Raw genomic sequence first — 57671 nt, 5'->3', positions numbered from 1 at the left:
CATCAAACACCAGCAGACACTTCGAGGGCAATGCGTCGAGCAGTTGCTGCAACTCGTCGGCGCTTAAGGTGCAGCCGACCGGATTTGATGGGCATGAAAACATCAGTACATGTGTGTGGGGCGTGAGTGCAGCGATCATTGCCGCTACGTCGAAGGTGCCTTTGTCTGTCATGGGAACACCTATCACCCGGGCACCGGCTGCCATTGGGTAGATAAAGTGCAAACCGAAAGATGGCACCACGGTAACTACTTCGTCATCGTGATCTAAAAACACCCGGCTGATGACGCTCAGCAAATCTTCCGAGCCGTTGCCGAACACCAATTGATTCTCGGGTACGTCGAGCTTTTCCGAGAGTGCAGAGCGTAATGCCTGGCAGCCAGCGTCGGGGTATAGCGCAATTTCGCTGCAAGCTCGAGCCGTTGCGGCGCTAACGGCGGGTGCTGTGCCCATTGGGTTTTCGTTGCTGCCCAGTTTGGCGACGCGAGTCAGGCCGAAACGCTTGCGCACGGCATCCGAGGCGAGGCCGGCGTTGTAACTGGCCAATTCGCGCACTTCTGCGCGGGCAAGCAGGTTCAAGTCATTGGCATTCATACAGGGCTAACCTCATTAGTGTCTTGCTGGAAGGCATTACGATCTAGGCAGTTCTGCAGGAGTTGCTGCAGGTGCGGCTATCCGGCGTTGTGGCTGATCTCGTACTGCTGATGGTTGTATGGGTCTGAGCGCTATCAATACATTCATGAGTAACATCCTTGGGGAGCAGGATGATTACGCAGCAGACACCTGTATGTGCCTGTATATACAGTATAGGCAAAATGCAGGCCAGAATATCTGAGCTGCTCTTGATTCCGCGATGTAGGCCTGTTTCTAGCGGAGTAGATCAGGCTGATGAGCGCTGCCTTTTGCCTTTTGTAACCAATAGTTGCGCTAGGGTTGTTACCTTTTCTGGCTGGTGGGGCAAAACGAAACCACGAGTAACAGGGCGCCTTAGATGTCCTAATCGCGAGAGGAGGATAGGTCGCTCTACCTCAGGCTCATGGCCCAATTTTGATCGGACGGCACGGTAAATGCTTAATCCTGTATATACACGATTGGTGTTTTAGACTAAAACCTAATTTCGCCCCTCCTGAACCTGTTAATCAACGAGTCGAGATGATCCCAAGCAGCTGTTCGCTCCTGATCTATGTGTCCGGTGTCCGGTGTCCGAGAGGGGGATCACATGCTCAAGCGCATGCATGACTCAATGGCCTTCCGTAAAAACCGCTGAAGTCGAATAGATGATTCACAACCGGTGCCCGTTGATGGGCGCCTCCTAGAAATACCCAAGAGAGAACTGCCATGACCGTTAGCAATCTGCCTTTTTCCAAAGTCCGCCACAGCCAAGGCCTAGTTTTTTTGTCTGGCGAATTGCCGTTTGGTGAGGACGGTAGCTTTCCTGAAGGTATCGAAGCGCAAACGCGTTTGACCTTGACGCGTATTGCTCAGACGCTGGAAGCAGAATCGCTGTCGCTGGACGATGTTGTCAGCGTCACCGTGTACCTGACTGACCGGAGTAATTTCGCCGAATTCAATCGGGCTTATGCTTCATTCTTCACGACCAACCTGCCAGTGCGCGCGACCGTCTGTGCAGGCCTCGTGGTCGATGCATTGGTCGAGATCAGTGTCATCGCGCAACAGCGTGCTTGATTCGGAGGCAGCGTGAACGAAAAACAAGTGGTGGTACTGGGGGCCGGCATTGTCGGCGTATGCACGGCGTTGCATTTGCAACGCCGTGGCTGCGCGGTGACGCTGGTGGACAAAGGTTTGCCGGGGCGTGAAACGTCGTTCGGCAACGCAGGCATCATTCAGCGTGAGGCCATTGAGCCCTATGCGTTCCCAAGGGATCTTGCCAGCCTAATAAACGTGGCAGCCAAGCGCGACATTGGCGTCAACTACCATCTGCGCGCGATGCCTGAATACGTGCCTGCCTTGGTCAGGTATTGGGCCAACTCCGCGCCCAAGCATTACAAGGCCATTGCAGATGCCTTTCGAACGCTGATTGAGCACTCGATCAGCGAGCACTCGGAGTTGATTGAGCAAAGCGGTTCGCAAAACCTGATCGTGCGCAAAGGCTGGATCCAGGCTTTTCGTAGCCCACAGCAATTCGATGAGGCGGTGGAGCGTGCGGTACGCGTGAGTGCACACGGCGTGTTGTCCGAGCATCTGGACGGTGTCGCGCTCAGATTGGCGGAACCAGCGTTGAGCGATGCATTGGTGGGGGGCATTCATTGGCTGCAACCCTGGACTTGCATTGAGCCAGGTGAGTTGGTGCAGCGTTATGCCGATCTGTTCGTGCGTGAAGGTGGGGAAATTGAGCGCGGCGATGCGCGCTCGTTGCGTCAGTCGGGAGCCGGCTGGAGCGTCGCCACCGATTCTGGATCGGTCGGCGCGTCGCAGGTGGTTGTGGCGTTGGGCCCTTGGGCTCACGAACTGCTTGGCGAGTTGGGCTACCGCATTCCGTTGTTCGTCAAGCGTGGTTACCACGCTCACTTTTCCGATGGCGCAACATTGAACCGCCCGGTGCTGGATACCGAACAAGGCTACATGCTGGCGCCGATGAAGCGCGGTGTCCGCCTGTCGACGGGGGCAGAGTTCGCCAGCCTAAGTGCGCCGCCAACACCGGTGCAGCTGGCCAAGGCCGAGCGGGCTGCACGGCAGGTATTAGCGTTAGGCCCCCAGGTGGAGCGCACGCCATGGAGCGGCGCCCGACCCTGCACGGTAGACATGAAGCCGGTGATCGGCGCGGCGCCCTTGCATAAAGGGCTCTGGTTCAATTTCGGCCATGCCCATCAGGGGTTTACCCTAGGCCCGGTCAGCGGTCGACTGCTCGCAGAATTGATGATGGGCGAGACGCCTGTGGTCGATCCGGCACCCTTTGCTCCAGGGCGTTTCTGAGCTGAGTAGCGGTGCATGAACCTTCTCGCCCATCTCCGTCGGAGTAACGGGCGAGAACCTGCCTGTCGGGAAAATAAACACTGATTTTTATCTACGGACGCTGCACGTGCAGATTTCGTGGCAGTCGTCGTGGGCGCTGTTCTGATTTCAGTCGGTATATCCGTTCCATGGACTCGCCCTAAATATTTATAAATACCCGCTGGAGAAGTCATGAACATCAAACAGAAGCTGACATGGGTATTTGCCGCCATCGCCTGCCTTCCGGTGATTCTGGTCGCGGTACTCGTCGTATTGAACTTGCGGAGCGCGGCTCAAGCCAATTTCCTGGATAGCAGCGGCCGTGAAATTCGCCAGATCGACAACGGTATGAAGCAGTTCTTCGATAGCATCCGCCAAAACGTCGAATACCTTGCCAAGGATCCTCGGATCTCCACCGTCAAGGGATTGAAAAACTATACCGCTGCCAATGCTGAGCAAACGCTTGTGACCGAAGCCGATCAGCGTCTCCAGGCTATTTTCGATCGATTCGCCGAGACTCATCCGACCACTGCGTCTATTTCCCTGGGGCTCAACGACGGCGGCTTTGCCGGTTGGCCCGACGACCCGAAAATGGCCAGCTATGACCCCCGAGTGCGTCCTTGGTACAAGACCGCCATGGCGGCCACGCCTGGCACAACCGTGCGCACGGGCGCTTACTACTGGGCGCCGGATGACGTGGTGCTGGTTAGCACGGTTCGCGCTTTCGCCGACGCCAGCGGCAACCCGGCGGGTGTTGTCGGCGTGGATGTCTCGCTCAAGCAACTGACTGAACTGGTTAAAACCATCAAACTGGGCAACAGCGGTTACCTGATGATGGTCGAAGCCAATGGCAATGTTCTGGTCGATCCGGCGAATGCCAAAAACAGTTTCAAGCCCCTGGCCGATCTGGGCCCCGGCTATACCGAGCTGGCAAAGAGTGGTGACGGCGTGACCCAGGTCGAGATCGATGGCGTGCCCTACCTGGTCAATGTGGTCAGTTCCGAAAGCCTAGGCTGGCGCTTCATCGGGCTGATCAAGCACGACGAAGTCATGGCTCAGGCCACCAGCCTGACAGGGTTGGTTGCACTGATCGCCGCCGTGTTGGCAATCATCTTCGCCATCGTCGGAGCGAGCTTCGCCGGCGTGATCGTTAGACCGATTCGCGGCGTTGCCGATGGCCTGCAAGAAATCGCCGAAGGGGAGGGCGACCTGACCCGCGAACTGGAAGTGCGGGGCAAGGACGAAACCGCCACTTTGGCTGGTTGGTTCAACCAGTTCCTTGGCATGATCGCGCAACTGATGCGGCGCATCGGCAGCGCCTCCTCCGATTTGCAAGAGGTCGCTGCGGAGACCAGTCAAGTGGCCAGTAACATGAACAACGCCGCAGTGCGCCAGCGCGAAGCAGTTGAGTTGGTAAGCACAGCTTTCAACGAGATGGTCGCTACCTCTAACGAAGTGGCCCGCTCTTGCAGTCATGCTGCTTCCAGCGCGGACGTCGGTTATCGAGAGGTGCATGACGGGCAACGGCACATTGGTGAGGCCACGGGCAGCGTTCTTAAATTGAGTGACGACCTGCAGCAGTCGGCAGGTACCATGCAGACGCTCGAGCAGGACAGTAAGAACATCAACACCATCCTCGATACCATTCGTTCGATTGCTGAACAGACCAATCTGTTGGCCCTCAATGCCGCCATTGAAGCGGCGCGCGCCGGCGACCAGGGTCGTGGATTTGCGGTGGTGGCCGACGAAGTACGCGCCTTGGCACGACGCACTGCAGACTCTACCGGCGAGATCGACAGCTTGCTGGGCAACTTCGCGCGGCGAACTAAGGAGGTCACCCAGCAGATGCAACGGAGCGTGGAGGTGTCGCAAACCAGCGTTGAATGTATCCAGCAGGCGCGCGACAGTTTCGACAAAATCCGCGACTCCGTGGACTCGATTCGCGACCAGAACGCTCAGATCGCCACGGCAGCAGAGGAACAGCATCAGGTGGCCGAAGATATCAACCGACACATTGCACAAATCCATGCCGATGCCCAGTTGGTCGAAAGGTTTGCGCATTCGGCGCACACCGGATCGGGTCGCCTGACGGATATTTCTGGTCAACTGAAGGGGCTGGTGGGGCGCTTCAAGTTCTAGCTTGTCTTAATTTGTGACGCTATCACGACAAAAATGCAGGCGTAAATGCAGGGCGCCAGGAGTACGCGGGTAAGTTGGAGATGCTCAGGTGATGATTCTCGCCGCATGATTTGTCAGAGCCTCAAGCGTTGTGTGCTAGTAGCCGTTGATCAATTCGAGAGTGTTTTACAGCTTCTTAACCGGGCTCGGATTGAGTGGAAAATCTACACCATGCGGCTGGGTTCTCGTAGCGATGTATTCAATTACTTCGAGATGTTTTACAACTCAAAATGCCTGCATAGATTCAGCATTGAGCTGTCACTGGTAGAGTTCGAACTGCATTCCACAATGAGCTTTTAGGGTGTCTAGAAAATCCGGGGCGATTCACACACACACACCCCACCGACAGCACGAACTACTCTTCAGCTAACAGGCTAGCCGTCAAGTGTTGGCATCAAAAATGCGTTTCATATTGTGACGATTTGATGACAGCGAAGTCTTATAGATAGGCAGTTCCATCGAGCCTACCAAGACTTAAGTACACGGTAATGGAGGTGAACATGAAGTCCAGAGCCACAGTGATATGCCGCAAGGATGATCATGTCCTCTATGTGCGCAAGCCGAAATCCAAATGGGTACTACCTGGCGGCAAGATAGAGTTAGGCGAAACACCTGCTGAGGCCGCCGTGCGCGAGCTTGAAGAGGAAACAGGACTGGTTGCTGACGACTTAATCTATCTCGCACGTTTTGAGAAGGACGAGACCACCCACTTCGTTTTCATGACCGCACTCCAGCCTGGTGAGAAGCCGTCTCCGAAAAATGAGATTGCCGCGTGTAAGTGGAGCCACTGGAAGCGATTTCGCGATATTGAGTCGAGCCCTGTAACGAAGGCAATCGTAAAAACGTTCGCGGACTTTCAATCGATTCACTGAGTCTCCTTTGAGGTCGCTCCTTCGGGCCAATGGGCCCGGCTCACCTAGTCAGCCGAGCATCTCCGTAATGATGGACGCGACATTCCTGGCATCATCTATCCCTCGGTGATAAGTGCCGTGCCACACCAGCCCCATCGACTCTACCGTTTGCTTCAGTCCTTTCGGTCGATCGTCATATAAGCCGGCATGCCATTTCCTGGCATTGAAATGTGGCAAGCCCTCGAGCAGGGAAGGGCATTCAGCAAAGGCAGCATCGCGCTCGAGCTGTCTTGCGTCATAGTTACCCCACGATGCCCAAGCCGCGTTTGGATAACTCGCAGCAAATGTTCGTAGCTCTTCGCCAACCTCTCGATAGGTTCGGGCACCGTCCACGTCTGCTTGTTGAATGGATGTCAGCTTTATGCAGAAATCGGTCAGGGTAGGATTGATCAAAGGCCGAACGAAGCGCTGGAATTCATCGACGATCTCAAGTGACTCCAAATCAATCACCACCAGGCCAATCTCAATCGTTTCCATCTGCTCGGGGACGACTGTGAGCGAACGTGGCGGCTCAGATTTCTCAATCTCATCACAGGTTGCCTCAAGGTCTACGCAATACAGATAGCGGTATGGCGCGAGGAGGTTTTGGATCGCTTGAAGGTGAAGAAACGTTGCTTGAATGCTCATGGCATGGATGCCCTAAATTTAATCTGTCCCAGGTACATCGACACGTGCGCACAGCATCATTCTGAAGGTGTTGTTAAAGGGTGTATTTCTTCAATTCTGGCGTAGATGCTACAGACCACATCATCACAAGTGTTGGAGATCACCATTCAATCGATGCAGTCGCTGCTGCCTTTAAGCCGGGATAATCATCAAGTGCAAGATTAGGCTCGCCTCCGCCCGTTTGCAGACCTTCTGGTTTACGTATTACTCCGGCTTCAGCATCGGCCCGCATTTGATCAAGCTCTCTGTCAAAAGCCTTATCCTGGACTGTGCGTTTGCTAACGTAGGGCTTCCGCTCAGGGTCTCGCTGCGCTGCATAAGTCGTTAGCGCTTCCGGATCGTCCTGCAGCTTTTGTTGAACCTGCGATTCGAGCATCGCACGGAGCGAGTCTTTGTCGGGACGGTTTAGCATTTTCATACTCCTTTCGGTCGCCCAGATCCTCCAGCCAATGGTCGGGCAAAATGGGGTGGTGGTAAGAACAGATTCGATCAATAGGTCTTTGGGTGCTGAAGACGCGGATGGCTCAGGGCACGATCTATAGTCGACTATAAAGTCTTTTTGAATCCACCAGCTAGCGAAGCCAGAGTTCTTTGTTCTGGGAAGCTAAAACAATGAGGCCTGTCGTTCCTTCGGGCTTAAGCCCGGCTCGACGCCCTCACATCATTTGGCCTACTCACGACGCCCACTGCAGAATTTTCTTAGGAAAACGCAGCCTCGATAAATGCTTCCAGCGCCTTGTCTTCCAGTATCTCAATAGAGAAGTGCCCGAAGCGTTTGGGCAACCAAATGATGCGTGCCCCAGACGGGGATTGCAGGTTCGCACGAGCCAATGGCTTTCCATTTTCGTCTTCTGGCTGAACACCTGCGGCCATCAATTCGTCATAGGCTTTCTCGATGTCCGGTGTCGAGTAGCAGTGGCGGTAAATCATCCCTTCACCCGACGTATCCAATAGCTCTTTCAGGTTCCCCGCCAATGGCTGTACCAACATGAAACGCTCTTGGCCCATCAGCGCAATCGCGTAGCGCACATGCAGACCACCTCGTTCCCAGACGAGCGTTTTGGAGATCCTGGCGTTAAGTATCTGCGCGTAGTAAGTACAGGCTTCGTCGAGATTCTTGACCAGTACATCTACGTGACTGAATTTCAGATCCATTTGCAGTCCTCCTGCTGAAACGGCGTCCATGGTAAACACGACATAACGATTTCCTCGATGCTTCGCTGATCGAACACGTTTATCCAAAGTCGTAGTGAAATACCAAAGCGACGCTGGTAATGTCTTGGCTACGTTCGTCAAACCATTAAGGGATGGAGGCGAAAATAGAAGCCCTGGAGCCGCGAACCTCCGGGGCTTTGTTTTTTCTACTCTGCAACCAGGTAGGCAATCAACATATAGCTTCACAGCAGGCTGACGTGGCTGGCAGGCGGCTCTAGCGGTTAAGGTTAACCACGTCGAGGCTTGGTTACTCCGGCGCCATAAGCACCGCGAGAGTCATATTGATGAACTCTTCGTCCCTTGTGATGACCTCTAGTGCGCCCCGTACGTTCTCGGCTACGTCCCCTGATCCACGCTGCCCAACCCAGTTTGTGAGCTCCATGATGGCAACCTCGAGCGCAAGCTGGTTCTGGTTGATCTTGAAAAGCAGGGACGGGAGCAGGTCTGCGTTCGACATCTCAAGTCCTCCATGGAAAAGAAAAGCGTAGCAGGAGGTGATGTTAAAGATTGGGCAGTCCATGAATGCGCTATAGGCATTCCCCCATCCCGAATAGCCATCCGCAATTGGTGTGCCGAAACGAGTGGATCATAGGCTCTGGTAGATACGACTTACACCACTCTGACGCGGATGCTCGGCATTCAGAATCGAACAGACGGCGTCTGCCTCTCCCCTGATCTTAAACACGCCATGCTTGCTAGCAGAGCCTCCCTCGACGAGATCTACAACCCGATATTGCTTGATGCCATCATCCATTCTAGTTGTTTCGATGACCCTGAATCTCGAATGCATGGTGCGTTCCTTGCTGAAACTGGTGCTTTAGGAGTACCGGTATGACTCCATGATTTCAACAATTATGCAGGACTGAGCTGAGACAATTTATGACAGGGCGCAATGATTCTATGCGTGAGGACAGAGACTTCGCGGGAGTTGGGTGGGTAGGTTGTGTTCAAATCATTGTGTGCGAGTCATCGCATGCCCATATGAAGTGGGGTGACAGCTACTTCCAGCCTTGGTAACGGTTCTAGAATGGCAGGTCTTCATCCCTAATCAGCTCAGGCTCTGTTGTTGCTGGCGTCAGCGCTCGGTGAATGCTCTCAAGACGCTCTTGTAGTTCATCGAAGGTCACCACCAAAACGTCCTTCAGGCCGTTTCGATATTGCTCGAAGGCTTCCTGCTTACTTTCTTCCTCAGGAGTGCGCCCAATGATGACAATGGCTGCAACCGCATGGGCGTGAACGCGCTCTTTGAGGCCGTGCGCTAGGCCGAAGATCTCGCGCTGCACATTACTGCGCTGGCTGATGATCTGGCCTACTGAACCGCTGAGTTCGTAGGACGGGGTATAGGTTTTCCGGTACTGCTTCCCAAGCAGGTCATGCTGGGGATGCTTGATCTCGATGAGCGCTAGATTGCCGGTGGCTTTTGCCGCCATGAGGAAGTCGGAATATTGACCACCTCGGCCACTGAAATTCTTTCCACCTACGTAGGGCTGATCTGCGATTTTTTTTACGGGATACCCAAACGCCATGTCGAGAATGAAGGGGTTTTTGCTCAGGAAGGCCTGCCAGCGGGGTTCATTGGCATTGCTATCCATCATTTTTCGATAAACCTCTATGAGCTGGCCAAGTGTGACTAACTCAATCTCTGCCTTGAGGTTGAACAGGGTACGAGGTTCGGATTTCGCCAGAGTCGGGACGCTTTGCTGCGCGAGTTTTGCCGCCTGCTGCTGGTCTTTCGGAGACAGTTGAGGAGTGACCGAGCCCAGCGAGACGAGATTAGCCAGCGTATCTGGTGCAAGTTTCCGTGCTCGCGGTGGATAGAGTTCGGGGGCTGCCTTGTGCAGTAATCCGGTGTAGCAGACGAGCTTTTTATCGGCAGCGGTTTCCCGCTGGTGACGCTGTGTCAGTTGATCTAGCCGTTTTCTCAATACCTCAAGCTGATCAACCCCAAGGAGATAGGTGCTGCCCTTGACTCGTGCATCGTTTCGACCTTGCTCGCCGTGGAGCATGATTTCTTTCACGCCTTCCAGGGCGGCCACTGCGTTGACTATGTAGCGGTACTCGTAGTGGAACCCGAGACCATACCGCCAATCCTTGGAGAGTCCTGCAGGCAGACCGCCCAGTAACTCTTCGACATCATACTTATCAGTTGGATGAGCATAGGGTTGGTAAACGGGGCGAGTGATGATGATCGACTTGATGGTGTCGTACCTTGGCTCTCCGTACTGCGGGTGAGTCGACCGTGGGTAGATTGGGTAGATGGTCAAATCGTCTGGGGTCACTTCCAGTATTAGATGCCAACCAAGAGAGTCATTAGGAAGTGCCACGTCGCTGTAGTACACACGTGAGCTGCCATAGATTTCATCCTCGCCCCATTCAAACTCGCCGTCCCCTTCCTGGGTGTCGTTCACCTCCTCCGTATCGTACTCGAGGGCATCACGTTCAATACGAAGGAAGGGGCCTCCGTCGGTGCGCTGCTGCATTGCGTACTGGGAGGGGCGCATGGAAGGCATCTGTAGTCGTCCTCAATCGAAAGAAATTATTCCTTTGGATGCTCTGCCATTGGTGCCTAGTCCAGGCTTTTGAAGGCATTGAGTGGAGTTTATCGGTTGCCTCAGCTCCAGAGAAGCGAGGGTGTTGTTGCGCCTGGGCGGTAGATCTCATTCCATGAATTGATCGAGCTTCGCATCATATTGAGTTTGCCGGGCGCGACGTCCGTCAGCACTTGGTAGGCCTCGCGGGCCGAGAGATGGCGAGTTCCACGCGCGTGTTCGGAAATTAGACCTTCCGTATTGAGAGGTAAGTTAGCTCTATCCGGTAGTATTTGCTGAGCGTCGCACCCAGTAGCCCTTTGTGACAGGAAAACATGGATGTATTTGTCAGCACTGAAGGTTCAGAATTTCCGGCAGTTTGGCCCCGACGCACAGGGGTTGTTCATCGAGTTCAACAGAGGTGTCACCGCCCTTGTGGGTGAGAACGACGCAGGGAAATCCTCCGTCATCGATGCGCTCAGATTGGTGCTTCAGACCAGGGACGGTGAATATGTGCGCCTGTTGCCGGAAGATTTCCATATTCATGGGGAAGGGGCGCAAGCGCATCAGATCACGATCATTGCGAAGTTTTCCGACCTGTCGGTTGCGGATCAGGGGGCGCTTTCAGAGTACGTCACCTTCATCGACAAGAAGGCCGTCGTTTACGTCCATTGGACAGCTCGTCGACTCAATGACGATCCGCTCGCGCGGCGCTGGGTTGATATCGCGGTGCGTAGTGGCCATAACGGTGGGGGCCCCAGCCTGGACGTCAATGTTAGGCAGTTGCTCGCAGCAGCGTATCTGCGACCGCTTCGTGATGCACAGCGTGAAATGTCGCCAGGTCGCGGTTCTCGCCTGTCGCAGGTGCTGAAGAATTTTCCCGATATCAAGAATGGTAGCGACTTTACCAGTGAGCGATCGCTGGAAGATCTAGATCCTGCCTCTCTGAGCCTTGCGGGCCTCGCGGAGTACCTCCGGCACCTGGTCAACCTGCACGAAGGGGTGAAAAAGGCCCAGAACTCCGTAAACAACGATTACCTGTCTCACTTGGCTCTTGAGGGAGATGAACTGCATGGCCGGATCAATTTCGTAGAAGGCGGGTCGGAGTCGGCGCGCCTGCGGCAGATCCTTGAACGCCTTGAGCTCAGTTTGCTCGATCAGGACTCTGGTGAAACTCGGGGAGCCTATGGGCTCGGTTCCAATAATCTGTTGTTCATGGCTTGTGAGCTACTGCTTCTTGGTCGCGAGCCTGATGGGCTTCCCTTGCTGCTCATCGAAGAACCTGAAGCTCACCTGCATCCACAGCGGCAACTGCGCCTGATGGAGTTCCTGAGCGCTGCTGCGGGCCCCGATCATAGCCCATCGGTGACAGCTGAAGGCTCGGGAGAGCCCGACACTCCTTACGGGGCTGGTACTCCTGAGCAGCACAACGTTCCGATAGTGGCAGTACCACCCACAGACGCGCCCGTTCTCGTTGCAGGTGAACCTCAAAGCGCGGATCCTCAAATAGCTGATCCGGTGCCTGCAAACACGCCGCGCTCTGTGCAGGTCATTCTGACGACCCACAGCCCCAACCTTAGCTCCAAGATCGCACTGGACAACCTGGTACTCATGCATCGCCATAAGGCCTACTCCCTGGGCAAGCAGCACACAAAGCTCGATGCTGGTGACTACAGGTTTTTGGCCCGGTTTCTGGACGTCACTAAAGCGAACTTGTTTTTTGCACGAGGAGTGCTCGTCGTGGAGGGGGATGGTGAAGCAATCCTGCTGCCGGCGATCGCGAAGATCCTGGGCAAGGATTTCACCAAACACGGTGTATCAGTTGTGAACGTGGGCAGCACGGGCTTGGGTCGGTATTCCCGCATCCTCCAGAGGGCGAACCCGGATAAAGGAACATTGCTTCTGCCGGTTGCCTGCTTGGCGGACATGGACGTGATGCCGAACTGCGCCCCAGTCATCCTCGGGCATGTGGACGATGACGATGATCCAAGATGGACAGGTAAATACCGTCGTTGGAGGGCTGTCAGGCATTTTGGGGATGACGAGCAAAGTCAAATGGCCGGCCTGGCTGAACGACGTCAGAAACTTAAGTTGAACGACGAGCAGAATGTTCAAACCTTCGTTGCCGATCATTGGACGCTTGAGTATGACCTCGCGTTTGCGGGGCTTGCGCAACAGGTTTTGATCGCCGCCCGGCTTGCTGAAAATGACGATGCTCTCAACGAGGAGCGAGAGAAGCCTAGGAAAATTATTCAGGATGCCTGCGATGAGTTCCAGGCACTAACTGAGTCGAGTGAGTCCCTCGAGCATCTGTCTTCACACATCTACGCCCTGTTCCACCAGAAGAAGGCATCCAAGGCGATCACAGCGCAATATTTGGTGGACTTGCTTGAGGGCCGTCTCGGTTTCGAGGCGTCGACCCTTGAGCAAATTCAGGAAGTGCTGCCCATATACATAACCGAGGCGATTACCTATGTAACCTCCCACCTGGAAACGGTTCAGGAGCAGGCGGAGGATGCTCGGTGATCGTGTTTCGGGATCTGGTGGCCGAGATCACGGATGAAGACATCGACTGGGTTGTCGACCTCATGGAGCTCAAGGAGCTTGATGCACCTCGGCTGAACTTTCTGAGGTCGCGCGAGACGTTGGATGTGTCTGCGTGTCCCGGCAGTGGCAAGACGTCCCTGGTTGTCGCCAAGTTGGCGATTCTCGCACGCAAATGGACAAGCAGAACCCGAGGGATCTGCGTGCTATCGCACACCAACGTCGCACGTCATGAGATTGAACATCGCCTGGGCAACACAGAGGTAGGAAGGCGCCTGTTGAGCTATCCCCATTACATCGACACGATCCATGGGTTCGTCAGCCGATTTCTTGCAACACCGTGGCTGCTTTCCGCCGGGCACCGATTCACAGCCATCGATGATGAGCTGACACATCGGATGCGCTTCAGCTGCATGACTTATCAGGGCAGGTCGAAGATCAAGTCACTGTTTGAGTTCAATGGGTTCAGTCCTGAGAAATTGAGACTGACCAGCACTGACTTCACCGATCCGCTCAAAGGCAACAAGTTTCCGGCAGGGGAGGAGGCTCCCACTTACAGGATCATGGCCTTAGCCATGGGAGAGGCAGCTGTTGGCGCTGATTGAAAACTGACCCACCCTGCCGATTGAAAATTGACCCAGGGCGGATTGCTGATTTTTGTCCCAGCAATTGTGGATAAGCTTAGCAGTAGTGTCTTGGCTGAAGACGCATCTGGCCCCACCGCATGCAGGCATGCGGAAGGGTGTTTACGGTGCAGATCAAAACGGCTCATCGTCCTCGATACCTTCTTCGTCCTTGTGCTTTCGCTCTCGCGATTTGATCTTTGTCTGGGCGGCCAAGGTGCTGTGTTGCAGGCGGTAGGACTCGTTGCCCGTTTCGACGATATGGCAGTGGTGTGTCAGCCGATCCAGCAACGCTGTGGTCATCTTGGCGTCGCCAAACACACTCGACCATTCAGAGAAGCTGAGGTTGGTGGTGATGACCACGCTGGTGTGCTCGTACAGTTTTGAAAGCAGGTGAAATAACAGCGCGCCACCACTCTGACTGAAGGGCAAATACCCAAGCTCATCGAGTATCACCAGGTCTGTCCGAAGCAGTCCCTGGGCGATTCGGCCTGCCTTACCATCGTACTTTTCACGCTCCAGCAGGTTGACGAGATCGACCGTGGAGAAAAACCGTACTCGTTTGTTATGAGTGGTGATTCCGGACACGGCCAAGGCACTGGCCAGGTGTGTTTTTCCGGTTCCAGGCCCACCGATGAACACGACATTTTGCGCAGTCTCCGTAAACTCCAGGCTGGATAATTCCTTGACCAGACGGGCATCAGCGCTGGAAGCGTTGAAGTCAAAGCCAGCTAAATCACGGTGCATGGGGAGCTTTGCCATGTTCATCTGATGATTCACAGAGCGCACGGCGCGATCTGCCTGCTCCTGTTGGAGCAGATGCTCAAGCAGCCATTTCGAGGATGCCGTCGAAGCTTCTCCCTGGGCCGCCAGTTCTTCCCAAGCCTGCGCCATGCCATGCAGACGCAGTTCTTTAAGTTCTGCCATCAAGTCACGCATTGCGGCTCTCCTCATCTGTTGTACGGAGTTGGTCATATCGGGCCGTGTTGGCAACGGGAGCCACCTTGAGTTGCAGGCTGGTTTCTACGGAAGGCGGTGGTGCAGTAGCGGTGAGTCGGGCGAGAACATTTAAGATGTGATCGGCGCTCAGACTTCCCGACTCAAGCACCAGTTCTACCGCTACCAGCACCGGGTCGAGACCGGCGATGGGCACGGCAGCGAGCACCTGCGTCATGATTCGATCACCGTTGCTGTGACGTCTCAGGCCCCGTTTGAGAAGCCGCAACGGATTGGGCAGATCGGCAAACGGTGCGCCATTGCGCAGTGCACCCGGCTTGCGTTCGATGAGTGGGATGTAATGCTGCCAGTCAAAACTGACCTGATCTCGATCAAAGAGGCGCTCGTGGCTGGCAATCATTGCGTCATCGGCGATGACCACGATCCTGGATGGGTAAAGACGGCTGCTGACCCACTGGCCGACTCGCTCACAAGGCACCGAATAGCGATTTCGCGCCACGCTGATCAGGCAGGTGCTGGAGACCCGTACGGTGCGCTCGACGTAGCCATCAAAGGCCGTCGGCATCGGCATCATTTCGACCCGTTCCAGCTCCAAAACTTCCGCCACCGTAAGTCCGTTGTACTGCGGATGCAGCAGCTCGCTCCAGAGCGCACGACAGCGTTGGCCGAGCCAGGCATTCAGTTCCTCGAAGGTGTGGAACATGCAGTTTTGAGCGTCAAGCCAAATGCGCCGTCGACTGTCTTGAACGTTCTTCTCGACAATGCCCTTTTCCCAGCCAGAGGCTACGTTGCAGAAATCCGGATCGAACAGGTAGTGCGCACACATCACGGAAAACCGGGCATTGACCGTGCGGCCCTTGCCTTTATTGACCTTGTCGACAGCCGTTTTCATGTTGTCGTAGATGCCGCGACGCGGCACGCCACCTAACGCTGCGAACGAGCGTGTATGGGCATCGAATAGCATCTCGTGACCTTGGCTAGGGTACGCAACCAACCAGAATGCGCGACTGGCGCACAGCTTCATGTGGGAGACCTGGATGCGTCGAAACAGGCCTCCGATCAGCAGCCCTTCTTCGCTCCAGTCAAATTGAAAAGCTTCACCGAGCGCAAACGTCAGCGGTACAAAAGCGCGTAAAGACTTGCCTTGTTCACCTCGCCACGAGCGTACAAACGCCGTGAGCTGGCTGTAGCCACCGTCATAACCCTCGGCCTTGATCTGCTCGAAAAGTGCTTTGGCGCTTCTGCGATTGTGCTTTGCCCGGAACGAATCGGCTTTCAGCGCCTGTTCCAGCGTGTCGTGGAAAGGGCTGAGTTTGTTGAAGGTCGCGCACCGCTGGTACGCCGGCTGAGTGGCTTCGGGCGCTCTGACCCATTTTCGGATGGTGTTTCTCGACAGCCCGGTACGCTTGGCTATCTGGTGCAGCGAGAGCTTGTCGCGGAAGTACATCCGCCGGATTTTTCCCAACATTTCCATGCTGATCACCCTGTGTTCTCCTGCTCGGAAAGTGAGCAGAAGCAGTTGAACACCTGGGTCAGTTTTCAGTCGGCAGAACAGCCTTTACTGGGTCAGTTTTCGGTCAGCGGCAACACGTCGCTATTCGATCCGGAGCGGGGATAGGTTTGTTGGCTGGATTCTCGGCCATCGACGATTTACGCTCGGGGAAACTCGTGCGGGTTTTACCTGAGTACCATACCTACGAGCGCAATGTTTATGCGGTCTACACTTCCCGGCAGTTTGTCGATGCGAAGATCACGCGCTTCATCGAAGTACTGAAAGCGCATGTAGGCAGCCAATTGGCAGCCACTGCAAGAGAGCTCATCGATTGATGACCCCAGGCCACCTCTGAAGGATCGCTACTCCTCCAGGGTGGCCAATGTTCAGCCAGTCACACAGCCCTGCGGTATTTTCCCGGCAAAACTGTCAACCAGGCTCGCCACCACCATCTCGCCCATTCGCGTTCGGGTCTGCAGCGTCGCGCTGGCGCGGTGTGGCTGCAGCACTACTTGCTCGTTGCCGAACAGTGCCTCTGGAACGTTCGGCTCGTCGACAAACACATCCAGCGCCGCACCTGCGATCTCACCTGCTTCAAGCGCAGCCACCAGATCAGTCTCGTTGACGAGTTTGCCACGAGCCACGTTGATCAAATACCCGCCCTTACCCAGAGCTTGCAGCACCTGGGCATGATGCCCAAGCCGCGTTTGGATAATGCGTAGTAAACGTTCGTAGCTCGTCGCCAACCTCTTGATAGGTTCGGGCACCGTCCACGTCTGCTTGTCGAATGGACGTAAGCTTTCTGCAGAAATCGGTGAGGACAGGGTTGATCTGTGGCCGTACGAAGCGTTGGAATTCATCGACGATCTGAAGCGTTTCCAGATCAATTACCACCAGGCCAATTTCGATCGTTTCCATCTGATTTGGGACGACTGCAAGCGGACTTGGCGATTTCGAATCATCAATCTCATCACAGGTCGCTTCAAGGTCTACGCAGTATAAATAGCGGAATGGCGCGAGCAGGTTTTGGATTGTTTGGAGATGAAGGAGTTTTACTTCAATGCTCATGGCAAGTATGGCCTCGCTTGGATCGGTTCAGGTTAGTCGCTCTCGGCTACTCCAATCAACGGCCTCTTTGAATTGCGTGGAGTGGGGCTTGAGATCATCTTACCGCTGGGTTGAGCAAGGGTCGAACGACTGGTAGTTACCTACTCCGGGCAGGTGTCTTAGCCGGACGTTTAGAGCTCATAGACTCTACCGTTTGTTTTGGGCCTATCGGTCGGTAGTCGTATAAACCTGCACGCCATATCTTTGATTGAAATGTGCTAGACCTACGAGCACGGAAGCGCACGCAGTAAATGCGGAGCACCGCTATAGATGTATCGCATCAAATTCGCGACTATGCGTTAGGGTTTCGTTGTAACGCTTAGACGGGCCCTAAGGAGTCTGTTGAACACAGTTGGATCGAACGCATGCGACGGCGCTCCAGGCTGTCGAGAATGGTCGGTGAGTTGAAATATGTCGCCAATGCCATTTTCTCGAGTAGAGCTCTGAAGACTTTTAGCTGTTGGTACTCAATAGAGTCAACCTCGATAAATCCGTGGTCGTCGTGTCTAGACTCTAAGGTACACAGACGCGCTTCGATCCATTCGTCCATTTGGTGGACGGTAACGGTTGCTAGGTCAAAACTTCTTCCTTTTGTTGAATCTCGCAGCATGCGTGACCTCCAGGGGTAAGTAATTGTGTTACTCGTAGTCTGCCTGTGGAGAAAGAATTGAATCAACTCCGTACACCGTACAGAGGTTGGTTGCGGCTGGTAGCTAAAGTGCTCGCAAGATGAGGAGTGCAGGGAGTCGACTCGAAATTAACGTCTATATGCTTATTACGGATAGACCTGTAAGTGATCACTTTTCGAGCTTTAGGGGGGGTGCTTCTTTGTCTGGCTCTCTATCGGCCGATTTTGGCGTTCTTTGAGCCAACACTGGTCTTTATTGAGCCTGCGCTGGCTTGTATTGATACTCTATTGGCCCGTATTGGGCCAGACGTATCAATGATATACGCGCTACTTAAGGGGGGCAAAAAAGAGCGTTGTTCTAAAGCTATACCAGAAACAAGTTATGTCGGTGATATACCCCGACGGTCAATTTCGTGCGAAATACTCTGATGCTCACCCCCTTGAGGGGTTGCGCTGAGTGTTGCTCCAAGAGTGATAATAATAAATAGAAAAAACTCGATCAGAAGAGACGCGCAGTATGAGTGACCAAGTTCTCACCACGAAGGCAATCAAGCTGGCTAAGAAAGACAAAAGTCTGCTGATCCGCATGAGCGTTGATGAGCGTGCAATTTTCGATGAGCGCCTTAAGGAGTCGGGATACAAAGCGGCTGGAGCTTTTGTAAGGGACTACGTTATCAATTCCAAGCCCAAACGCAGATACGTGATTATTCCTCAAGCTCAGAAAGCTAGCGAGCACCTCGTTGAACTTGCCCAGATGATCATGGACGACAACGAAAAAGAACTGTTGATCAAAAAAATTATGTACGTGGCCATGAACATTTTTGGCGAGCTGGACAAAGTTAGGCTTGGTGGAAAAGGCGAGGAGGGTGAAGGTTATGATTGGTAAAATCCTAAAATCTTCCACTGGTTCTTGCGCTAATCGTATTAAATACATTTACGGAGGAAAAAAGCACGACCATGACATAGTCAATATCATTACGATCGATACCAACTGCTTGGCCTTCTGCCCAGAGGTCGAGATACAGAGGGGAAGTCTGGAGAATCTGAGTTGTATGATCTTGGACATGGATATTGCTACAAAATTGAAGGTTGGCGAGCAAGGAAAGCCAAAGAGAAATTTGAGGCCAATTTTTCATGCGGTTCTTTCGCTAGATACTGGTGAGTCACTCACCCCTACGCAATGGAAGATCGCTGTACGACATTACCTGAAACTGATGGGCTTCAAGAGCACTACTAAGTACACATCAGTCCTTCATGCTGATACTGGCAACGAGCATGTTCATATCGTTGCGAATCGAGTTAGCTTCGAGCCAGGCTTTCCGATGGTTAGTGACAAAAATAACTATGAAAGAAACATTCAAGCGGTTAGCGAGATCGAGGATATGTTCGGCCTCAGAAAGGCCTTTAGGCCGGAGGAAACCTGGAACATCACCGTGAGCGGTAGGGAAGTGGAGGGTGCCGCAAGGGCCCACACCATGCCCTACAGATCCCGTCTGGCTGCAAGGGTGGGAGCTTGTATAGAAAGTACTAGGGAGCGTAATGGTGACATTCTCAATTTTGTCCGGGCCTTAAGGAGGCAACGCGTCTACGTCCACCTGCGGTACGACACCGAAGGCCAGCCGAAAGGGATCGCTTATGAATTCGAAGGGCGTGTCACCGCTGGCAAGACTTTGAAAAAAGCTCGGTTTACTTTTCAAAAACTGACTACACAGGAAGGCATCAGATATGAGCCGCGCATGCTTCCACAGCTACAAGCAGAGCTTTCAAAGCGAAATTCGGCGAGTAAAGGCGAGCCTAAACCAGTTCAGCACCGCTACTGGGTCAACCGTGGCTGGATCTATCTCTACTTCGTTCCTGCCAACACTGCCTGTTCACCCTTCCTCAAACTCAAAGTAAAAAGAACCGGGGCTCAGGTTAGACAGGAAATCGCTCACGAAGAGGCGATGGCCCTGATTAAGGCCGTCCTACAGATCCTAACCGCGCTTTTCGGTGTCGCTGCTAAGTACACAGCAAAGCCCGGCAATCCCAGAGTGAAAGGCTATACAGAGTACGATCAGGATGAGGCGTTCCCATTTTTTGCTCCTGAGCAACGTAGGGTTGTTCAGAAGGAACTGCAACTGGCTTGATGAGATGCGCTGAACAGTAGGGTGTGCCACCAAAGCGGTGCTTTCAGCGGGCTCAGCCGAGTTCAAGGTGAACTCGAATCTTCGTTCACTCAGTGATGCCAGTCGGTAGTGCCCGGAATTAGAGATAACTCCTGTCGGTCTGTCCAGTCAGCTTCAGTCCAATCGAATGGAAGGTGGTGGAGCGGTGTACCAACAGCGTGCGTACGATTACACATCGATTACACACGGTATGGTCTGCAGGTCGCTTACCTACTGCTTAAGCAGTCCAATCCATCATCGGGGCGACGGAGAAGCGGCGGGAGAGCGGTTGGGCGATGGTTGGTGCGGCTGAATGGGGCATGGGTATCTGAATAAAAGAAGCGTGAGGCGGGGTAGGGAGTTTATCAGGAATGAGGGAGTGGAAGGGCGCTAGGGGGCACTTGCGGCGACCACGATTCTGACGTCGTGCTTCTCACCGCAGTCGGCTTCGTCTCTTTTCGCGCGCCATGCCAGCGCCAGTGATAAACGTGACTAGCGCCAATGGCGTAAGGCCGATGTATCCAATGCTTGCCACGCTTCGGAGTGGCAAAGTTGATCCTTCGTCAGCCAGAGTCCTGCGTGCGGGCACAGGGACTCGGCGGGGAGTGCCAGCAGGTCGCTCAACTTCATTGCGCTGATTGAGCCTCGGTCTCCTTCATCCTCGGCTTCCCAGTCGCGCAGAAATAGACGTACCTTCAAGACATTGGCATTAAAACCTTCAAACTGTGGTCGATTATGGAGCCACTGAGGTGAATGCCTCAAGGTTCGCTCCTGGACATCCAACAGCAAGATCTGCCATGCCAAGCGACCTCCGTGGTCATCTTCGACGTTGGTATGGAGTCGAGTCAGCGCGAGATAACGTGCATCCTCGGACCAGATCATCGAGGGCGCGAGATGGCTGATGGCGCAACCGGACGCCGTCAGCAAATGCCCGCCCAGGCGTGGGCTCTGGACGCGTAGCCAACTGTCGGCGTATTCGGTTTCACAACCGAACAGCCAAGCGGCATCTTTATCCATCGGTGCTGGCTGGACAAAGTTTCCATCGGCGATTGCAGACTGTGGCTGTTTAACCAGGCGCCAATCGGGGAGGGCGCTCAGGCCTTGTTGGCTGACATTGAGCTCACACCACTCGTAGTAAAGCCGCGAGTCCTGTCGATACTGGCAAAATGCAGCGGCATCGTCCGCCTCGGGTGGCGATTGATCAAAGCGCTGCAATGGACTGCTTTGCCGATCTTGATCCAGGCGACCTCGAATCACTGCCAGGCTCAGTCTCGGCCCACGAAAGTCCAACAATCGTGCGACCAACAGAGGAGGGCTGTTCATCAATTGTCGTTCCTGTGCGTCGACCACCACCACGTGACCTGCTGTCGCGGGCGGCAGGGCGAACGGTATTAATGCGATGTAACGTCCAGTGTCTGAAACTCGATGATCGAGCAGCCAAACGCCCGGTAACTCCCAGTCCCCAATCCTGCAGGTATAACCCCCGAGCCCCAGGCTGTTGTCTTGCCGCCAGCTAAATTGAGCCCGCGTATCACCAGTCAATGGTGCCGACTCGACCATCGTCGCGCCTCGCTGTCCATCACCCACCAGAGGCACGGCCAACCGCATGCGAGTCAGGTGCCGCTGCGCAACCTGCACCCGGCCGTTCGGATCATGGCCCACCTGAGACTCACAGTCGCTGTGTATGCTGTACAAGCCATATCCATAGCGACCGCGATCAGGCTGTGGGTAGTCGAAGTAAGACGATAGCCGCAGGTAGTGGTCATCCAGCTCCAGGGGGTCGCTCCAACCCATGGAAGGTTCGCTGTCGGCAGATAGCCACGGACAAGGCAATGCTTGCCAGCCGCGGTCTACGTGCCAGAGCCAATATTCGAGGGCTTGCGGTTGCTCATCATTCATCCGTGCATGGCAAGCGAACGAGCGGCCATCATGATTCCAGATGATTGAGGTATCGGCCCTGATCAGCAACGAAGTGGGCTCACCGTTCATGCTCACGCTGTATTCCGGGCTCATCAGCGGGGCGCAAGGCTGTGGCAATTCGCGCAGGCTGGCCGGCAGCGCCAGACAGGCGTCCAATCTTTGCTGACCATCGGGAGACGTATGCCGGAACGCGTCGAGCGCAAGGTTTTTTTGCCAGTCACCAGGCTCAACCCAAAGGTCAATAACGGGCACCAGGCTGACCTTTTCAGCCGTCGTCAGCAGTTGCTCCAGGCTGATCTCCCGTGCGCCGTTGTCGACCAGAGGACTGTAACGCCCACTCAGGATGCCGTCGTTAAAGGCATCCAGTTCCCAAAATTCATCACACGAACACTGGTAAAGCTGACGCAACTGTCGATCCAGAATCACCAATCCCCAGGCTTGGCGCGAGGGTAAAGGCGCGGCGAAATAACGTCCGTCATTCGAGAAGCGAGCCGACGACCCAAGGCCCTGGAGCAGCACCCCATCGGGAAATAGGTAATCGCACAGGACGGGTCCGCCCATGGCGATTTCGCTGTAGTTGAACACCCTGATGGGCTCGCCCTCGGGAGTTTGCTGCGGTTCGTCCCCACCCCAGGCACTGGCGCCGCCTGAAGACTGACCAGGCGATACCGGTGACGACTTGGCCTGTGTTTTATCGACCAGGCCAAAACGTCTTTCCAAGTGACTGACGCAAGCCAGCCCGAAGAACATCACAGCCGCTGCCCCCGCAATATCCCAGTACGCCGGCAAAGCCCTGCCCAGATTAAAACCCAGGCCTAGTGCGGCAGAGGTCATGAGCCGGGCAGCCCCTCGACCGGTTCGTTGCCAACCGGCCCGTGCCGTCAGCCACATCAAGGCAGCACAACCCAGTACCACACCGAGCGCCCACAGCAGCGGTAATACCGCCACGAGAAAAATCGGGATCAACAGTACGGCGATTTGCCAAAGTAGATCGAGCAACAATCGAGGCAGGCTTTTTTCGTCAGTACGTTGATCCGAAGAGTGAGTCACCATTACCTCGAGAATAAATGGGCGATTTCAAATAAGCGTGTTTGCGTAAAAGAGAGATGCTGAGTTACCAACGACCAGCCTGATCGACGCAAAATGGGGCGACGCAGAAGCGGCGGGAGAGCAGGGCGAGTGTGGCGGTGATTGGTGGCATTGGCGTTTCTGGAATGGGTGAGGCTGGGAGGTGGGGAGTTTATCAGGATTGGGCTTACGGGGCTCAGGTGAGTCTTGCTGCGGTAGTTGAGAGCGAGTGAGAACAGGAACGGGAGGGGTTGAGTGACTTGCAACGAAGAGCCGTCGATATACGGACACCCCTGTAAGTTAATACGTGGTGTCCGCGTAATACTTAAGTGAAGTCAGTGCTAAGTAAGCTAATTTTTTAAGGTGTACGGCGAGCTCCAACTAATGCCATTGATTCTTGACTTCCTGCCACTGGTCGTCTGACAGCCACTTATCTGCCGCCGGAAAGAAAATATTTTCCTCGGCGTCCATATGATCGTAATATTTTTTGATAAAGTCATCGATAGTGTCAGCAATTACTCTCGTTTCCTTAGTGGTGTCCTCCAACATCTTCAACTGTCCAGCAATGCGCCCAAATGCCTGATGATCTCGCTCGATATCCTTGACCCGTTGGTGGATCGGCGCCTCAGTCGCTAGCAAGGCCAGCCGAATAAGTTCTTCATTTTCATGGTGGTGTCGCTCTGCATCACCATGCAAGGCTTCCAGCATCGTGAACAACAGCTTGCAGTCATCAGTTCCATCGGGTTCATGTCTGATTTTCCTCAGCAATTCTTTGATCTGAGTAATTTTCATAGACACTTCGTGATGATAGGTCAGAAGTTCTTTCAACAAAACGTTCATGTCAAATCCTCGTCGCGACACCAGATCATCACAGAAAATGTTTTTAACCAGTAACTCCAAAAGACGCCTAGGTTTCAATATCTTGTTAAATGCACTCGCTGACACTATTTAATCTTTTTAGTATAGGCGAGCACAAAGCTCCCACCCCAGGAAATTTTTCGTCTTTGGAAAAAATTGAAATATCGAGTGTATGTTTATATGCACTATTTGATCTGCCGGATGCCCGCCCGCGAAAACGGAAGGAGAAAGCAGCGCCCAATCGATGCGGTGGCAGCTGTGCGCGGGTCTGCAAGACCGGGAAACCAGGAACCCGGCAGACCCGAAGGTCTCCCGCACAAAGCCGCCATTGAGCAGGTGGGTCGCTTCAGAGAAAACAAGGATGCTGAACCCACGCTGTCGCTCAGTAATGTTTCATCAAGTTGGGCAGGCTCGCGGCATAGGATGACCGCCTAAGACCGTGCTGCCACACCTCCAGCCCACAGGAAACAACAAGATGATCTCGAACCTCTTCAAAGCCATGCTGATCACCGGTGCTTTGCTCTTGAGCGCCTGTTCGGGTGTGAGCACCAGTTCCTGCTTTTCAGAAGGCTGCCAACAATTCGATGGCCATAACCCCAACAAGGTGAACTTTGGTGGGAGCGCCATCGGCAACAGCTTTAATGAGTACAGCTCGGGCTTGCTGCACGACTAAGGAATGACGCAACGGCTGGGGTGTTTTCGCCGTTGCGTGATTTGCCTGATGAACCGTGTGCCCTGATTTTGCGACTGCTGCGCAGCCGAACGCAGGCTGCGCCAGCTGCTACAGGGAATGTGTCGCGGCAACTAACAGGCTATTTAGCCTCTGGCACCGCGATCCACTGACCGAGGATTTTCTGGTAGTTCCCCGTCACCTTGGCCAGATGCAGCCACTGATCGACATACATCTTCCAGCTGATGTCATCCCGTGGCAGCAGATATGCCTTCTCACCGTACTGCATGTATTGCGTCGGGTTGACCGCGCACAAACCTGGTTTGAGTTTCTGCTGATACAGCGCTTCCGAGGCGTCGGTAATCATCACGTCAGCCTTCTTGTCCAGCAGTTGCTGGAAGATGGTCACGTTGTCGTGCAGCTGCAATTGCGCCTTGGGCAGGAAGGCGTGGACGAAGGCTTCGTTGGTGCCGCCGGCCGGTTCGACCAGGCGAACCGAAGGCTGGTTGATTTGTTCGAGGGTCTGGTATTTCGCTTGATCTTCGCAGCGCACCAGCGGGATTTTGCCGTCGACATCCAGGGTGGTGCTGAAGAAGGCTTTTTTCTGGCGTTCCAGGGTGACGGAGATGCCGCCGACGCCGATGTCGCATTTGCCCGCGAGCATGTCGGGCATCAGGGTTTTCCAGGTGGTCTGGACCCACTCGACCTTCGCTCCCAGGCTGTCGGCCAGTGAGCGGGCCATGGCGATGTCGATGCCCGAGTATTCACCGTCTTCACCTTTGAAGGTATAGGGTTTGTAGTCGCCTGTGGTGCAAACGCGCAGTTGGCCTTGTTGCAGGACGGTGTCCAGATGGGAAGAGTTTTGCTCTGCCTGAGCGCCGCAGGATAGAGCCAGCAGGCCACAGAGCATCATTGTGCTTTTTATGGTTTTCATTGTTATCGGGCTTTTGTGATGGAGTGGGGGGCAAGGCTGGATCAGTGTAGTGAAAGCGCTTCTTGGCTGTCATCCACGCTGAATGCGATGCTCCCCGGCCCTGGTTCAATATGCTCGATGATCGAGAGGGCGATGCATGGGTCAGTGTCTGCCGTGGTGATGCCCGAATAGGTGCATCAGCGGGCACAGCAATAGAATCAGATAGGGCAGAAGCGGGTAGATATGACCGTAATGCTCGCGGGCCATGTAGAACAGTCCGATCACCAGCAGCATGCCCAGCGCGATGCCGGGTTTGCCGCGCCAGAACGAGGTGGCAGGAGGTGTCGAGGGGTTTGAGTGGTTCATGTGACGCGCTCCATTCTGACGAAAATGTCGCGGGGGTTCGTCCGGCCATGCCGGCCAATGCCAACCGTCAGCGACGGGGGTTATGGCGCAATGCTTATTGGCCCATCGGCATCTTCATCATCCTGGATTGCTGATCCATCATTTTCATCATCATGTCCATCATCGTCGTATCCGAGCTGCCCTTGCCACCGGACATGCCCATGCCCATCCCCATACCTCTGCAATTGTCGTGCAGCATGCCGAGGCTTGTTCTCATCGTAGCCATGGCTTCCTGCATGGCTGCCCGGCGTTCGGCCGGGGTTTTGGCGGCGATCATTTTGTCGTGGGCTGCCTGCATTTTCTTCATCTGTTCGCTCATGGCCTTGTCTTGCATGGGCGTGGCTTGGGTTGCGTTATCGGTGGGGGCGGCGGGCGCTGTTTCGGGGTATTCGGCAGCCAGCGTCAGCAATGGGCTGCTCATGACCAGTGCGGCCAGGAGGGACTTGACGTAGATGTGCATGGCGATCTCCACAGTGATAACGCGGATCGGCAGCGTCGGATGGCTGCGGACCAGGATATGTTGTGTTCCCGTTAGAGGGAGTGATCTTGAACTTACGCCACGGTCGCAGGGCGTTGTTGATCCATATCAAGCGACGCCCACAGAGGTTTGTTGTGCTGCCACTGTGACATTCCAATGGCTGATACGTGTCAGGCAAGGCCCGACACGTATCCCTCTACATGAGTTGTTTATCCACAAGCCACGGACTTCGAACTCTTAAGGTGAGCTTCAATCGAGTTGCTAGCAGAGTGCACTCTTACTCCCTTGAGTTTATCGAGTGGCGGGTCTTTCCAAAGTTTTGATGCGTCGATGGGAAGGATGACCTGTATAGCAGCCCCTTGGGGCGGATCAGCAACAAAATCGAAGTCCTGAATGCCGTCTGGTGGGAACTGAATGTAAACCCGCGGCTCCAGTCTCGGGTTTGTCCATCCACCAGAATTCACCAGGCCAATTGCCGATATGTGTAGCTGCGGTGGGTTGGATTTAAGTATTTTTAAGTCGACATCCACCACTTTCATTACTTCAGCCATTTTCGAACTCCTTTCGATAATTGCGCCGCTTTTTTCACCTTGGCGCTTGGGTGTTGAACCCTCTGGCTTGAAATCTAGTGTGGTTAGACGCTAGTAAAGGACCCTCACCCTGTCCACTGACTGCTCTGGCCGGTCATCGGATGCTTTCATTTCCCTACTGGGCACCCATTTCCGGGCTCAGCGTTCCGAGCCAAGCCACCAATCCCACGATCAACACCGCCGCCGCCAATTCCACCACCACGCTGCGCCGCAACGCATTGGCGGCGACCGTGTATTGCCCGTCCCGCAACGAGCGCTCCAGAAACGGCCCGAGGTGAAACCGGTTCAACGCGGCGAGCACCAGCATGCCGGCAAACAGCACCACTTTGATGAACAGCAGAATCCCGTAAGTGCTGAGAAACACCTCGTCCAGCTTCGGCCCAACGATGAACAGATAATTCACGACTCCCGTCGCGGTGATGACCACGACGATGGCCGCGCCAATCGCCTCAAACCGATTAACCGCGCGGGCCAGCAACCTGAGGCGCGCTTCGGTTTGCAGGGCATTGATCTTCGCCATCAACGCAAACGCCAGCAACGCGCCAAGCCAAGCCCCCGCTGCCAGCAGGTGCAGAATGTCCACCGCGAAATGCCAAAAGCGACGATCGCCTTCATCCATCGCCCCATGCCCGCTCCAGGCCAGGCTGGCGAGGGCAACAGCACCGGCGAAAGCCGCGACCCATAAACTGAAACCAGGCGCACGGAGCATCACCGCTAAGCCAGCGATGACCAGCGCAACAATGCGAACCCCCCAAGCCAAGCCGACATCCGTCTCAAACAGCATCATCTCGATGTGCGGACGCAGCTCGGCGAAGTCCGTTTCACCGCTCATGGCGCTCGCCATCATCACCATGCTGGCGACGGACAACACCGCGCCCAGCACTGCCATCCCCGCCAGCATCGACCGGAATGGCAGCACCGCCCCGGACATCCGTTCCTGCCCTTTAAGGCTGTACAGCCCAAAAAGTGCCACCCCGAACAACAGCATCAAATCCACATACAACGCAAACCGCAGGGCAATGCCGACCGAGTCGCTCATCAATCACTTCACTTTGAACGTAACGTTGCCGGTGATCGGGTGAGTGTCCGAAGACACGGCGCGCCATTCGACTTTGTAGCTGCCGGTGGGCAGGGGCGAGAGCGGGGTGATGACCATGGTTTTCGGGTCACTGCCGCCGGAGATCTTGGCTTTCATCGGCATGGGGGAATGGGCCATGCCGGGCATTTCGGTCATGACCAGTTTGGCGCCGGAGAATTGGGTCATTAGGTTTTCGGAGAAGTGCAGCTCGATGTTGCTGGGCGCTGCGCCGTCCGCGCCTTCGGTTGGGGTGGAGGAGAGCAGTTTCGGGTGGGCTTGAGCCAGTGCGCTCATGAGCAGCCCGGTGGAAAGTGCGATGGCGATAGCGGTGGTTTTGATGGTGCGCATGCAAGGCCTCTTACCGCTTTAAGCGGTTGGTTTTTAGGTTTTTGAGTTGAAGTGTTTAGAACCACAGCCGAACGCCGACGACCAGTCGGGCTTCGCTGCGGTCTTCGCCTTCGTCCCTGGCGTAATCGGCGGTTTTGCCGTAGGTGCGGTTCCAGGTCACACCGATGTAGGGCGCGAACTCCCGGCGGATTTCATAGCGCAGCCGCAGGCCGGCTTCGGTGTTCGACAGTCCGGAGCCAATGCCCCGTTGCGGGTCGTTTTTGCCGTAGACGTTGAGCTCGGCGGTCGGCTGCAGAATCAGCCGATTGGTGAGCAGGATGTCGTAGTCGCCTTCCAGCCGTGCGGCGGTCTGGCCGCCTTCGCCGATGAACGCGGTGGCCTCGGTTTCGAAGTTGTACAACGCCATGCCTTGCACACCGAACGCGGCCCAGGTTTGCGGGGCGCCGGGTTTGAAGTCCTGGCGCACGCCGGTCACCACGTCCCACCATGGGCTGATCGCGTGGCCCCAGAGGGCCTGGACTTCGGCATCTTCGGTCTTGCCATTGACGCGTTCGCCTTCGGAGCGCAACCACAGGCGATCAACGTCGCCGCCGATCCAGCCAGACAGATCCCACGCCAATGCGCTGCCGTTATCGGCGTCCTGCCATTCGAGTTTGTCGGCGAGGAAGTAATAGTTGAGCGCACTGTCGTGCATGTCATGGCCGGCGGGGCTGACGAAAACGGCAGCACGGTCGGCGTCGGTCAATGCCGGGATCGGCGTGCGGCTTTGGGTCGGCGCGGCGGGCTGCATTTGCCCGTAATCCTCGTTCTGCATCTGGCTGTGATCCATGCCCGGCATCTGGCTATGGTCCATGCCCTGCATGTTGTCAGTGGCGGCCATGGCCGAAGAGAGCGTCAGGCCCATGGTAACGAGGGTCAAAGTGATCGGAGTGAGTCTGGTCATGGGTAGCGCCTTATTCTTCCACGCGAACTTCACGGAACATGCCCATTTCCATGTGGTACAGGAGATGGCAGTGGTAGGCCCAGCGGCCGAGCGCATCGGCGGTGACCCGATAGCTGCGCTTCGATCCCGGCGGCACATCAATGGTGTGTTTGCGCACCATGAACTGGCCGTTTTCGTCTTCGAGGTCGCTCCACATGCCGTGCAAATGAATGGGGTGGGTCATCATCGTGTCGTTGACCAGCACCACTCGAACCCGCTCGCCGTACTTGAGTCGCACGGGTTCGGCATCAGAGAACTTCACGCCGTTGAACGACCAGGCGAACTTCTCCATGTGGCCGGTCAGGTGCAGTTCAATGGTGCGGCCGGGCTCGCGGCCGTCCGGGTCTTCGAAGGTGCTGCGCAGGTCGGAGTAGGTCAGCACACGGCGGCCGTTGTTGCGCAGGCCCATGCCCGGGTCGTCGAGTTTTGGCGTGGTGCTCATGGCTTGCATGTCCACCAGCGGGTTGTCTTTTTCCGTGTCGGGATGGGATTGCATACCGGCCATCCCGGCCATCCCGGCCATCCCGGCCATGTCACCCATGTCCATGCTGCTGTGATCCATTCCGGCCATGCTGTTCGTGCCCTGCATGTTGCCGCCGTCCATGCCCTGCATGTCTCCGCCGTCCATGCCCTGCATGTCACCACCGTTCATGCCTTGCGTGGCACCGTGGTCCATCCCCGCCATGTCACCGCCCATGCTGCCGTGATCCATGCCGCCCATGCCCATGTCATCCATGGTCACCAGCGGTCGCGGATCCAGCGCTGGAATCGGCGCCGACAACCCGGCCTTCACCGCCAGGGTGCCTCGCGCATAACCCGTTCGATCCATCGACTGGGCGAACAGGGTATAGGCGTCCTGGGTAGGCTCGACGATCACGTCGAACGTCTCTGCCACCGCGATGCGGAACTCGTCGACGCTCACCGGTTTGACGTGTTGGCCATCCGCCGCGACCACGGTCATTTTCAAACCCGGGATACGCACGTCGAAATAGGTCATGGACGAGCCGTTGATAAAACGCAGGCGCAGCTTTTCGCCGGGACGGAACAGGCCGGTCCAGTTCATGTTCGGCGCCTGGCCGTTCATCAAGTAGGTGTAAGTGGCACCGCTGATGTCCGCCAGGTCGGTGGGGTTCATCTTCATCTCGGCCCACATCTTGCGATCGGCCACCGTGGAGCCCCAGCCTTTCTCGCTGACGTCGTGGATGAAATCGCCCACGGTGCGTTTGTTGTAGTTGTAGTAGTCCGATTGTTTCTTGAGTTTTTTCATCAGGCCGACGGCGTCTTCGTCGGTCCAGTCGGTGAGCATCACCACGTAGTCGCGGTCGTACTGGAACGGCTCCGGCTCCTTGGCGTCGATCACCAACGGCCCGTAAACCCCGGACTGTTCCTGAAAGCCCGAATGGCTGTGGTACCAGTAAGTGCCGTTCTGCCGGACCTTGAACTGGTAGACGTACATGCCACCCGGCTCGATCCCGTGAAAACTCAGGCCCGGCACGCCGTCCATGTTGGCCGGCAGCAAAATGCCGTGCCAGTGAATCGACGTGCTGTCCTTGAGTTTGTTTTTCACCCGCAGCGTGACGGTGTCGCCTTCACGCCAGCGCAGCAGGGGGCCGGGAATGCCGCCGTTGATGGTCATCGCGGTTCGAGGGTTGCCGGTGATGTTGACCGGGGATTCGCCAATGAACAGGTCGAAGTCGGTACCGGCCAGCACATTAGGTTGGCCAGGACTGGTGACCGCCCAGACTGGCGTGCGCCACAGCCCGAGGCCAGCGAGCATCCCGCCAGCGGCCAGGCCCTTCACAAAGGTGCGTCTTGAGGTGTTGGAATGCATGCCGTTTTATCCCGTCCGTCAGCCTGATAAAGCCCTCAGGTCCATCCTGAGCGGAAGGAAGAGAACTCAATGGGGAGGAGGCTAACGGGCGGTGCCTTTCAGCAGGCTGAGGCCAAGATTACAGTTTTGACAGTTTCACGCGGTGTTCAAGGACTGCTATTGGACCTGGACGAATCCGCCACGGTGGCGTTACCGCAATTGATATACGAAGAAGACTTCAACCAACGCTGATCCGGGTAGTAAGAAAATAACAACTGCCCATCCTTCATCGAGTCGATCAGCCGATGTGCAATCGCAGGCCTCACTGCAGGGCAGCCGAGACTTCTGCCAATCCGGCCATTGGCCCGCGCCAGGGCAGGGCTGACGTAAGGCGCGCCGTGAATGACGATCGCCCGTTCGAAGGCGTTGTCGTTAAAACCCGGTTCCAGACCTTCCATGCGCAGGGAATAACCGTTCTGCCCGACATAGCTGGATTGGGTGCGGTACAAGCCCAGGCTGGTGGCGTAGCTGGCATTCTGATTGGAGAATTGGCTGGCCATGTTCTCGCCACTGTTGCGACCGTGGGCGACCAGTTCATGGAACAACAATTTGCGTTGTTTAAGGTCGAATACCCAAAGACGTTGCACCGTCGAGGGCAGGGAATAATCGATCACTGCGAGTCTCTGCACCGGGGACGTGCCTTGGGCCCGGCTGCATTGGGAGGCGCGAACGGCCAGGGCAATGACTTTGGCGTTGGCATCGGGGGCCGCTTTGACCAAGGCAGCTTCAAGCGAATCGGCGTAGGCTGCCGGTAATGAAAAAAAAGCAGTCAGCAGCAGGGCCGTCATTAAGCAGCCAAAGCGGTGTGGGGCCATATGCAAGTCTCATCTGAATATTTCGAGTCTAGCAGCGCGCACGACGCTAGCCGGTTGAAAACGGAAGATTAAGGATTATCCATGGGGCAGTTAACAAGGTTATTCGTCATAAGCCGCATATTTTTTATGGGCTTTCTGATAAGCGGCACGGCGATCGCGCAAACTTCGCCGATTGAGCCGGCATCTCCCGTTAGCACTGTGGCTGAAGCGGCTCCCGGTGATTATGTCGGCCAAGCGATTCAGGCGGAGTTGGCGCCATTGAGTTCGGCGTTTCCTCCGCTGCTCACCTCGCCGCGTCATCAACGGGTCGATGTGAACCGAGTCGTGCTGGATTTTTATAGCCATCGTGGCTATCGCGCCGCCTGGACGGACGATGACGATGTCGCCCAGTTGTTGAAAAGCTTGGGTGATACCCAGGCCGATGGCCTGAACCCCGCGGATTTCCGGATCGCCGAGTTGGCCGAGGCCCGCACGTTGATGCAGACAACCACCCCAACCCCCGGGCAACGGGCAGCCTTTGATATCTCCGCCACCCGGACGTTCATCACGGCGTTGCTGCAGTTGCGGCGCGGCAAGGTCGACCCTTCGCGGTTGGACATCCACTGGAACTTCGACCCCGCTGGCGTCGATCCTCGGGAGGACGTCAATAAGTTTTTTGCCGCCCTCGACAGCCATGACATTGCGCGCGCCTTTGCCCAGGCGCCGCCCCAAGAAGCGGTTTACGGCACGTTGCGCCATGGCCTGGCGCAACTGCGCAAGGTTCGTGATCGGGGTGGCTGGCCAAAGGTCCCGGAAGGGCAGACGCTCAGGCCCGGCATGGACGACGCCTCGGTTGCTCTACTGCGTACGCGTTTGGCGGCGGGCGGTTATCTTGCCGCGCAAGGAACTGCTCGCACCGACTACGACGACGCCGTCACCGCGGCGGTGAAGAAGTTTCAGACTGAGCAATACCTTGGGGCGGACGGTGTAGCGGGGCCGGCGACGCTCGCGGAGCTGAATGTACCGGTCGAGGCGCGAATCGATCAGGTGCGGGTGAACATGGAGCGGGCGCGATGGCTGCTGTACAAGCTTCAGGGCACCTTCGTCGTGGTCGATATCGCCGGGTATAAAGTCGCGTTCTATCGCGATGGCAAACCGATCTGGCGCTCGCGGGTGCAGGTCGGTAAGCCGTTTCGCAGCACGCCGATTTTTCAATCCGCGATCACCTACGTCACGTTCAACCCCACCTGGACCGTGCCACCGACGATTCTGCTCAAGGACATGCTGCCGAAGATTCGCGACAATCCTGGTTACCTTGAGGCAAGCCGGATTCGCGTGATCGATCGAGATGGCAATGTGCTTGATCCGTCCACTGTCGATTGGGACAACCCGCGCGGCCTTACCTTACGGCAGGATGCGGGGTCGGATAACTCGCTGGGGCAGGTGGCGATTCGTTTCCCCAATGAGTATTCGATTTATCTGCACGACACGCCGCATCGCGAGTTGTTCGCGAAATCCAACCGCGCGACCAGCTCCGGCTGTATTCGGGTAGAAAACCCGCTGCAATTGGTGGAGCTGTTGTTCAACGATCCGGTTCACTGGAACAGCGAAGGGATTCAAAAACAGTTAGCCAACGGCAAGACAGAGAACATCAGGCTCCCGGTGAAAGTGCCGGTGCTGTTGGCCTACTGGACGGTGGACCTGAGTCTTGATGGGCGCGTGACATTCAAGCCCGATGTGTATGGCTATGACTCCCCGGTATTGCGGGCGTTGAATCAGCCTTCGGAGCGGCCGGCGCTGGACGGGAGGCGAGCGGCGCCTCCTTCGGTGGCAGCGGAGCAGAGCAAGTTGTAGGCTTTAAAGCCCCAAGCCTTCTTGCACGGCCAGCAGCAAATTGTGTTCCGTCAGCGCGATCGCATCCGGTTGTTGTCCGGATTGTTCGCTCGCCTGGAGCCACCACTGCGTCTCGCCGTGTTCGTTCACGGTTCGTAACAAGGCGAGTTCCTTGCCTGTCGAGTGGATTTCGATCCGCCCGGCGCCGTCGACAGTGAAGCGCGCGACGGGATCGAAGGTGATGCCGTGGTGGTTGCCTTCGATCAGCAGTTGGTCGATGGCGTAATCGTAAGTCGCACCGTCCGGCGCACTCTCGAACACATGGGTGGAATTGCGTCGCAGCTTCAGGCCCACCTCGATCAGTGGTTGCAGCCAGGCTTCGATCTGGTGATACAGCTCGTAGACCTGGGCGGGCCAGCTGTCGATGGCTTGATCGGCGATGGTCGCGTCGGCACTGGTTTGCCGGGATTGTTTAAGCTTCGCGGCGAGCTCGTCTACCTTACTCATTTCGATTTCCTGTCGTGATGTCAGTTAATCGTAGCTCCTTCAAGGTCATGTGGTTTTGCCTTGCGTCATGGAATTAAAACACAACCATTTATCCCTCAATCCTCTGTTTATCCCGCACAACCCCGTAGACTACGCTCAAAAAAAATAGGGGCTTTGGGCCGTTGCCCATGTCTTACCCTTCCAGGACTCACTTTTGCCTATCCCCATTCACGATCCGCAGGACGCGTCCGGCGGTGCCTTGAAGCGACTGCCTTTGCTCAAGGCCGCGGTGCTGTTCATTGCGGCGGTATGCCTTTGTCTCTGTGGGCTGCTTTACCTGCAACTGGAGCAGTCGCGTCGGCACGACCTCGCGTTGGCCGAGGTGTCGTCGTCGAACCTGACCCGAGCCATGGCGCAGCAGGCCGAAGACACGTTCATGAAGGCCGATCTGGTGCTGACCAGTCTGGTGGACTGGATTCAGGCTGAAGGTTTCGATGCTGCCCAGACGTCACGCTTGCAGAAAACCTTCGCGCGGCGGGTGCAGGCGCTGAATCAGTTGCACGGGATATTTCTGTTCGACAGGCAGGGGCAATGGACTGTGACGTCGTTCGAGAGTCTGCCTCGTGGGCCGGGTGTCGCGGATCGCGAGTATTTCAGGTTTCACCAGCAAAACATCTCAACCCTGGCGCACATCGGCCCGGCCATTCGTAGTCGGGAAAATGGCGAGTGGATCATTCCGGTTTCCAAACGGATAAACGATCAGAGCGGTCATTTCCAGGGCGTGTTGCTGGCCGGGATCAAGATGTCGTACTTCGATCAGTTCTTCAAAAGCTTCAGCCTCGACGACAACGGCGCGATGTTTTTGGCATTGACCGATGGAACACAACTGGCGCGACGGCCGTTTGTGGAATCGCAGATCGGCAGGTCATTGGCTAAGGGCGAGATTTTTCAGAAACTCTTGCCCAACGCCACGTCCGGCAACGCCATGATCGACTCGGTGGTCGATGGCATCGCTCGGTTGTATGGCTATCGTCAGCTCGACGCCTATCCGGTGGTGGTCGCGGCGGCATCCTCCAAAGACGCAGTCCTCAAGGACTGGTACGACACGGCGATTCAATCCGGTGTGATCGTCGCTCTGGTTGTCCTCGGCGTGGGGTTGTTCGGTTGGGTGTTCATTCATCAGGTTCGTGCGGGCGAGCGCATCGAGGCGGATTTGCGCGAGGCGCAGAAAACCCTGGAGCTGATCGCCACCCACGACAGCCTGACCGGGTTGGCCAACCGCCGCTTGTTCGAACGGGCGCTGGAGAAAGAGTTCGGGCGCGGTGCCCGGCGGTTGAGCTCGCTGGGCCTGATTATGCTCGATATCGATTACTTCAAGCGCTACAACGACACTTACGGTCATGTGGCCGGGGACCATTGCCTGGCCGAAGTGGCGCGGGCCCTGAAGAGTTGCTGCCACCGCAAAGCCGATCTGGCGGTGCGCTACGGCGGCGAAGAGTTCGCGGTGTTGCTGCCGGACACCGACATTCATGGAGCACTGACGATCGCCGAGCAAATCCGCCGTAGCGTCATGGACAAAAACATCACCCACAGCGGTTCACCCACGGGCTATCTGACGGTCAGTCTTGGCTGTTATTCGTTTGTGCCGACGGCGCACGACAGCACCGAAATGTTGATCAAGCGCGCGGATGCGGCGCTGTACCAGGCCAAGCACTCAGGGCGAAATCGCTCGGCGGTGTTGTCGATGGAAGGGGGCGTCGAGGCGCTGATGCGCTCGGATCGATGACGCTTGCGGCCATCGATGGGCAATGGTCCTTGTGACCGGTTCTTCAAGTGCGGCAATGACTTGCGTTATCCAGGAGCGATGATCGGGCATGCCTGCTATGGTCAGTGCAGAGAGCCTGGCTGTCACACCTGACCGACTGGGCCCACCGGTCTCATCCCGATCGGGCAATCGAATGACAGGATCAAGTGCATGGATTTGTCTGCCGTTACCACCGCTGCACCTGCGCGCCATACCCCGATTACTCGCAACCTGATGTTGGTGGTCGGTCTGTTGTTTGTGGTTGGGGTGCTGATCGCGCTGATCGCCCTGTTCAGTATTGCCGGGCGGCTCGATGCCGAGGACTTGGCCAAGACCACGTTTTATACCCAGCGCGCGCTGGAAAACCGCATTACCGCCACTAAAAACTACATCGCCAGTTATGCCGACTGGACGTCGGCCTACGATCACCTGAACGGCGAGGTCGATGTGCAGTGGGCCTACGTCGAGCAGAACATGGGTAAAACCCTGTTCACCATGGACCACTACGAGGGTGTTTTCGTGGTCGATGTTCAGCGAACAAAATACGCCGTGGTGCGTGGGCTTCAGGTTCAGGACGAGGCGGCGGCCTATCTGTCGACCTCGATGGCGACGCTCATTGACGAGGCTCAGGGTCAGGAGAACCTCATCAAACCCGTCAGCCATTACACCTTGTTCGAGGGCAAACCCGCGCTGCTGTCGGCCGCCGCGATTGTGCCCAATGACGAACGCCCGGCGGTCGATCCCAAAAGCACTTCGGTGCTTATATACGTCGACCAACTGAACCCTGAAAAGCTCAGCACCTTGAGCGTCGATTACGGTTTGCACGACTTGAGCCTGATGCCCGACAACGCCATCGCTCCCGGTCAGCCCGCTATTGCACTCACTGGCACCGGTTACAGTCTGGTCTCCCGGCTCGAGCGGCCGGGTCATCAATTGCTCTGGTCACTGTTGCCGCCACTGGGCGGGGCGCTGCTGGTTCTGGCGTTGTTGACCGCTTATTTCTTTCGCTATGTCCTGCGCACGTCGGGGCATGTGGATGCCAGTTACACCAGCCTCGATTTGTCGAACCAGGCACTGGAGGCCAGTGAAGAGCGTTTTCGTGCGGTAGCCGAGGCCGCGTCCGACTGGATCTGGGAAATCGACGACCAGCATTGCATCACTTATCTGTCGGGACGCTTCAGCACCGTCACCGGGTTCTCCGATCAGCAGTGGCTGGGACAGAACATCGGGCAATTGCTCCATTGCGATACGACGCCGTTGTCGCTGTGGCTGAACAAACTCGATGAAGAGCAAGCCGTCAGCCATTTGCGCTGTTCCTACCGCGATCAATCGGGGCAACAGCGGGTCTGTCGGGTGTCGGCACGGCCGATCCAGCGCAAGGGCGCAGTGCTGGGCTATCGCGGAACGGCCAGCGACATCACCGACGAAGTCGCCGCCCATGCGCAGATCCAGCATCTGTCGTTGCACGATGCCCTGACCGGCCTGCCGAACCGCAACAAACTGGCGCGTTTTCTCGATGAGGCGCTGGCACTGAAAGAGCAGTCGACGGCGCTGACGTTGTTGATGATCGACCTGGATAACTTCAAGCCGATCAACGATTCCCTCGGCCACCCGGCCGGCGATGCGGTATTGCTGGAAGTCGCCACTCGTTTGCGCGAGTGCACACGAGAAATTGATCTGGTCGCCCGACTGGGTGGCGACGAGTTCGTGCTGGTGCTCCATGGCATGGACAGCCACGCGGAAATCGACAGGTTTTGCGAGCGCTTGCTCGACAGCCTGCATCAGCCGATTCACTACGACCATCACTCGCTGCACATCGGCGCGAGCATCGGTATCGCCTTGAGTCGGCGCCAGGGGCATATTCCACAGGAGCTGATTCGGTGTGCCGATATCGCGTTGTATCAGGCCAAATCTGATGGCAAGAAAACCTGGTGCTATTTTGCCGCGCACATGAACGATCAGATCCAGCATCGCCGGCAACTGGAAAACGACCTGCGTCGGGCGATCAAGAACAACGAATTCGTGATGCATTACCAGCCGCGTTATCACGTCGATGGCAAGCGCATCGTCTCGGTCGAAGCGCTGCTGCGCTGGCAGCATCCAGTGCAAGGCTTGTTGAGCCCCGACGCGTTTATCCCGCTGGCCGAGCAAACCGATCTGATCGTGCCATTGGGCCGCTGGGTGCTGCGCGAGGCGTGCGAGACGGCTCTGACCTGGCCCGGTGCGATGATGGTGTCGGTCAACCTGTCGCCGGTTCAATTCGCCCGTAGCGATGTGATCGAGGACGTGCGCGAAGCGTTGATCCAGACCCGCTTGCCCGCCAGTCGGCTGGAGCTGGAGATCACTGAAAACGTGATGCTCATCGATGTCGATGGCGCCCTGGCGACCATGAATGCACTCAAGGAGTTGGGCGTGCGCCTGAACATGGACGACTTCGGCACCGGTTATTCCTCGCTGGGTTACTTGCGCACGTATCCGTTCGACGGGATCAAGATCGACAAACGCTTTATTTCGTCCATGAGCAGCGGCAGCAATGATCGCGCCGTGGTGCAGGCGATCATCAACCTGGGCAAGGCGATGGGCCTGACCGTCACTGCAGAAGGTGTCGAGACGCTGGAGCAACTGGACTTCCTGATCTCGGATCAGTGCCATGAAGTGCAGGGGTTTTACCTCAGTCGTCCGGTGGACAGGTCTGCACTGCTGCCTTTGCTCAAGGCCTCGCAGGAAGACTTTGCGCAGCAGGGCGCGCACCTTTAGTCGCCTGTTTCGTGCGCCACGGCAACTGCCGTGGCGTACTCCGGTCACAACTGGATACCGCCCATCCGTTGCGAGCGTCGGATCATGAACAACCTGAAAATCGCCACCTTCAACGTCAACGGCATGCGCGCACGCCTGCCGAATCTACTGGCGTGGCTTGCGCGGGAGCAGCCAGACATCGCCTGCCTGCAGGAACTCAAATCGGTGGACGGGGCATTCCCTGCCGCTGAGCTGGAGGCGGCCGGTTATGGCGCTATCTGGCAGGGCCAGGCGGCGTGGAACGGGGTGGCGATTCTGGCGCGCGATGCGCAACCGCTGGAGCGTCGGCGTGGTCTGCCGGGCGATGACAGTGACACCCATAGCCGCTACATCGAAGCGGCCGTGCACGGGGTTCTGGTGGGGTGTCTGTACTTGCCCAACGGCAATCCGCAGCCAGGGCCAAAGTTCGATTACAAACTGGCGTGGTTCGAGCGGCTGATCTCTTACGCCAAGGACCTGCAAGGCAGCGACCATCCGGTGGTGCTGGCCGGCGACTACAACGTGGTGCCCACCGACATGGACATCTACAACCCACGCTCCTGGCTCAAGGACGCGCTGCTGCAACCCGAGAGTCGGGCGTGTTATCAACGTCTGCTGGATCAGGGTTGGATTGATTCCCTGCGTCATCTGTATCCGCAGGAGCGGATCTACACCTTCTGGGACTACTTCCGGCAGCACTGGCAAAAAAACTCCGGACTGCGCATCGATCATCTACTGCTCAATCAGGCAGCGCGTCCTTACCTGCAAGAGGCCGGTGTCGACGCCTGGGTTCGCAACGAGTCTCATGCCAGCGATCACGCGCCGACGTGGATTCGATTGGGTTCACGCAAGCGGCGATAGTTTTGGCGTGTGCGGCGATTGGCGAAATCAATTATCGGCCCGGACGCTTTTTCCCTTATACATGGCGGCCATCGGCGGAGCGATCCGCGGGTTCCATGCATAAGGATTGAGCGATGAGCGAACCACGACTGACAAATCTTGCGCTGTACCTGCAACGCCTGGGTTTCGACGCGCCCCCGGCGCCGACCCTGCAAACCCTGCGTCAATTGCAGTTGCGCCACACCGGCGCCTTCCCGTTCGAAAACCTCACCACGCTGTTAGGGCAACCGGTACTCATCGACCTGCCGTCCATCGAGCAGAAAGTCCTGCACGACGGCCGTGGCGGTTACTGCTACGAACTCAACAACCTGTTCCTGGCCTTGCTGCAGACGCTGGGTTTCGAGGCGCGCGGCATCACCGGTCGCGTGGTCATGAACCAGCCCGAAGGCGCATGGACCGCACGCACTCACCGCTTGAGCCTGGTGACCCTCGACGGCGTGCGCTACATCACCGATGTCGGCTTTGGCGGCATGGTGCCTACCGCGCCATTGATCCTCGACACCGAGGACGAACAGCTCACTCCCCACGAACCCTATCGCATCGAACAGCATGCAGACGGTTACACCCTGCGTGCCAACGTCGGCGGTGAATGGCGGGCGATGTACATCTTCGACCTGCAACGTCAGGAAGACATCGATTACACCCTCGGCAACTGGTACGTCTCGACTCATCCCGAATCGTCCTTCGTCAAACAATTGATGGTGGCGCGGACGGGGGAGGGATGGCGACGCACTCTGAACAATGGCAGTTTTGCCATTCACCGCATGGGCAGCGAGAGCGAGCGGCGGCAGGTGACGGATGTGGATGAGTTGATTGGGTTGCTGGAACGTGAGTTCGACATTCGGGTGCCAGCGAAGGAGGCGTTGAAGCCGGTGCTGGAGCGGTTGATCGAGCCGGTGCCGCAGGCAAACTGAGCACCACGCGAAGGGCGGATCTGATCAATCCGCCCTTTTTTATTTGGCCGACTCAAGCGGTTTGTGTCTAGGAACGAACTTCTAGCTCCATCACGTGATGGATTTCGCTGAGGGCCTCTGACAATTTTTTCTCCAGGCTTTTCAGCTCCGAGGCGGTTATGCCTTTTTTGAAATGCCCGACGTTTGCCCCCGCGGTGTTCTCATCGGGCTTCGCCGCTTTGCCTTTATCACTGAGCAACATCTGGCGCAAAGTATTGTTGATCACTGTCTGGTAGCCATACCCCTCGTTTTCTGCCAGAGCACGCGCGGCCTCTATGACGACATCGTCGAGCATGATGGTGATTCGGGTCTTGCCTTTGCTTGTGGCAATTGCTCCACGCTTGGCGTTGCTGAAGTCGTATTCGTCTTTCATCGTTCAAGCCTCCAAATAGTGGCGACGCTCGCCTTTGGTGGCGACGCGTGCGGAAATGATTCGCACGAAATTCGGGTCGCGCCAGGTGTACGCAACGACCAGCAAGCGACCTTTGGCATCCAGCCCCATGATGATCCACCGCTGCTCATCATGATGGTCGTCCTGAAAAGTCAGGGCTCGTTCGTCATAAAACACCGGTTCTGTCTCTGCGAGGCTGATGCCTTGATGTTTTAGTTTGTTGGCCGCGTTCTTTGCCCTGTGATACTGAATTTCGAATGACTTAATTATGCATACTTTATATGTATAAGCGAGGAGGCGTCCGTGCCGGCGGTCGCTTGGAAAGCAAAAGATTAGCGGTGAGGAGGGATAGGGGGGCAGGGATGTATTTCAAGACGTTTGGGGCTGGAGGCGCTATGGCCAAAGGGTGGCGTGGACAAGTGTCCATAATCTGACTGGCTAGTTGTATACAACTCTATAGACATTTGTCTTGAGTATTGAATACAGTGTGCGCATAACAAAAACCAGGGAACCCCCCAACCATGAAAACGCCCCATGTTTCACACCAACGGCCCGAGGACGAAAACCTTGGGATCGGCGCGAATATGGCTTATGGCCTGCAACACGTTCTGACCATGTACGGCGGTATCGTCGCGGTGCCTTTGATCATCGGCCAGGCGGCCGGGCTCTCGCCGGCGGACATCGGTTTGTTGATTGCTGCTTCATTGTTTGCAGGGGGGCTGGCGACATTGCTGCAAACCCTGGGTTTGCCGTTTTTCGGTTGTCAGTTGCCGCTGGTGCAGGGCGTGTCGTTCTCCGGCGTTGCGACCATGGTCGCGATTGTCAGCAGTGGCGGGGAGGGTGGCTTTCAGTCGATTCTCGGGGCGGTGATTGCCGCGTCGTTGATCGGTTTGCTGATCACGCCGGTGTTCTCAAGGATTACCAAGTTCTTTCCACCGCTGGTGACCGGCATTGTGATCACCACTATCGGCTTGACGCTGATGCCGGTGGCCGCGCGCTGGGCCATGGGTGGCAACAGCCATGCGCCGGATTTCGGCAGCATGGCGAACATCGGTCTGGCGGCGGTGACGCTGGTGCTGGTGCTGCTTTTGAGCAAGATCGGCAGCGCGACCATTTCCCGTTTGTCGATCCTCCTGGCGATGGTCATCGGCACGGTCATCGCTGTGTTCCTCGGCATGGCGGATTTCTCGTCCGTTACCCAAGGGCCAATGTTCGGCTTTCCGGCGCCGTTCCATTTCGGCATGCCGACCTTCCACTTCGCCGCGATCCTGTCGATGTGCATCGTGGTCATGGTGACCTTGGTGGAAACCTCGGCCGACATCCTTGCCGTTGGTGAAATCATCGGCACCAAGGTCGACTCCAAACGCCTCGGTAATGGTCTGCGCGCCGACATGTTGTCGAGCATGATTGCGCCAATCTTCGGCTCCTTCACTCAGAGCGCCTTCGCCCAGAACGTTGGGCTGGTGGCGGTGACCGGGATCAAGAGCCGCTTCGTGGTGGCCACGGGTGGTGTGTTTCTGGTGGTGCTCGGATTGCTGCCGTTCATGGGCCGGGTCATCGCCGCCGTGCCGACCTCGGTGCTCGGCGGCGCCGGCATCGTGTTGTTCGGTACCGTCGCCGCCAGCGGCATCCGGACACTGTCCAAGGTCGACTACCGCAACAACGTCAACCTGATCATCGTCGCCACTTCCATCGGTTTCGGCATGATCCCCATCGCCGCCCCGAACTTCTACGACCACTTTCCAAGCTGGTTCTCGACGATCTTCCACTCGGGCATCAGCTCCTCGGCGATCATGGCTATCGTGCTGAACCTGACCTTCAACCACCTCACGGCCGGCAACTCGGACCAGCAATCAGTGTTTGCCGCCGGTACTGAACGAGTCCTGCGTTATCAAGACCTGGCGGCGCTGCGGGAAGGGGACTACTTCAGCGAAGGTAAACTGCGCGACTGCGACGGGAATGAGGTTCCGGTGGTGGAGATGGACCATGGGCATGCCGAGTTGCAGGTGGTGCATGCGAAAAACCGTGAGCATGTCTGACTGGCGATCGGGGGTGGGTCGACCGATTCAGTTGTCGGTCAGGTTGACACTCGCTCCACGCATGGTTGACAATCGAATTTGAGGTCTGCAATTGCGCATCCTTGGGCTTGGCCTCCAGCATTGGCCCCCCATCTTGTTGGCAGCAGAGAAGCTGGCTCCCTCTGAAGTAGTGACGACTGGCATGCCGGTCGGATTCTGAACCCAAGGTCATTTGTGGCCAGGAGCTAAAGAATCGCTGCGACTACTCCTCGAAAATTCAAAAGGCGTCCATCAGGACGCCTTTTTTATTGCTTGGGATCTGGTTTGGCGATTGTGCCGACCAGGGTGCCTTCTGCACGTCTCTTGGGATACCAGGTTACGACGTAGTATCCGAAGCCGCGACGCTCATTTCGAGGCTCCAGAATGAGCGAGCCGGTAGGATTTTTAAGCACGGCGACTCTGTGATCACCTCTCATTTCCTTGAACTCACAGTAGATGGGGGCGCCGGGTACGATCATTTTGGCGATGTGGGCTGCCACATCATCAATGGTGTGGCAGCCAAATATTGCCAGGTCGGTCTTGTGGGCTTCCCAGACATGTCGAACGCCAAATCCTTTGTTGATGCCTTTGTGAATTCCGACCCGCAGGAATATTTCGCCACCCCGTAAATTGAACCTGGGCATCTCGGGAAGGGTGCCAAAGCTCAGTGAGCCACCAGGGTGAGGGACAAGGACGTTCTCCTTGAGTTTGAGTAACTCTGACACGTGAACGATCCGGGGATGTTGGCAGGCGAGAGGCGCTATTCATAACGCACAAGTTCGCTGCTTTACAGTCAGCATCCGGCCACTATGAAAGTGGCTATTGATGCTCTAGTCCAGGGTTTACGGGGGCTCAGGCGAAAGCCTGAAACACGGCTACAGAAAATCAGGAAGCTTCCTACTCTGTCGGGGTAGGGAATTCATAGGATCGTGTCTTTTCGTCAAGCACAAAAAAGCCCCTGAATCTTTCGATTCAGGGGCTTTTCGGTTTTGCTGTCTGGCTCCACGACCTGGACTCGAACCAGGGACCCAGTGATTAACAGTCACTTGCTCTACCAACTGAGCTATCGCGGAATGGCGTGTATGTTACTGATTCAAAAAGAGAAGTCAAGCCTCTGTTGGCAATTTGATGTTTTCATCGGATCAGAGGGAGGTTTATCGGCCATTGGCGGTTACCAGAAGCGCGGTAGAGGTCTACCATGGCCGCCCGGAAGTGGTGACACGCGCTGCCGGCCCTCAGCCGAAAAGGTACGCGCCATGAATCACCCAGCCTTCACACCCCGAAACAGTGGGGTGTTCCCATGAGCATCGCTCAGATCAGCCTGCCCAAAGGTGTCGGCCCGCACGCCGAGAAACTGCTCGACGCAATCACTCAGGCCAGCACCGCTGACGAGCTGAACCGCGCAGGCGGCAAGGCCGAAGGTTTTGTCCTGGGCCTGGAAAGCACCAAGGCGATCAAAAGCCAGGTGGCCGAGTCGCTTTATGTCGCCTATGACGACGCGGCCAGCCAGCGTGCGAGCGAATTGGCCTAACCGCCAAAAGTGATGGTGCCGAGCATCAGCTTGGCATACAGCATCGTGGCGGCCAGTTGCACCAGCCACAAGGCCAGGCCGCCAAGGAACACGCCCGCGGCCACTTGCAGCACCAGGTTATTACCGCGTTTGGCCGAGGAGCGGGGCACGAAGTGGTCCAGTTCGTCGCGGTCGGCGCGTAGGTCGTCGTTTTTCATGTGGGGTTCTCGCAAGAATTCTCGGGTGTACATAAAGCCTGTGGGAGTTTAAAGGGCGCAGCGGCTGCTTTGAGATTTATCTGAGGCCAATAAAAAACGGGAAGCCATTTTGGCTTCCCGTTTTCATGGTGCGCGACGACTCAGATCACCTGAACGATGGCCTTGGTCACGGCGTCGATGTTGCTCTGGTTCAGCGCGGCAACGCAGATGCGGCCGGTGTCCAGGGCGTAGATGCCGAACTCGTTGCGCAGACGGGTCACTTGCTCAACCGTCAGGCCGGAGTAGGAGAACATGCCGCGCTGGCGACCGACGAAGCTGAAATCGCGCTGTGGAGCGTTTTTCGCCAGCAGGTCGACCATCTGGGTGCGCATGCCGCGAATCCGCAGACGCATTTCTGCCAGTTCTTCTTCCCACTGGGCACGCAATACCGGGCTGTTCAGCACAGCGGCGACGATGCTTGCACCGTGGGTCGGCGGGTTGGAGTAGTTGGTGCGGATCACGCGTTTGACTTGCGACAGCACGCGAGCGCTTTCTTCTTTCGATTCGCTGACGATCGACAAAGCGCCAACGCGCTCGCCGTACAGCGAGAAGGATTTGGAGAACGAACTGGAAACGAAGAAGGTCAGGTTCGATTCGGCGAACAGGCGCACAGCGGCAGCGTCTTCATCGATACCGTCGCCAAAGCCCTGGTAGGCCATGTCGAGGAATGGAATGTGACCTTTGGCTTTCACCACGTCCAGCACGTTTTTCCAGTCCGCTGGGCTCAGGTCGACGCCGGTCGGGTTGTGGCAGCAAGCGTGCAGCACAACGATGGAGCCGGACGGCAGGGCGTTCAGGTCTTCCAGCAGGCCAGCGCGGTTAACGTCGTGGGTGGCGGCGTCGTAGTAGCGATAGTTCTGCACCGGGAAACCGGCGGTTTCGAACAGTGCGCGGTGGTTTTCCCAGCTCGGGTCGCTGATCGCCACGACGGCGTTCGGCAGCAGTTGCTTGAGGAAATCGGCACCGATTTTCAGCGCGCCAGTACCGCCGACGGCCTGGGTGGTGATGACCCGGCCAGCAGCGATCAGCGGCGAATCATTGCCGAACAGCAGTTTCTGCACGGCCTGGTCATAGGCGGCGATGCCGTCGATCGGCAAGTAGCCACGGGAAACGTGTTGAGCGGCGCGAATCGTCTCGGCTTCGACAACGGCGCGCAGGAGAGGAATTCGTCCTTGCTCGTCGCAGTAAACACCGACCCCCAGGTTGACCTTGTTGGTACGGGTATCGGCATTGAATGCTTCGTTGAGGCCCAGGATTGGATCGCGTGGTGCCATTTCGACAGCGGAGAACAGGCTCATTATTGCGGCGGCTCTGAATGGAGTGTGGAGGGACGTGTCGCGCTCCAGCCGAATGCACTAGAGCGGTGCACAAACGGGGAGCTAGTATAGAGGCCATCAGCGATTGATGGCGACAGGCGATTCGGTTTTTACGGTAAGTTTTTCCAATTATTTTTCGATCGCTGTTTGAGTGACGTCGTCAAAGGTTTTACCCGATGTAGGACGTTTGCCTTGAAAGGGATGGCAATCGGCTCCACATTGAGCACAATCCAGTTTTTTCCTCGGGCGACATCGGTCGTTTGCGGTCTTTCTCGTTCCTGTCCGGTGTAACCGGGCAAGAGTGAACCAGAGGTATGTATGTCTGAATTCCAGCTAGTCACCCGCTTCGAGCCCGCCGGCGATCAGCCGGAAGCCATCCGTCTGATGGTCGAGGGCATCGAGGCCGGGCTGGCGCACCAGACGCTGCTCGGTGTGACCGGCTCGGGCAAGACCTTCAGCATCGCCAACGTGATCGCCCAAGTGCAGCGCCCGACGCTGGTGCTGGCGCCGAACAAGACCCTGGCTGCGCAGTTGTACGGCGAGTTCAAGGCGTTCTTCCCGAACAACGCCGTTGAATACTTCGTCTCCTATTACGACTACTACCAGCCCGAAGCCTATGTGCCGTCGTCCGACACCTTCATTGAGAAGGACGCCTCGATCAACGACCACATCGAGCAGATGCGCCTGTCCGCGACCAAAGCGCTGCTGGAACGCAAAGACGCAATCATTGTCACCACGGTGTCGTGCATCTACGGTCTGGGCAGCCCGGAAACCTATTTGAAGATGGTGTTGCACGTGGATCGCGGCGACAAGCTCGACCAGCGTGCGCTGTTGCGTCGCCTGGCCGACCTGCAATACACCCGCAACGACGTGGACTTCGCCCGGGCGACTTTCCGGGTGCGCGGCGATGTGATTGATATCCACCCGGCGGAATCCGATTTTGAGGCGATCCGCATCGAGCTGTTCGATGACGAGGTGGAGAGTCTGTCCGCCTTCGATCCGCTGACGGGCGAAGTCATCCGCAAGCTGCCGCGCTTCACCTTCTATCCGAAGAGCCACTACGTGACGCCTCGGGAAACCCTGCTCGACGCCGTGGAGGGGATCAAGGTCGAGTTGCAGGAACGCCTGGAATACCTGCGTTCCAACAACAAACTGGTGGAAGCCCAACGCTTGGAGCAACGCACTCGTTTCGACCTGGAGATGATTCTGGAGCTGGGTTACTGCAACGGCATCGAAAACTACTCGCGCTACCTGTCGGGCCGTGCATCCGGCGAGGCGCCGCCCACCTTGTTCGACTACCTGCCGGCCGACGCCTTGCTGGTGATCGACGAATCCCACGTCAGCGTGCCGCAGGTCGGCGCCATGTATAAGGGCGACCGGTCCCGTAAGGAAACGCTGGTGGAATATGGCTTCCGCCTGCCATCGGCGCTGGATAACCGGCCAATGCGTTTCGACGAGTTCGAAGGCATCAGCCCGCAGACAATATTTGTCTCGGCCACGCCGGGCAATTACGAGGCTGAGCACGCAGGGCGCGTGGTCGAGCAAGTGGTGCGCCCGACTGGCCTTGTGGACCCGCAGATCGAAATCCGTCCGGCGCTGACTCAGGTCGACGACTTGCTCTCGGAAATCACCAAGCGCGTAGCCCTGGAAGAGCGGGTGCTGGTCACCACGCTGACCAAGCGCATGTCCGAGGATTTGACCGATTACCTGGCCGATCACGGCGTGCGCGTGCGTTATCTGCACTCGGACATCGACACCGTGGAGCGGGTCGAGATCATCCGTGACTTGCGCCTCGGCACCTTCGATGTGCTGGTGGGGATCAACCTGCTGCGTGAAGGCCTGGACATGCCGGAAGTCTCGCTGGTGGCGATTCTTGATGCGGACAAGGAGGGCTTCCTGCGCTCCGAACGCTCGCTGATCCAGACCATTGGCCGGGCGGCACGCAACCTTAATGGCCGGGCGATTCTGTATGCGGATCGGATTACTGGTTCCATGGAGCGGGCAATCGGCGAAACCGAGCGTCGTCGCGACAAGCAGATCGCCTTCAACCTGGCCAACGGCATTACGCCCAAAGGGGTGTTCAAGGACGTTGCCGACATTATGGAAGGCGCGACTGTGCCGGGTTCGCGCAGCAAGAAGCGCAAAGGCATGGCCAAGGCCGCCGAGGAAAGCGCCAAATACGAAGCCGAATTGCGCTCGCCAAGCGAGATCACCAAGCGCATTCGTCAGCTGGAAGAGAAGATGTACCAGCTCGCCCGCGACCTGGAATTCGAAGCCGCGGCGCAGCTGCGCGACGAAATCGGCAAGCTGCGGGAGCGGTTGATCGCGGTTTGACGTTCCCTCTGTAGACGCTGCCGAAGGCTGCGATCTTTTGATCTTGTTTTTACAGGCAAAGTCAAAAGATCGCAGCCTTGGCGACTCCTGCAGCGCTTAAATCCCGCACTCACTGGAGCCGGGCGGCTATCGCCTGTTACCATTCGCCCCTTGTTTGATCTTTGCTTTTCATTCTTTTTGAGACATGCCATGACCACCGTCCGCACTCGCATCGCGCCATCGCCTACCGGGGACCCCCACGTAGGTACCGCTTACATCGCTTTGTTCAACTACTGCTTTGCCAAGCAGCATGGCGGTGAGTTCATCCTGCGGATCGAAGACACCGACCAACTGCGTTCGACCCGCGAGTCCGAACAGCAGATTTTCGACGCCCTGCGCTGGTTGGGTATCGACTGGAGCGAAGGCCCGGATGTCGGCGGCCCGCACGGTCCTTACCGTCAGAGTGAGCGCGGCGATATCTACCAGAAGTACTGCCAGCAACTGGTCGACATGGGCCATGCCTTCCCGTGCTTCTGCACTGCCGAAGAACTGGACCAGATGCGCGCCGAGCAAATGGCCCGCGGTGAGACCCCGCGTTACGACGGCCGTGCGCTGTTGCTGTCCAAGGAAGAAGTCGCGCGCCGCCTGGCCGCTGGCGAACCTCACGTGATCCGCATGAAAGTGCCGACCGAAGGCGTGTGCGTGGTGCCGGACATGCTGCGTGGCGACGTTGAGATCCCGTGGGATCGCATGGACATGCAAGTGTTGATGAAAACCGACGGCCTGCCGACGTACTTCCTGGCCAACGTGGTCGATGACCACCTGATGGGCATCACTCACGTGCTGCGCGGTGAAGAATGGCTGCCTTCGGCACCGAAACTGATCCTGCTGTACGAGTACTTCGGCTGGGAACAGCCGCTGCTGTGCTACATGCCGCTGCTGCGTAACCCGGACAAGAGCAAGCTGTCCAAGCGCAAGAACCCGACCTCGGTGACGTTCTACGAGCGCATGGGCTTCATGCCGGAAGCGATGCTCAACTACCTGGGCCGCATGGGCTGGTCGATGCCGGACGAGCGCGAGAAGTTCTCCCTGCAGGAAATGGTCGACAACTTCGACCTGAGCCGCGTCTCGCTTGGCGGGCCGATTTTCGACATCGAGAAACTGTCGTGGCTCAACGGCCAGTGGTTGCGTGACCTGCCGGTGGAAGAGTTCGCCGCTCGCGTGCAGAAGTGGGCGCTGAACCCTGAATACATGATGAAGATCGCGCCGCACGTGCAGGGCCGGGTTGAAACCTTCAGCCAGGTCGCACCGCTGGCTGGCTTCTTCTTCGCTGGTGGCGTGAATCCGGACGCTAAACTGTTCGAATCCAAGAAGCTCTCGGGCGATCAGGTTCGTCAGTTGATGCAATTGATCCTGTGGAAGCTGGAAAGCCTGCGTCAATGGGAGAAGGACAGCATCACCGCAACGATTCAGGCGGTGGTCGAATCCCTGGAGCTGAAGCTGCGTGACGCCATGCCGCTGATGTTTGCTGCGATCACCGGGCAGGCCAGTTCGGTATCGGTGCTCGACGCGATGGAAATCCTCGGTCCGGACCTGACCCGTTTCCGTCTGCGCCAGGCCATTGACCTGCTGGGCGGCGTGTCGAAGAAAGAAAACAAAGAGTGGGAAAAGCTTCTGGGCGCGATTGCCTGACGGCGTTTGACTCAGTAGGAGCTGCCGAAGGTCGCGATCTTTTGATCCTGATCTTCGGCGCTTCCCCCGAATTTACGGGGGGAGGGCGGTAAGTGATTGTTATGTCGGCAAAAAATTTTAAATTTTTTGAAAAATAAGTTTGACAGCTTTCCGATGCGCCATTAAGATTCGCCCCGTCCTCAGCGATGAGGGGCTATAGCTCAGCTGGGAGAGCGCTTGCATGGCATGCAAGAGGTCGACGGTTCGATCCCGTCTAGCTCCACCAATTTACACTTCAAGGTCTGGCCACACCGACCTTGAAGCGATCAACACTCAGCGTTGATCAGTTGTATAGAAGGGTTTGCGTCCCCTTCGTCTAGTGGCCTAGGACACCGCCCTTTCACGGCGGTAACAGGGGTTCGAGTCCCCTAGGGGACGCCAGTTTTACAGAAGCGATGTTGCAAGATGTCGCTCCGCCGCGAGGCGAAAAATCCGGGGCTATAGCTCAGCTGGGAGAGCGCTTGCATGGCATGCAAGAGGTCGACGGTTCGATCCCGTCTAGCTCCACCAATTTTACAGTTCAAGGTCTGGCCACACCGGCCTTGAATCGATCAGCTCTCAGCACTGATCAGTTGTATAGAAGGGTTTGCGTCCCCTTCGTCTAGTGGCCTAGGACACCGCCCTTTCACGGCGGTAACAGGGGTTCGAGTCCCCTAGGGGACGCCACGATTACCCGCTTTGCGGGATTTTTAAGGGTCATTCAATTATTGAATGGCCCTTTTGTTTGTCTGGCGTTTGGCCAAATCTCCTTTTTCCCCAAAACTGTTCTTCAGACCAGCGGTCACATCCACGACTTGCGAAAAATTATTATGAGAATAATATTCTAGTCGTAATATTCGGAGGCAACGATGAACGATAAAAAAGCTCAAACCCGCGAACGCATCCTCAAGGCTGCCAGTGCAGCGCTGATCCAGCGCGGCCCGGCCGAGCCGAGCGTGGGCGAAGTGATGGGCGCGGCCGGCCTGACGGTCGGCGGTTTCTACGCGCACTTCGAGAGCAAGGACGCGTTGATGCTGGAAGCGTTCAAGCAGCTGCTCAGCCATCGTCGTGACTTGATCGCCGACATGGATGCCGAGTTGACCGGCGAAGAGCGTCGCGCGTTGGTCGCAGCGTTCTACCTGTCGCGCAAACACCGTGATTCCACCGAGCAGGCATGCCCGGTTCCAGCGTCGATCAGTGAACTGGGCCGTCTGCCGGACGAATTTCGTGTGGCGTTGAATGAACATATTGAATTGATGGTCGCGCAGTTGGCAGCCAGCCCGGAAGACATCGACAAGGTCTTGGCCGACATCGCCTTGATGGTGGGTGGTTTGGCGCTGGCGCGGGCGCTGGGGCCAGGAGAGTTGTCCGATCGATTGCTGCGCGCCGCCAAATCGGCGGTGCTGTGACCTAAAGGCATCCAGCCTGAGGAGATGAGCGATGAACGCGTTGAGCTGGGTTCGTGGCGTTAATGGCACCTTGGGCTGGTTCGCACCGAAGCTGGTGGCGAGCAAGATGCGTCTGGCATTCATGACCCCGCGGGAGTTGCCGCCGCGTGATTGGGAATTGCCGCTGCTGGCGAAATCCGAGCGGATCACCTTGCGCTTCGGCCTCTCGGCGCTGCGTTGGGGACAGGGCCCGGCAGTGTTGTTGATGCACGGCTGGGAAGGCCGGCCAACGCAGTTTGCCGCGCTGATCACGGCGCTGGTCGATGCCGGTTACACCGTGGTCGCCTTGGACGGCCCGGCTCACGGTCGCTCGCCTGGACGCGAAGCCAATGTGGTGCTGTTCGCCCGGGCGATGCTTGAAGCAGCTGCTGAACTACCGCCGCTGCAAGCGGTAATCGGTCACTCGATGGGCGGCGCCAGTGCGATGCTCGCGGTGCAGTTGGGCTTGCGCACCGAAACCCTGGTCTCGATCGCCGCCCCGGCGCGAATCCTTGGGGTGCTGCGCGGTTTTGCGCGCTATGTACGCCTGCCGCCCAAAGCCCGTTCGGCGTTCATTCGTCAGGTCGAAAAAGACGTCGGCATGCGCGCCGCTGCGCTGGATGTCGCGCACTACCAGCTCGACATGCCTGGCCTGATTGTCCATGCCGAGGACGACAACTATGTTTCGGTCAAGGAATCCCAATTGATTCACGAAGCCTGGTTCGACAGTCGCTTGTTGCGCCTGGAAGAGGGCGGTCATCAGCGGGTCCTGGCCGATCCGCGGGTAATCGATGGCGTGCTCTCGCTGCTGGCCGGTCGTAGCCTGCAGTCGCGCCAATCGGCCTGAGCTTCCGTTACACTGCCCCGGTCGAAATAATCTGACCGGGAGTGGGGCATGGGCTGGGATCGGGCAACGCCGTTTATCATTGATCTGGAAGTGGGCGCCGAAGACATCGACGGGTTGGGCCACGCGAACAACGCGGTGTACGTGACCTGGCTCGAGCGCTGTGCCTGGCGTCACTCGCAGCGGCTGGGTCTGGACCTGGTCGAGTATCGGCGGCTGGACCGGGCTATGGCGGTGGTGCGGCACGAGATTGATTACCTGGCGGCGGCCTACGAAGGCGATGAGCTGCAGCTGGCGACCTGGATCGTCGATTGGGACCAGCGCCTGAGAATGACCCGACACTTCCAGCTGATCCGCCCCAGTGACAACTCGACGTTGCTGCGGGCGCAGACCACGTTCGTGTGCATCGAGCTGTCGACCGGCAAGCCCAAGCGCATGCCGGCGGAATTCATCGAGGGCTATGGCTCGGCATTGCAAGTTCCAAGCTGACACAGTCCGCATATTTGCCAGCGCCTGGTCTGACGAAATACCTTCTGCACGCCGAAACCAGTAAACTGCCGCACGTTTTTCGTCGAGTGTGTTTTTCATGCAAATTGCTTTGGCGCCCATGGAGGGGTTGGTCGACAACATCCTGCGGGACGTGCTGACCCGTGTGGGCGGTATCGATTGGTGTGTAACCGAGTTCATTCGGATCAACGATCAGCTGCTCACGCCTGCCTACTACCACAAGTTCGGCCCGGAACTGCTGACGGGCGCCCGTACCGCCTCTGGCGTGCCGCTGCGGGTGCAACTGCTTGGCTCCGATCCGGTGTGTCTGGCGGAAAACGCTGCACTGGCCTGCGAATTGGGTTCCGAAGTCATCGACCTGAACTTTGGCTGCCCGGCCAAGACCGTCAATAAGTCGCGTGGTGGCGCCGTTCTGCTCAAAGAGCCTGAGCTGCTCAACGAAATCGTCGAACATGTCCGTCGCGCGGTGCCCGCACACATTCCAGTGACCGCCAAAATGCGCCTGGGCTTCGACAGTCCCGATGGCTCGCTGGTTTGCGCCACAGCCCTGGCCGAAGGCGGTGCGGCGCACATCGTGGTTCACGCACGGACCAAAACGGATGGCTACAAGCCGCCAGCTCACTGGGAGTGGATCCCGCGGGTGCAGGACGTGGTCAAGGTGCCAGTGTTCGCCAACGGTGACATCTGGAGCGTCGAGGACTGGCGCCGTTGCCGCGAGATCAGCGGCGTCGAAGACATCATGCTCGGCCGCGGCCTGGTGTCGCGTCCGGACTTGGCCCGACAAATCGCCGCCGCCCGCGCCGGTGAGGAGGTCGTCGAGATGACCTGGGCCGAGCTGCTGCCGCTAATTCAGGATTTCTGGCTGCAAGCCAAGGCCCAGATGACACCACGCCAATCGCCGGGTCGCTTGAAGCAATGGCTGGCGATGCTAACCCGCAATTATCCTGAAGCGGTAGAGTTGTTCAGCGTGCTGCGACGTGAAACCGAACTGGATCAGGTCTCGCGTTTACTGGGGTTGCAGGTGTCTGAAGCCGCCTGAATCGGCTTGAAAAAAATCTGAAAATAATCTCTTGAAAAGTAATCAGCGGTCCTTATCTAAGGATTACGCGATGCCGAATTCGGGTCGCGGAGACAAAAAAACTTGCTGATTATGTTCAGGAGATTTGAATCATGAGTACTGCATTTTCCTTGGCCCCACTGTTCCGTTCCTCGGTAGGTTTCGACCGTTTCAACGACCTGTTCGAAACCGCCCTGCGCAATGAGCCAGGCAGCACCTATCCACCCTACAACGTTGAAAAATACGGTGATGATCAATACCGCATTGTTGTAGCGGCCGCCGGTTTCCAGGAAGACGATCTGGACCTGCAAGTAGAAAAAGGTGTACTGACCATCAGTGGCGGCAAACGTGACGCGGACGAAAACGTCACTTACCTGTACCAGGGCATCGCACAGCGCGCCTTCAAGCTGTCGTTCCGTCTGGCGGACCACATCGAAATCAAGGCCGCCGAACTGCGCAACGGTTTGTTGAGTATCGACCTGTTGCGTGTGATCCCGGAAGAAGCGAAAGCCAAACGCATCCCGATCAATGGGGCGGAAAAACCGGCTCTGCAACACTAATCGGTCAGAGCAAATGAGAAGGGCGCCATCCACTGGCGCCCTTTTTTTGTCCGTTATCCCGTCCTGAATAAGATTTACACCTATTTGTAGCAGCTGCTACGGGTTTATTTGAGCAGTTTCTGAAACTCCTCGACCAGCAACGGCCGGCTGTGCAAATACCCCTGATACAAATGGCAGCCCAGCCCTTGCAAAAACTCCAGTTGCTCCTCGGTTTCCACCCCTTCGGCAATCACTTCCAGCTCCAGGCTGCGGGCCATGGCGACGATGGCGCGAATGATTTCGGCATCGTTGGGGTCGGTGGTGGCGTCGCGGATGAACGACTGGTCGATTTTCAGGGTGTCGACCGGCAGGCGCTTGAGGTAGGTCAGCGAGGAGTAACCGGTACCGAAATCGTCCATGGCAAAGCTCACGCCGAGTTTTTTCAGGCGTCGCATTTTGCTGATGGTGTCGTCCAGGTTCTGGATGACGATGCCTTCGGTGATTTCCAGTTTCAGTAACGAGCAGGGCAGGTCGTGGCTGCCGAGGCTGTGCTCGATGCGTTCGACGAAGTCGTTCTGGCGGAATTGTCGCGGGCTGATATTCACGCACAGGCTGAAATTGAGCGGGTCGATCAGGCCTTTGGCGATCAGGCTTTTGAAGGCCGCACAGGCTTCGTCGAGGATCCATGTGCCGACTTCCAGAATCAGCCCGCTGTCTTCCAGCACCTTGATGAACTCGGTCGGCGATTGCGCGCCCAGTTGCGGATGGTGCCAGCGCACCAGGGCTTCGGCGCCGGTAATGCGGTTGTTGCGGGCGTCCACCTGAGGCTGGTATTGCACGCTGAATTCACCCCGGGAAAGGGCCAGGCGCAGGTCGGTCTCCATGCGCAGGCGTTCGCTGGCGGCCTTCTGCATGGTGTTGTGATACATCTGCGTGGTGTTGCGGCCCGAGTCTTTGGCGCGATAGAGGGCGATATCGGCGCGCTTGAGCAGGTCGGTCGGGGTCGAGCCGTGGTCGGGGATCAGCGCGATGCCGATGCTCGGCGTCACTTGCAGGCGCTGTCCATCGAGGAACATCGGTTCGGACAGCAATTCGCGCAAGGTATCCGCCAGTTCCCGGACTTGAGCGCTGACGTCGCTGCGCGAGCCTTCCAGGCCACTGAGCAGCACCACGAACTCATCGCCGCCCAGGCGTGCGACGGTGTCTTCCATGCGTACGCTGGCTTCAAGGCGCGCGGTGATGATTTTCAGCACCGTATCGCCCACCGGGTGGCCGAGGGAGTCGTTGATGTGCTTGAAGTGGTCGAGGTCGAGGAACATCAGGGCGCCACGCAAGTTGTGGCGCTTGAGCAGGGCGATCTGCTGGCTCAGGCGGTCCATCAACAGCGCGCGGTTCGGCAGGTTGGTCAGCGGGTCGTGGTAGGCCAGGTGACGGATCTGCGCTTCGGCATTTTTCAGCAGGCTGACGTCCCGGGCGGTCAGCAGCAGGCAGGCGGTTTCGTTGAGGGTGATCGGTTCCACCGAGACTTCGACGGTCAGCAACTCGCCGCGCTTGTTGCGCCCGAGCATTTCCAGGTGGTGAACCCGGCCCTTGATCTGTAGTTCGGCCAGCAACGCCGAGCGTTGTTTCTCCTCGGCCCAGATGCCGACCTGATACACCGTGCGGCCCACCACTTCATCGGCACGGTAGCCGGTCAGGCGGCAGAAGCCGTCGTTAACCTCCAGATAGCGTCCAGTGTCTCGCTCGGTAATGGTGATGGCGTCGGGGCTTGAGTGGAAGGCCTTGGCGAACTTCTCTTCGCTGGCCTTGAGCGCCGCTTCCGAGCGTTGCTGTTGGGTGATGTCGCGCAGGGTGGTGACGATGCACGGCTGGTCGCCGACGCTGATCTGGCGGCTGGAGATCACGCAGGTCAGGGATTGCCCGTCCTTGTGTTGAACGATGATCGCCACATTGTTCAGGCCCTGTTCGCGGATGACCCGCTCGATCCTTTGCAGGCTTTTCGCCGAGGCGTCCCACAGGCCGATTTCGTCGGCGCTGCGGCCGATGACGTCGGTGGTGCTCCAGCCGAACGTCTGGGTGAAGCTGGAGTTGATCTCGATGAAGTGGCCGGTGTCCTGGCGCGTGACGCAGATCGGGTCGGGGCTGACCTGGAACAACGTGGCAAATTTCTCTTCCGACGCTATCAGTTGCTGTTCGCGCTCCACTTGCTCGGTGATGTCCAGCAATGTGCCGGCCATGCGCAGCGGGTTGCCGTCGTCATCGCGGTAGAGCCTAGCGCGGCTTTCCAGGTAGCGCGAACTGCCGTCCGGCAGTTGCACGCGGTAGGTCAGTTGATAATTGCCGGCCGGGCCTTCGCGTAAGCTGCGGTAAGCGTCGCGCATGGTGTCGCGTTCTTCGCCGGGTACACCTTCGAAAAACGCATCGAAGGACTCATGGAAGGGTTTGGGCTCCAGCCCGTGCAGCTGAGCGGCCCGCGCCGAGCCATAAAGCATGCCGCTGGGGATGTGCCAGTCCCAGGTGCCGAGTTGTGCTGAATCCAGGGCCAGGTCGAGGCGTTCCTGGCTGTCTTTGAGGGCGTGCTCGGCGATTTTGCGTTCGGTAGTGTCAAGGAATGTGCTCAGCAGATAGGGCTGGCCTTCGAGCTCGACCTTTTGTGCGCTGAGAATGCCGTCGTGAACCTGCCCATTGCTGGCGCGAAATTGCACCTCCATGTTGATCAGCTCGCCTTTGGCCTTGGTGGCCTTGACCAGTTCCGCCCGTTGCTCCGGGTTGACCCAAAGGCCCAGTTCCAGCGTGGTTCGGCCGATTGCGTCTTGCACCGGCCAGCCGAACAGGCTTTCGAAGTACTGGTTGGCTTCGCTGATCAGGCCGTCTTCCTGTCGGGTCAGCAGCACCATGTTCGGGCACAGGTGAAACAGCGTGGCGAAGCGTTTTTCCGAGCTGCTCAGCGCTTGTTCACGCTGGCGCTGGTGGGTGATTTCACGGATGACCCCGATCATTCGTGGCCGGCCGTTTTTGTCCGGTAGCAGGCTGCCGTTGATTTCCAGCCAGTGCAGGCTGCCGTCGGGCCAGCGG

General features: G+C 57.1%; 51 protein-coding genes, 5 tRNA genes and 1 pseudogene (2 of these 57 only partly in view). 28 read left to right on the top strand and 29 right to left on the bottom strand.

Going from position 1 to position 57671, the window contains the following annotated elements; all coding sequences use genetic code 11:
* A protein-coding gene (gene hisC / locus JUI81_RS12015) for a histidinol-phosphate transaminase (protein WP_204124306.1) crosses the window boundary here: on the bottom strand, positions 1 to 592 show its 5' portion. The gene continues 545 nt to the left of window position 1, outside the view; 592 of the gene's 1137 nt are visible here — the first part of the coding sequence; it begins with the start codon at positions 590 to 592; its stop codon lies off the left edge, out of view.
* Between the two features lie 744 nt (positions 593 to 1336).
* Between hisC and JUI81_RS12010 the strand changes: the two genes are divergently transcribed.
* The 4 genes from JUI81_RS12010 (at position 1337) to JUI81_RS11995 (ending at position 6000) form a co-directional block, all read left to right on the top strand.
* Positions 1337 to 1684, top strand: coding sequence for a RidA family protein (locus tag JUI81_RS12010; RefSeq protein ID WP_149630891.1), 348 nt, complete (start codon positions 1337 to 1339; stop codon positions 1682 to 1684).
* 12 nt (positions 1685 to 1696) lie between these two features.
* Positions 1697 to 2932: an FAD-binding oxidoreductase gene (locus tag JUI81_RS12005; protein ID WP_204124305.1), complete on the top strand. Its 1236-nt coding sequence runs from the start codon at positions 1697 to 1699 to the stop codon at positions 2930 to 2932.
* Between the two features lie 210 nt (positions 2933 to 3142).
* The gene (locus tag JUI81_RS12000) at positions 3143 to 5089 is read left to right on the top strand and encodes a methyl-accepting chemotaxis protein (RefSeq protein ID WP_204124304.1); all 1947 of its coding nucleotides are present in this window, start codon (positions 3143 to 3145) and stop codon (positions 5087 to 5089) included.
* Positions 5090 to 5628: 539 nt separating this feature from the next.
* On the top strand, positions 5629 to 6000 hold the full coding sequence (locus JUI81_RS11995) for an NUDIX hydrolase (RefSeq protein WP_204124303.1): 372 nt from the start codon (positions 5629 to 5631) through the stop codon (positions 5998 to 6000).
* A gap of 48 nt (positions 6001 to 6048) precedes the next feature.
* Here the strand turns inward: JUI81_RS11995 and JUI81_RS11990 are convergent, their stop codons facing one another.
* The 5 genes from JUI81_RS11990 to JUI81_RS11970 all read right to left on the bottom strand — a co-directional run bounded on the left by JUI81_RS11990 (position 6049) and on the right by JUI81_RS11970 (position 10430).
* Positions 6049 to 6666: a 3'-5' exonuclease gene (locus JUI81_RS11990; protein ID WP_204124302.1), complete on the bottom strand. Its 618-nt coding sequence runs from the start codon at positions 6664 to 6666 to the stop codon at positions 6049 to 6051.
* Between the two features lie 139 nt (positions 6667 to 6805).
* Positions 6806 to 7117, bottom strand: coding sequence for a hypothetical protein (locus JUI81_RS11985; protein ID WP_204124301.1), 312 nt, complete (start codon positions 7115 to 7117; stop codon positions 6806 to 6808).
* Between the two features lie 287 nt (positions 7118 to 7404).
* Positions 7405 to 7860: a VOC family protein gene (locus JUI81_RS11980; protein ID WP_204124300.1), complete on the bottom strand. Its 456-nt coding sequence runs from the start codon at positions 7858 to 7860 to the stop codon at positions 7405 to 7407.
* Positions 7861 to 8167: 307 nt separating this feature from the next.
* Positions 8168 to 8377, bottom strand: a complete 210-nt coding sequence (locus tag JUI81_RS11975) for a hypothetical protein (protein ID WP_204124299.1) — start codon at positions 8375 to 8377, stop codon at positions 8168 to 8170.
* A 565-nt stretch (positions 8378 to 8942) separates the two neighbouring features.
* Positions 8943 to 10430: a Shedu immune nuclease family protein gene (locus tag JUI81_RS11970; RefSeq protein ID WP_204124298.1), complete on the bottom strand. Its 1488-nt coding sequence runs from the start codon at positions 10428 to 10430 to the stop codon at positions 8943 to 8945.
* 357 nt (positions 10431 to 10787) lie between these two features.
* Here JUI81_RS11970 and JUI81_RS11965 point away from each other — a divergent pair, with 357 nt between their 5' ends.
* Positions 10788 to 12974, top strand: coding sequence for an ATP-dependent endonuclease (locus JUI81_RS11965; RefSeq protein WP_204124297.1), 2187 nt, complete (start codon positions 10788 to 10790; stop codon positions 12972 to 12974).
* Positions 12971 to 13597: a UvrD-helicase domain-containing protein gene (locus JUI81_RS11960; RefSeq protein ID WP_204124296.1), complete on the top strand. Its 627-nt coding sequence runs from the start codon at positions 12971 to 12973 to the stop codon at positions 13595 to 13597. The genes JUI81_RS11965 and JUI81_RS11960 overlap by 4 nt, the downstream gene beginning before the upstream one ends.
* 153 nt (positions 13598 to 13750) lie before the next feature.
* Here JUI81_RS11960 and istB read toward each other — a convergent pair whose 3' ends face one another.
* Both istB and istA read right to left on the bottom strand, forming a co-directional pair.
* On the bottom strand, positions 13751 to 14554 hold the full coding sequence (gene istB, locus JUI81_RS11955) for an IS21-like element helper ATPase IstB (protein ID WP_204124295.1): 804 nt from the start codon (positions 14552 to 14554) through the stop codon (positions 13751 to 13753).
* Complete coding sequence (gene istA, locus JUI81_RS11950; protein ID WP_204124464.1) at positions 14547 to 16046, bottom strand: IS21 family transposase; 1500 nt, start codon at positions 16044 to 16046, stop codon at positions 14547 to 14549. Before istA ends, istB begins: the two co-directional genes overlap by 8 nt.
* Before the next feature lie 53 nt (positions 16047 to 16099).
* Here istA and JUI81_RS11945 point away from each other — a divergent pair, with 53 nt between their 5' ends.
* Positions 16100 to 16399, top strand: coding sequence for a LysR substrate-binding domain-containing protein (locus JUI81_RS11945; protein WP_374707263.1), 300 nt, complete (start codon positions 16100 to 16102; stop codon positions 16397 to 16399).
* A 51-nt stretch (positions 16400 to 16450) separates the two neighbouring features.
* Here JUI81_RS11945 and JUI81_RS11940 read toward each other — a convergent pair.
* Positions 16451 to 16753, bottom strand: a pseudogene (locus JUI81_RS11940) (NAD(P)-dependent oxidoreductase); the annotation flags it as partial.
* Positions 16728 to 17132 carry a 3'-5' exonuclease gene (locus JUI81_RS11935; protein WP_239077677.1) on the bottom strand — a complete coding sequence of 135 codons (405 nt, stop codon included), beginning with the start codon at positions 17130 to 17132 and terminating at the stop codon, positions 16728 to 16730. The pseudogene JUI81_RS11940 and the gene JUI81_RS11935, both read right to left, overlap by 26 nt.
* Positions 17133 to 18316: 1184 nt before the next feature.
* On the opposite strand from JUI81_RS11935, the gene JUI81_RS11930 reads away from it, so the two are divergent.
* Together JUI81_RS11930 and JUI81_RS11925 are read left to right on the top strand one after the other, a co-directional pair.
* Complete coding sequence (locus JUI81_RS11930; RefSeq protein ID WP_204124294.1) at positions 18317 to 18685, top strand: hypothetical protein; 369 nt, start codon at positions 18317 to 18319, stop codon at positions 18683 to 18685.
* Positions 18675 to 19925 carry a relaxase/mobilization nuclease domain-containing protein gene (locus tag JUI81_RS11925; RefSeq protein ID WP_204124293.1) on the top strand — a complete coding sequence of 417 codons (1251 nt, stop codon included), beginning with the start codon at positions 18675 to 18677 and terminating at the stop codon, positions 19923 to 19925. The genes JUI81_RS11930 and JUI81_RS11925 overlap by 11 nt, the downstream gene beginning before the upstream one ends.
* Positions 19926 to 20435: 510 nt before the next feature.
* Here the strand turns inward: JUI81_RS11925 and JUI81_RS11920 are convergent.
* Both JUI81_RS11920 and JUI81_RS11915 read right to left on the bottom strand, forming a co-directional pair.
* Positions 20436 to 22916: a hypothetical protein gene (locus JUI81_RS11920; RefSeq protein ID WP_019582094.1), complete on the bottom strand. Its 2481-nt coding sequence runs from the start codon at positions 22914 to 22916 to the stop codon at positions 20436 to 20438.
* A gap of 396 nt (positions 22917 to 23312) precedes the next feature.
* A complete protein-coding gene (locus tag JUI81_RS11915) occupies positions 23313 to 23771 on the bottom strand; it encodes a hemerythrin domain-containing protein (RefSeq protein WP_019582095.1) in 459 nt (152 codons plus the stop codon).
* Positions 23772 to 24264: 493 nt separating this feature from the next.
* Between JUI81_RS11915 and JUI81_RS11910 the strand changes: the two genes are divergently transcribed.
* Positions 24265 to 24462, top strand: coding sequence for a hypothetical protein (locus JUI81_RS11910; protein ID WP_019582096.1), 198 nt, complete (start codon positions 24265 to 24267; stop codon positions 24460 to 24462).
* Positions 24463 to 24601: 139 nt separating this feature from the next.
* On the opposite strand, the gene JUI81_RS11905 is transcribed toward JUI81_RS11910, so the two are convergent.
* The 9 genes from JUI81_RS11905 to JUI81_RS11865 all read right to left on the bottom strand — a co-directional run bounded on the left by JUI81_RS11905 (position 24602) and on the right by JUI81_RS11865 (position 31938).
* Positions 24602 to 25393 carry a transporter substrate-binding domain-containing protein gene (locus JUI81_RS11905; RefSeq protein ID WP_028939654.1) on the bottom strand — a complete coding sequence of 264 codons (792 nt, stop codon included), beginning with the start codon at positions 25391 to 25393 and terminating at the stop codon, positions 24602 to 24604.
* 141 nt (positions 25394 to 25534) lie between these two features.
* Positions 25535 to 25738 (bottom strand): DUF2933 domain-containing protein, encoded by a 204-nt coding sequence (locus JUI81_RS11900; RefSeq protein WP_096480703.1) that lies wholly within the window; start codon positions 25736 to 25738, stop codon positions 25535 to 25537.
* A 94-nt stretch (positions 25739 to 25832) separates the two neighbouring features.
* Positions 25833 to 26237 (bottom strand): hypothetical protein, encoded by a 405-nt coding sequence (locus JUI81_RS11895; protein ID WP_096480702.1) that lies wholly within the window; start codon positions 26235 to 26237, stop codon positions 25833 to 25835.
* A gap of 227 nt (positions 26238 to 26464) precedes the next feature.
* A complete protein-coding gene (locus JUI81_RS11890; protein WP_019582098.1) occupies positions 26465 to 26806 on the bottom strand; it encodes a hypothetical protein in 342 nt (113 codons plus the stop codon).
* Positions 26807 to 26960: 154 nt separating this feature from the next.
* Positions 26961 to 27884, bottom strand: coding sequence for a copper homeostasis membrane protein CopD (gene copD, locus JUI81_RS11885; protein ID WP_028939651.1), 924 nt, complete (start codon positions 27882 to 27884; stop codon positions 26961 to 26963).
* A 3-nt stretch (positions 27885 to 27887) separates the two neighbouring features.
* Positions 27888 to 28271, bottom strand: coding sequence for a copper homeostasis periplasmic binding protein CopC (copC, locus tag JUI81_RS11880; protein WP_204124292.1), 384 nt, complete (start codon positions 28269 to 28271; stop codon positions 27888 to 27890).
* A 55-nt stretch (positions 28272 to 28326) separates the two neighbouring features.
* Positions 28327 to 29214 (bottom strand): copper resistance protein B, encoded by an 888-nt coding sequence (locus tag JUI81_RS11875; protein WP_204124291.1) that lies wholly within the window; start codon positions 29212 to 29214, stop codon positions 28327 to 28329.
* 10 nt (positions 29215 to 29224) lie between these two features.
* On the bottom strand, positions 29225 to 31084 hold the full coding sequence (locus tag JUI81_RS11870; protein ID WP_204124290.1) for a copper resistance system multicopper oxidase: 1860 nt from the start codon (positions 31082 to 31084) through the stop codon (positions 29225 to 29227).
* A 146-nt stretch (positions 31085 to 31230) separates the two neighbouring features.
* Positions 31231 to 31938, bottom strand: coding sequence for a murein L,D-transpeptidase catalytic domain family protein (locus JUI81_RS11865; protein ID WP_018928119.1), 708 nt, complete (start codon positions 31936 to 31938; stop codon positions 31231 to 31233).
* Between the two features lie 81 nt (positions 31939 to 32019).
* Here JUI81_RS11865 and JUI81_RS11860 point away from each other — a divergent pair, with 81 nt between their 5' ends.
* A complete protein-coding gene (locus tag JUI81_RS11860; protein ID WP_204124289.1) occupies positions 32020 to 33771 on the top strand; it encodes a murein L,D-transpeptidase in 1752 nt (583 codons plus the stop codon).
* 3 nt (positions 33772 to 33774) lie between these two features.
* Here the strand turns inward: JUI81_RS11860 and JUI81_RS11855 are convergent, their stop codons facing one another.
* Entirely contained in the window at positions 33775 to 34257 is a 483-nt protein-coding gene (locus JUI81_RS11855; RefSeq protein WP_018928117.1) for a hypothetical protein, read from the bottom strand.
* Positions 34258 to 34450: 193 nt separating this feature from the next.
* Between JUI81_RS11855 and JUI81_RS11850 the strand changes: the two genes are divergently transcribed.
* The 4 genes from JUI81_RS11850 (at position 34451) to JUI81_RS11835 (ending at position 40629) form a co-directional block, all read left to right on the top strand.
* Positions 34451 to 36022 carry a diguanylate cyclase gene (locus JUI81_RS11850; RefSeq protein WP_204124288.1) on the top strand — a complete coding sequence of 524 codons (1572 nt, stop codon included), beginning with the start codon at positions 34451 to 34453 and terminating at the stop codon, positions 36020 to 36022.
* 189 nt (positions 36023 to 36211) lie between these two features.
* Positions 36212 to 38797, top strand: coding sequence for an EAL domain-containing protein (locus JUI81_RS11845; protein ID WP_019582104.1), 2586 nt, complete (start codon positions 36212 to 36214; stop codon positions 38795 to 38797).
* A gap of 84 nt (positions 38798 to 38881) precedes the next feature.
* On the top strand, positions 38882 to 39676 hold the full coding sequence (gene xth / locus JUI81_RS11840; protein WP_019582105.1) for an exodeoxyribonuclease III: 795 nt from the start codon (positions 38882 to 38884) through the stop codon (positions 39674 to 39676).
* 113 nt (positions 39677 to 39789) lie between these two features.
* Complete coding sequence (locus tag JUI81_RS11835; protein ID WP_019582106.1) at positions 39790 to 40629, top strand: arylamine N-acetyltransferase; 840 nt, start codon at positions 39790 to 39792, stop codon at positions 40627 to 40629.
* Positions 40630 to 40696: 67 nt separating this feature from the next.
* Here the strand turns inward: JUI81_RS11835 and JUI81_RS11830 are convergent, their stop codons facing one another.
* Together JUI81_RS11830 and JUI81_RS11825 are read right to left on the bottom strand one after the other, a co-directional pair.
* Positions 40697 to 41041 carry a BrnA antitoxin family protein gene (locus tag JUI81_RS11830; RefSeq protein WP_204124287.1) on the bottom strand — a complete coding sequence of 115 codons (345 nt, stop codon included), beginning with the start codon at positions 41039 to 41041 and terminating at the stop codon, positions 40697 to 40699.
* Positions 41042 to 41044: 3 nt separating this feature from the next.
* On the bottom strand, positions 41045 to 41326 hold the full coding sequence (locus JUI81_RS11825) for a BrnT family toxin (protein WP_204124463.1): 282 nt from the start codon (positions 41324 to 41326) through the stop codon (positions 41045 to 41047).
* Positions 41327 to 41580: 254 nt separating this feature from the next.
* Here JUI81_RS11825 and JUI81_RS11820 point away from each other — a divergent pair, with 254 nt between their 5' ends.
* Entirely contained in the window at positions 41581 to 43098 is a 1518-nt protein-coding gene (locus JUI81_RS11820) for a nucleobase:cation symporter-2 family protein (RefSeq protein WP_204124286.1), read from the top strand.
* 284 nt (positions 43099 to 43382) lie between these two features.
* Here the strand turns inward: JUI81_RS11820 and JUI81_RS11815 are convergent, their stop codons facing one another.
* Positions 43383 to 43841, bottom strand: a complete 459-nt coding sequence (locus JUI81_RS11815) for a hypothetical protein (protein WP_019582109.1) — start codon at positions 43839 to 43841, stop codon at positions 43383 to 43385.
* Between the two features lie 272 nt (positions 43842 to 44113).
* A tRNA-Asn gene (locus JUI81_RS11810) sits at positions 44114 to 44189 on the bottom strand.
* Between the two features lie 227 nt (positions 44190 to 44416).
* Between JUI81_RS11810 and JUI81_RS11805 the strand changes: the two genes are divergently transcribed.
* Positions 44417 to 44647 carry a hypothetical protein gene (locus JUI81_RS11805; protein ID WP_019582110.1) on the top strand — a complete coding sequence of 77 codons (231 nt, stop codon included), beginning with the start codon at positions 44417 to 44419 and terminating at the stop codon, positions 44645 to 44647.
* Here JUI81_RS11805 and JUI81_RS11800 read toward each other — a convergent pair.
* Both JUI81_RS11800 and JUI81_RS11795 read right to left on the bottom strand, forming a co-directional pair.
* Positions 44644 to 44844, bottom strand: a complete 201-nt coding sequence (locus JUI81_RS11800) for a hypothetical protein (protein WP_007935214.1) — start codon at positions 44842 to 44844, stop codon at positions 44644 to 44646. The two genes, JUI81_RS11805 and JUI81_RS11800, sit on opposite strands and share 4 nt — an antisense overlap.
* A gap of 140 nt (positions 44845 to 44984) precedes the next feature.
* A complete protein-coding gene (locus JUI81_RS11795) occupies positions 44985 to 46181 on the bottom strand; it encodes an amino acid aminotransferase (RefSeq protein ID WP_204124285.1) in 1197 nt (398 codons plus the stop codon).
* A 336-nt stretch (positions 46182 to 46517) separates the two neighbouring features.
* On the opposite strand from JUI81_RS11795, the gene uvrB reads away from it, so the two are divergent.
* The 11 genes from uvrB to JUI81_RS11740 all read left to right on the top strand — a co-directional run bounded on the left by uvrB (position 46518) and on the right by JUI81_RS11740 (position 54617).
* Positions 46518 to 48533, top strand: coding sequence for an excinuclease ABC subunit UvrB (gene uvrB, locus JUI81_RS11790; protein WP_019582112.1), 2016 nt, complete (start codon positions 46518 to 46520; stop codon positions 48531 to 48533).
* Between the two features lie 189 nt (positions 48534 to 48722).
* Positions 48723 to 50204: a glutamate--tRNA ligase gene (gene gltX, locus JUI81_RS11785; protein WP_204124284.1), complete on the top strand. Its 1482-nt coding sequence runs from the start codon at positions 48723 to 48725 to the stop codon at positions 50202 to 50204.
* 189 nt (positions 50205 to 50393) lie between these two features.
* A tRNA-Ala gene (locus tag JUI81_RS11780) sits at positions 50394 to 50469 on the top strand.
* A gap of 79 nt (positions 50470 to 50548) precedes the next feature.
* Positions 50549 to 50624, top strand: a tRNA-Glu gene (locus JUI81_RS11775).
* A gap of 53 nt (positions 50625 to 50677) precedes the next feature.
* Positions 50678 to 50753, top strand: a tRNA-Ala gene (locus tag JUI81_RS11770).
* A gap of 80 nt (positions 50754 to 50833) precedes the next feature.
* A tRNA-Glu gene (locus JUI81_RS11765) sits at positions 50834 to 50909 on the top strand.
* Between the two features lie 182 nt (positions 50910 to 51091).
* Positions 51092 to 51631, top strand: coding sequence for a TetR/AcrR family transcriptional regulator (locus JUI81_RS11760; protein ID WP_019582113.1), 540 nt, complete (start codon positions 51092 to 51094; stop codon positions 51629 to 51631).
* Positions 51632 to 51662: 31 nt separating this feature from the next.
* Positions 51663 to 52496 carry an alpha/beta fold hydrolase gene (locus JUI81_RS11755; RefSeq protein WP_096480687.1) on the top strand — a complete coding sequence of 278 codons (834 nt, stop codon included), beginning with the start codon at positions 51663 to 51665 and terminating at the stop codon, positions 52494 to 52496.
* 48 nt (positions 52497 to 52544) lie between these two features.
* The gene (locus JUI81_RS11750; protein WP_019582115.1) at positions 52545 to 52982 is read left to right on the top strand and encodes a thioesterase family protein; all 438 of its coding nucleotides are present in this window, start codon (positions 52545 to 52547) and stop codon (positions 52980 to 52982) included.
* 97 nt (positions 52983 to 53079) lie between these two features.
* Entirely contained in the window at positions 53080 to 54039 is a 960-nt protein-coding gene (locus tag JUI81_RS11745) for a tRNA-dihydrouridine synthase (RefSeq protein WP_007935194.1), read from the top strand.
* Between the two features lie 131 nt (positions 54040 to 54170).
* Positions 54171 to 54617, top strand: coding sequence for an Hsp20 family protein (locus JUI81_RS11740; protein ID WP_019582116.1), 447 nt, complete (start codon positions 54171 to 54173; stop codon positions 54615 to 54617).
* A 104-nt stretch (positions 54618 to 54721) separates the two neighbouring features.
* Here the strand turns inward: JUI81_RS11740 and JUI81_RS11735 are convergent, their stop codons facing one another.
* Positions 54722 to 57671: the 3' portion of a PAS domain S-box protein gene (locus tag JUI81_RS11735; RefSeq protein ID WP_028939637.1), read on the bottom strand. Its footprint extends 329 nt past the window's final position; only the last 2950 of its 3279 coding nucleotides appear in the window; its start codon lies off the right edge, out of view; it ends in the stop codon at positions 54722 to 54724.

This window comes from Pseudomonas sp. 008 (assembly GCF_016861935.1).
GTDB lineage: Bacteria > Pseudomonadota > Gammaproteobacteria > Pseudomonadales > Pseudomonadaceae > Aquipseudomonas.
This window is presented reverse-complemented; position numbering and strand designations above follow the sequence as displayed.

Coding starts and splice junctions, on each gene's coding strand:
- JUI81_RS12010 (WP_149630891.1), top strand. CDS start 1,337: ATGACCGTTAGCAATCTGCCTTTTTCCAAAGTCCGCCACAGCCAAGGC.
- JUI81_RS12000 (WP_204124304.1), top strand. CDS start 3,143: ATGAACATCAAACAGAAGCTGACATGGGTATTTGCCGCCATCGCCTGC.
- JUI81_RS11995 (WP_204124303.1), top strand. CDS start 5,629: ATGAAGTCCAGAGCCACAGTGATATGCCGCAAGGATGATCATGTCCTC.
- JUI81_RS11990 (WP_204124302.1), bottom strand. CDS start 6,666: ATGAGCATTCAAGCAACGTTTCTTCACCTTCAAGCGATCCAAAACCTC.
- JUI81_RS11985 (WP_204124301.1), bottom strand. CDS start 7,117: ATGCTAAACCGTCCCGACAAAGACTCGCTCCGTGCGATGCTCGAATCG.
- JUI81_RS11980 (WP_204124300.1), bottom strand. CDS start 7,860: ATGGATCTGAAATTCAGTCACGTAGATGTACTGGTCAAGAATCTCGAC.
- JUI81_RS11975 (WP_204124299.1), bottom strand. CDS start 8,377: ATGTCGAACGCAGACCTGCTCCCGTCCCTGCTTTTCAAGATCAACCAG.
- JUI81_RS11970 (WP_204124298.1), bottom strand. CDS start 10,430: ATGCCTTCCATGCGCCCCTCCCAGTACGCAATGCAGCAGCGCACCGAC.
- JUI81_RS11965 (WP_204124297.1), top strand. CDS start 10,788: ATGTATTTGTCAGCACTGAAGGTTCAGAATTTCCGGCAGTTTGGCCCC.
- istB (WP_204124295.1), bottom strand. CDS start 14,554: ATGCGTGACTTGATGGCAGAACTTAAAGAACTGCGTCTGCATGGCATG.
- istA (WP_204124464.1), bottom strand. CDS start 16,046: ATGGAAATGTTGGGAAAAATCCGGCGGATGTACTTCCGCGACAAGCTC.
- JUI81_RS11935 (WP_239077677.1), bottom strand. CDS start 17,132: ATGAGCATTGAAGTAAAACTCCTTCATCTCCAAACAATCCAAAACCTG.
- JUI81_RS11930 (WP_204124294.1), top strand. CDS start 18,317: ATGAGTGACCAAGTTCTCACCACGAAGGCAATCAAGCTGGCTAAGAAA.
- JUI81_RS11925 (WP_204124293.1), top strand. CDS start 18,675: ATGATTGGTAAAATCCTAAAATCTTCCACTGGTTCTTGCGCTAATCGT.
- JUI81_RS11920 (WP_019582094.1), bottom strand. CDS start 22,916: ATGGTGACTCACTCTTCGGATCAACGTACTGACGAAAAAAGCCTGCCT.
- JUI81_RS11915 (WP_019582095.1), bottom strand. CDS start 23,771: ATGAACGTTTTGTTGAAAGAACTTCTGACCTATCATCACGAAGTGTCT.
- JUI81_RS11910 (WP_019582096.1), top strand. CDS start 24,265: ATGATCTCGAACCTCTTCAAAGCCATGCTGATCACCGGTGCTTTGCTC.
- JUI81_RS11905 (WP_028939654.1), bottom strand. CDS start 25,393: ATGAAAACCATAAAAAGCACAATGATGCTCTGTGGCCTGCTGGCTCTA.
- JUI81_RS11900 (WP_096480703.1), bottom strand. CDS start 25,738: ATGAACCACTCAAACCCCTCGACACCTCCTGCCACCTCGTTCTGGCGC.
- JUI81_RS11895 (WP_096480702.1), bottom strand. CDS start 26,237: ATGCACATCTACGTCAAGTCCCTCCTGGCCGCACTGGTCATGAGCAGC.
- JUI81_RS11890 (WP_019582098.1), bottom strand. CDS start 26,806: ATGGCTGAAGTAATGAAAGTGGTGGATGTCGACTTAAAAATACTTAAA.
- copD (WP_028939651.1), bottom strand. CDS start 27,884: ATGAGCGACTCGGTCGGCATTGCCCTGCGGTTTGCGTTGTATGTGGAT.
- copC (WP_204124292.1), bottom strand. CDS start 28,271: ATGCGCACCATCAAAACCACCGCTATCGCCATCGCACTTTCCACCGGG.
- JUI81_RS11875 (WP_204124291.1), bottom strand. CDS start 29,214: ATGACCAGACTCACTCCGATCACTTTGACCCTCGTTACCATGGGCCTG.
- JUI81_RS11870 (WP_204124290.1), bottom strand. CDS start 31,084: ATGCATTCCAACACCTCAAGACGCACCTTTGTGAAGGGCCTGGCCGCT.
- JUI81_RS11865 (WP_018928119.1), bottom strand. CDS start 31,938: ATGGCCCCACACCGCTTTGGCTGCTTAATGACGGCCCTGCTGCTGACT.
- JUI81_RS11860 (WP_204124289.1), top strand. CDS start 32,020: ATGGGGCAGTTAACAAGGTTATTCGTCATAAGCCGCATATTTTTTATG.
- JUI81_RS11855 (WP_018928117.1), bottom strand. CDS start 34,257: ATGAGTAAGGTAGACGAGCTCGCCGCGAAGCTTAAACAATCCCGGCAA.
- JUI81_RS11845 (WP_019582104.1), top strand. CDS start 36,212: ATGGATTTGTCTGCCGTTACCACCGCTGCACCTGCGCGCCATACCCCG.
- xth (WP_019582105.1), top strand. CDS start 38,882: ATGAACAACCTGAAAATCGCCACCTTCAACGTCAACGGCATGCGCGCA.
- JUI81_RS11835 (WP_019582106.1), top strand. CDS start 39,790: ATGAGCGAACCACGACTGACAAATCTTGCGCTGTACCTGCAACGCCTG.
- JUI81_RS11830 (WP_204124287.1), bottom strand. CDS start 41,041: ATGAAAGACGAATACGACTTCAGCAACGCCAAGCGTGGAGCAATTGCC.
- JUI81_RS11820 (WP_204124286.1), top strand. CDS start 41,581: ATGAAAACGCCCCATGTTTCACACCAACGGCCCGAGGACGAAAACCTT.
- JUI81_RS11805 (WP_019582110.1), top strand. CDS start 44,417: ATGAGCATCGCTCAGATCAGCCTGCCCAAAGGTGTCGGCCCGCACGCC.
- JUI81_RS11800 (WP_007935214.1), bottom strand. CDS start 44,844: ATGAAAAACGACGACCTACGCGCCGACCGCGACGAACTGGACCACTTC.
- JUI81_RS11795 (WP_204124285.1), bottom strand. CDS start 46,181: ATGAGCCTGTTCTCCGCTGTCGAAATGGCACCACGCGATCCAATCCTG.
- uvrB (WP_019582112.1), top strand. CDS start 46,518: ATGTCTGAATTCCAGCTAGTCACCCGCTTCGAGCCCGCCGGCGATCAG.
- gltX (WP_204124284.1), top strand. CDS start 48,723: ATGACCACCGTCCGCACTCGCATCGCGCCATCGCCTACCGGGGACCCC.
- JUI81_RS11760 (WP_019582113.1), top strand. CDS start 51,092: ATGAACGATAAAAAAGCTCAAACCCGCGAACGCATCCTCAAGGCTGCC.
- JUI81_RS11755 (WP_096480687.1), top strand. CDS start 51,663: ATGAACGCGTTGAGCTGGGTTCGTGGCGTTAATGGCACCTTGGGCTGG.
- JUI81_RS11750 (WP_019582115.1), top strand. CDS start 52,545: ATGGGCTGGGATCGGGCAACGCCGTTTATCATTGATCTGGAAGTGGGC.
- JUI81_RS11745 (WP_007935194.1), top strand. CDS start 53,080: ATGCAAATTGCTTTGGCGCCCATGGAGGGGTTGGTCGACAACATCCTG.
- JUI81_RS11740 (WP_019582116.1), top strand. CDS start 54,171: ATGAGTACTGCATTTTCCTTGGCCCCACTGTTCCGTTCCTCGGTAGGT.